Raw genomic sequence first — 54,810 nt, forward strand, 5'->3', positions numbered from 1 at the left:
ACATAAAAATAAGAAAACGATGAAAGCAAATGAAAAACCGTATATGGTTATAATATATTGATTATATGCTATTTGTTCAGCATTTTATTAGCAGATGCTTTCATTTATGCCTGTATGGTGTGAAATCTACTAAATTCTTATCAAGAAAAGCTTGACAAGATAGAGAACATTTCCATTTATGACTGCAAGCAGTTAAGGCAATTACTTTTGAACTCAACAACAACAAAGGAGGAAACTACCTTTCAAGCTGTATGTCGAAAGTATATCTCCGAGCTGGAGGAGGAGGGCAGGAAAAGTTACGCTACCCTGCTGGAACGAAATAGCCGGTACTTTGCAGAATTTATCAAAGGGGACATTCTTCTTTCAGACATAACACCCGTTCTCATTGACGGATATTCCAGATTTCTTAAGGTCAAGAAAGGAGTGGGCGACACAACTCTTGGAATGATGATGTCAAGGACACGAACCATCATCAACAGAGGGGTGAAGCAACAACTTGTGAAGTATGATGTCCATCCGTTCTTAAATTACTCTATCTCGACACCAAATGTTCGGGAAGTGGATTTGCCTATCGGGGTGTTTAACAAGATACGGCTGGCTCATCCGAAGGAGAAGAAGCTTCGGGTGGCACACGACCTGTTTTGCCTTTCTTTCTACCTCGGAGGAATAAACCTCATAGACCTACTTCAAATCAATTTCAAGAACGTGGATGTATTGGAATACGTCAGGACAAAATCAAGGAACACAACACATGGCACGAGGACAATCAGCTTCAGTATTCCTTCTCAAGCAAAGGAAATCATAGATCTATGGATGAACAAAAACACCGGCAGGCTCGACTTCGGATATAAATTCTCTTATCAAAATTTCTCACGTTACTTAACCCGTTCGCTCGCGGCACTGGCCAAGAAGTTGGGGATTACTGAAAAGGTCATCTATTACTCGGCCCGTAAGTCGTTTGCTCAATATGCTTCTGAAATAGGCATTCCTGACGGAATAATAGACTATTGCTTGGGGCATTCGGACAAATCCAAAGGGGTTATTCGCTATTATATCAAAGTTCGGCAAAAACAGGCGGATATGGCAATAGCCCGTGTGATTGACTACGTGGACAACCCGGAGAAGTACAAAGAATACATCGAATTGAGGTCTGATATTATGCTGATGAGAAGGTGAGTGAAAAAAAAGGCGGCCTATTCGGTCGCCTTTACTTTTTCCGGGACTTGTACACTATCCACCCGACAATTATCAAGGCTGCCGTGATGATGATCCCGAACGCCCATCCGCCAAGCTCCAGCTTCATCTGCTGCCAGCGTGTGAGTTCCTTTTCTACAGGATAAGGCACTTTCATCTCCTTAGTAACCGTCACTTCTTTAGACGGCAAATAAACCGTGTCCGTCATCGTCCGCATCTTAGCCAGCAGGTTGCCGAGGCTGTCAATGGTCAGTCGGGCCTGTGCGTTCCTGCTGTTGGCGATGTCCAGCCAGGACAGAACCACTTTTCCGTTTTCATCACATTCAAGTAGGGCACGGATAGTGGCGCTGTCGGGAGGCAGCCGGACTTCCACCAATTTTTCTACCACCACGCTGTCTGCACTGCTTTCGACCGGCACATACTTCACGCTCCGGCAGGAGCACATGACAGTTACCAAAATAAAACAATAAATCCATTTCATAACATAAGCTTTTTGCCTATGCCCGAATTTGGATGCCGCCCGGGCATAAAAAAGGCGGTGAACTTGTGGGACACCGCCTTAAGCAAAATATTAGAATGGTTACTACTCTTTAATCTCAGAATGTTCAGACAAATACATGTCTCGCAGTGGAATACTCAATACAAAGCATACATCTCCAAGCGTTATGTCATATTTTCGGCTACCCATATCCTCGTCAGGAATATCAATGGAAGGAGCATTATACACAAAGTTTTTTATTTCCGAAAACATTGGTTCATTGGTGGAACTGCTGCATGCAATATGAGCCGCATTCTCCACGTCAAGGGCAGTAGAAGGATGTCCATCGTCCATCTTTGCAAATAGAAAGCCTTTATTCTTTTCAAGAAATTCTCTCCCTTTAACTTGCTCAAACAGCCATTCACCCATTTCGTTCAATCTTCTCGGACTCTTTTTCATACTGAATACATTTGCTGAAGTAGGATATTTTTGTATAATCACACTTTTTATTACGGTCAAATCCTCTTTTATATCGGCCATTGTTTTTTCCAGTTCCCCCATTCTACCGTCATGGTCATTGCACGGTAATTGCTCCATCTTCTTTATCTTATAATATAGTGCCGAGCACCACCATACAAGGAAGCCAAAACCAACTACAGCTATGATAATGACTATCACAGATGTTGCCAAATGCTTCATAATAAAATCATTCAAGAAGTCCATCACAATTTATCAGCATTGATTTAACGCTGCAAAATAAGCAAAAAACATTCGCAGTATGCATAATCATAACCGTGTTTAACAACATTAAACAACAAACAATATCTGTTTTGCGGTGTCCCACCAAGTCAAAGAACTCCTTGCAATCCTGCTTGCAACATGGCGGTTTATTCGCTGAATGTTGCAAGCATCGCTTATCATACCATTTTCGTGGCGCCATGAGAATGTTCCTGAAGGTAATCCATCTCCGTCTTATAACTTCAACACCTGCTTCCGGTTCTCCTTCTCACTCCGGTAGCTGACATGTACCCAAGCGAAATCCTTCTCGTCAATGAGCTGGTCGAATGGGAGTCCAAGCGACTGCACTAAGTTGAACAGCCTCCTGTTCTCCTCAAGGCTGCCACCGGTGATGTCTGCGGCTCGCCCCTGCATGTGGTCGCTGGTTGGCGATCCGCCAACAGCCTTGTTAAGCGCCGGGGAGCGGAAGCCGCTGTTGACGTGTATGGGCTTACCGTAGGCTTCGCGCAGCGGGTCAAGTACATGGTTTACCAAGGCTGTAAGATTGGCCACATGCACCTGCTTGCAACGGTTGTCGATTCCCCTTCTGTCAGCAGTAACCGACCTGCATAATTCTGCGATTGTAAAATATCTCATCATCCAGGATTTTAAAAAAGTCAATAATCACTCGGCGGCTTTCTGTTCTCGCAGCCCCGAACCTCGCACTTCTTCACCTCGGCCTCCTTCAGCTGCAACTCCTTCTCGTGGAGAGTGTATATCAGTTCGATCTTCTCGCTCTCCTGTTTGCGCAGCTCTGTATAGAGGGCATCCACTTTCGCATCGCGCTGTGCAAGGCGGGCCTCTAACCAGTCAACCTGCTTGCGCTCGTTCTCGTTCTCGGCGGCATCGGCAGAGGCATCCTGCTTGCGGAACTCGGAGCGGCGGTTCAACCACCACTTGAGCAGCTGCTTTAAGCCCTCGATACCGCCAAGGGCGGTTATCAGCATGACCAAGTCGTTCGTATCCATCTCAATCAATTATTTAGTCCGGCAGAACTTTATTCTGTTTTTGTTTTTACCATGCACGCGGGTTCTTGAATTGTACCCAGACTCCATGATATGTGTAACTTCCTGATTGATAAGCCATATCACGAAAATATACAAATTCCATAGCATCACCTTCACTGTCTATATTAAGTCCTGTTGTTGTGCTGGTAATGTATGTATTGCTATCGGTAAGAAGACATGATGTCCCGTAATTTGTTGTCCACCCTGTAATAACATTATTACTTGTAGTAGGTGTATTCCAATGTGAACTTCCAGCTATTATATGCACTTTATTATTATTGTTTGAGCCTCGCTTAATTTTGATTACATGCCCGTCGTCATAGTGTTCCATAGTAGGAAGTGTGATATAGACATCTCGTGTTCCACCACTATACGCTGTTGTGACATATACACACCCTACATTTCTATCCAAAGTAACTCGTTGATTTGACGCATCTATATATTTTGTCGTTAATGCAAGTCCAGATATACTTCCACCCAAAATAGCTATTGCTACATTATCTTCTCCGTTACGTACATCAACAACTAAACCATAGTTAGTACCTAAATAGCTATTTCCTTTATTTTCAAAACGACCGACTGCTACCTGTCCCCCCACCGCAGGAAGTACGTTGTTACCTATCCCTACAAAAGTTTCGGGGTCTTTTCGCAGGATGATATATGCGTCATTGTCAAATTTGTTATCTTCTGAAATATTAGTAAGTGAGTTACCTACTATACGTAGTCCTCCAATTCGTCCCGAAGTTGCGTTTACCGTCCCCGTAATCGTTGCATTAGTAGCCGTCATGTTGCCAGCACTGTCTACACGAAACGGAGCTGCAGCACGGTTTGCGTATGTCTGACCTGCCCATATCACAGGGTCTGTGTTCTTTGTCTCAATAGCGCACATCCCTGCCGCCACTGTTCCGTTGGCATTCTCTATCTGTATGCGGTTGCCCTGCATGAAGTTGATGAAAGAGTTCTTGCCGAGGATGATGGGCGCCATGATGGCGGAGAAGTTAGACACTTTCTCCCAATACGTAGTGGTTGACCCGTTAGGCTTGTTTGACGTTGACGACGTGTGACTTTGCCTGCATACGTAAGCCTCCCACCCCGAAGCCAGCGCCTTGTTCTGTATGTACACCACATCAACGTATCGGGGCGAAGTCGTCTTGCTTGTCTCGTTTCGGTACGCGATGTTCTCCGCCCATTCGCTTGGCCAAAGGATTACGCCGTCAAGTCCAGCGCTCCCGTCACGTCCCGGAGTGCCCGGATTCCCTTGCGGCCCCTGATTGCCGTCCGCACCGTCCTTTGCCTTTCTTCTTATCAATATATGTCCCTGCGCTTCCATAACGTGTCACCCCAATTTATCCAATACTTCTTTCGCAATTCTCTTCGCCTTCAAACGGTATTCCTGATAGTCGGCGTACTCTTTCAGATATTCGTCCCGCTTGCCTTCGTCAAGCTCCGAAGCCCCGTCACGCGCCATTTCCAAGTTGGCGAAAATGGCATCCCGCTTGTTCGCATCATACCGATCCATGATGATGGCACTCACCATATTGTCATAATCATGCACCCCTTCGACGTCCACGTTCTCGCAGACATACCGGTCTTCGCCATCCGTGTCTTCAGGGCCGTCCGTCCGGGCGGGCTCACACTTTTCAAAGTCAAAGTAAATGCGCAGCAGCGCACATTCAACCACGACTTTTACACCGGTCGGCAGTTCTCCTGCCAGCGTACCATAACATTTCATAAATTACCTCCATTCTTTTATTGTTATTCTTCAAAATAATAAGCACTCTTCCCGTCACCCAGCGGACGACGCTTGACAATCACATCCTCCACCGGAAAAATCTTCTGACCGTTGTTCTCCGCTTCGCGTGCCTGATCCAGCACGTCTTTCAGGTTGTAGCAGTTCGTTATGAATTTGCCCCGCCGCCCGTCCTGCTCGAAGAGCACGCAGTATCTTCCATCGCCCTGTTTCGTCTTTACATCCGTTTCGAAGTCCAGCACCGTGATGGGCACGTTGAGAATGTCCATCAGCCTTGTTTCCCTCACGTCGAAGAACTTCTTTCCGTCCTTCGTTTTTCCACTCTGTCTGATCCCTTTGTCGGCGAAACTCATGTCATTGTTCGTTATTGTTCTCCATAAATTCTTACAGTCTCCCCACTTGCACCAGCCCCAGTACGAGGCCCGTATCTCGCGGTTCCGTTTCCGGCTTTTGACCTGTTTCACCTTGCGCGCGAAGTTCTTTTTCATGCCTTTGCGCAGGCGTACATTGTCTTTCGTGAAGCAGTAGCCGAGGAAGTCAATCCTTCTTCCTCTTGCCCCGCTTTCGCTTCCTATGCTTTTTGTTCCCATTTCTTGTCTCCGTGCCTATCGGAGCGATGCAGCTGTTCGCCTTGACCACCAGCCCGACATTGGCGCTTTCCCGTTCATACGCCCGGATCAGGAAGAGCGCCTCCGACTTCGAGCGGGCCAGCATCACGTTGTCATCACAATACCTGTGCAGGCATTTCACGCGGTACTTTTCCTTCATTACATGGTCTATCCGGCTGGCCGCAAAGTTGCCGATGGGCTGGCTGGTAAACGCTCCAATGGGAACTCCTCTTTTTCCGTTCGACTTCATTTTCCAATATCTTTATTACTTCCGTACCGCTGTCATACGACAGGACGGCGACCTCTATCAGCCTGATGAACCGTTCATCCTTGAATTTCTTTCTCAAGGAGGCGAGGACAAGTTCATGCGGAATGCTCTGATAGAACTTCTTGAAGTCCGTCTTTACGAACCAGGTGTATTCGGAGTACCGTCGGAGGAAGCGTTTCATCCTCCTCACTCCGAAATGCAACCCTTTGCCCTTGATGCAGGCACTCGTGTCGTAAATCAGGCTCTTGTAAAGATCCTCTCCAATCACCCTCATAATCGCATGATGCAAGATCCGCCACGGGAAATATTTCTGCTTGACAATATCCCGAACCTTCCCGGCGTCGCTCCTTAGGCTCATCACGCTATAGTCCGGTGCCGGAAAGTCCAGTGTCAGGATCATCAGCTGCAAAGCCCGCAGGTCTGCTTCGGGGTGCAGGTTATGCCGCCTGATGAAGCGGTTCTTCCTGACCTTCCCGTCCTGTGCCTCCTTGTCCGCCGCGCGCAGATTGTCCATCTCCGCCATGCGTTCGAGGATGTATCCGGCTCTTTTGGGCCTCTTGCCTCCGTTCGCCTCTATCCTCTTCCTGTCGGCGTCTATCCTTTGTGCTATCATCACGTCTATCTCCTCCTGCGTCATGCTTCTCCAATCCATGTCATTCTTATCCATATCCGCTGCCTCCTTGTTTAAAAATTCACGCCATACTTCTTGTCCTGTCTTGTTCAGACCCTTCTGACATTATTCCGTCAACCGCAATCCGTTTCCGCTTGCTTGAATAATCCGCCCGGAGCTTTCGAGAGATACCTACTCGCACCGCTTGCCGCCCTACGCAAAACAGGCGGCCTTTCCGCTTTCTTGATTTTCTGACATCGTGACCGTGCGGCCACTACGTTGCAGCGGCTTGCGCCCTGCAAGGTCATGGTTCGGGGAACTCGCAGATTGCTCTGCGACAGATAAGTATGGCGAGAGCCGATATTCGCATTCGAGTTCGACCAAGCGTTATTCGAGTTCGCATAAGCGAGGCCGCAGTTCGCGCCGTTATTCGCATTACCGCCCCACAAAACCAGCTCTTGTCCCCCTCTGCCAACCGCCCGCGCCTGTCGGCTTTCGCCCGTTGTCCGTTGCCGGACAACGGGAAGGCGGACGGCTTTTTTGATTCATCGAAATTCAAAGAACGAACCGCACAAGACCTGTCACGCGGACATCAGTTGTGCTCCGTTAACAAACGTTAAATCTCCGAAAAACGCAAGGCGAGAGCCGATAAACGCAACCGAGGTCGACCAAGCGTTAGCCGAGTGCGCACAAGCGAGGCCGCAGTCCGCGCCGCCAGACGCACCACCGCCCCACAAAACCAGCTGGCCGTTCGGAGCTGCCCATGAGTAGTCCGCCCAGTACGATGTACTGTTGCCGCCGATCTTTTTCGGAAAGATGTCGAAATGTGCTCCCAAAATCAGTTCCTGCACCTGTCCGCTGGAGGTCAGCCGCTCAGCCGTCCTGTACTCCCCGTTGGGGTGCGATGTCAGCTCCGTGCTGGTCGGCAGGCGGTTTCCCTTGTAAATGAAAATCTCCGTACCGCTTTGGGTGTTGTTCTCAGAGCTGCCGCAATAGACTCCCTGAATCATCTCCCATTGCCAGCCGTAGGGGTCTTCGATGCCCATCAGGTTCACCCGTGAGCAGTCCGTACCGGTGTTTTCTCCATTCACTACGGAGATGCTTACCTTGCCCCAACTGTCGCCGAGGCTCTTGGTTGCCCCGGTCGTCAGTTTTGCGGCTGCATTCCACAAATCCTTATTGACGCTGCCGCACACCCCGTTGCCGAGCTTCGCCTGTATGTTGGTGTCTCCGTATTGCGAGAGTCCCAGTGCAAGGATGAGTTTTCTTTGGTCGTAGTCGGTCAGTCCCCAGTCCTTGCCGTTCGCTTGTGCGGCCGTCCAGAATGCGCTGATGGTCTTGCTGCCTGCCGGTACCACTCCCGAACGTGAGACCAGTGCGCTGCCGTTCATGGAGCCTTTGTATGCCCCGATGCAGTTATACATCCCGCCGTTCGCCCCACCGATATACTCGCCTCCTATCGGCAGCATGGAGAGCCACAGGACAGGCACGCCGCTCACACTGTCCGTCTGCACGCGATAGTAGAGACGCGGCCCGATCCACATCACGTGTCCTTTTGTCTCGTCCACCTGAGTGCCGTCTGCAAACACCGCACTGTTGGTGGGCGACAACTTGGCGGCCCTCCCGTCATTCGTCACGAGATAGCGGCCGCAATAGAGCTTGTATTCCGTCCATGCGGCCGTATTGCCTATCACGCCGTAGCTCGTGCTTGTTTGGATGGACTGTTTGATCGGAATCCCCCAGGCCACCTGTCTCAACATCTGTTCGTCTCCCTGATTGATGGCGTTCATGAAGTTCTCTACGCTGATGCGTCTGACACTGCCTCCGACCTCCACCAGCACCGTGTTGGAGCGCAGGATGGAGGACACCATCGTTTCGTTTCCCAATGCTTTTGTTCCCATAATCTTGTTTTTGTTTGTATGTTAGTCAAAATGGCATTCCGCCAAAACATCTACATCGTATTGCGTGCCGTTTCGGTCCGTCTCCGCGGTTGTCACGGATATGGAGTTCGTGTCGGCATGCTTCAGGCTCTTCCAGTTCTCCTTGTCCATCACGTCCATCGTCCACGATGCGGAGCCGGGTGTATAAGCCGCTCCCGTCGTCATGTTGACAATCTTGGCACTCACGGTGACGGGTTGTCCGGCATCCACCTCCTTGTTCGTGGAGGTTATGTAGCACACAATCTGGAACTCGTCCGCCGTGTCGATGATGCGTACCCCGGCCCGTGCGATCGGTTGTAAGGCGGCTGAAGACGGATAGACTTCTGCGATGAACAGCTGGGTGCCGTCTACGTCACTCCGGTTCACAGTGATTGTTTTCTGCCCGTTCTTATCGCTCCAGGCTGCCGTATCCTTGTACCATTTGACATGGTAGTCGCCCACGGCGTTGGCACCGGCATAGAGCTTGGTTGTCAGGGTGCAGCTTGTCACCGAGCTTGTCAGCTGTTCGGTGCTCGCCAGAATGGCGAGGTAGTAGGAGCTGGCTCCCATGTTCTGGATCGCAATCGGCAGTTCTCCCGTCAGGTTATATTCGACACCGGCCACGGATGCGACACAGGAATAGGTCAGCGTGTCCCCCGCCACGTTCGTCTTGCTCGCCAGGTTGCCGACGATCTTGATGGCGCCGGTAGCGGTCTCCATGGCGAACTTGCCCGTGCTGTCTTTTTTCCATCCCCCGCTTTCCGCTCCGTTGAAGTTCAAGCCCACGCCGTTGTAAGCCCAGCTATGACCCGACAGGCTGACTGTCAGTCCTCGTGCCGAAGTGACCTTGGGTGTCCGCACGGGCTGATTTGCCGCCGTGCTCCAGTCCGGTGAGACCGCCCCGCTGCTTTCGTCCACACCCTGAAACAGGGGAATGCCATTGTTCTCAAAAGTCAGCGTCAGGCTGTCGTTGGAGCGCAGACGCTTGATGGTGATGGTGTTCTGTGCACTATAATTCTCTGCCATAGTCCCATCCTCCCTCTGATATGATTTGATGGATGCGCGTGTCCGTATAGGCGGTTCCGTCCAACGACTGTATTCTCTCTTCCAATTCTCCATTCAGGGAAGGCAGGCACCCGACCTCTTTCTCATTCAGGATGATGGATGCCCCCTTTACCCGGTGCCCCAACAGTCGCACCCCGGCATTCAGGGCCTTTTCCTTGTTTGCTATAATATACCTCATGTCAATTATTTATATAGATGTTTCCGTTGCTGTCCGTATAGTTGTCCGTCGCGTCTGTCAATAGGTAGAAGGCCTTTTTCTGCTCGGCCCGGATGTACACGTCCATCCAGTCGTCAAGGTAAGTGTCGCCGATACCCGATTGATCCAACATTACTACGGTTTTGTCTCCTTCCTGCCATTCCACTCCGGTCTTGTTCGCGCTGTCCGTGTACCATACCATGCGGACAATCGGGGCCGGTATCGGCACAATCTCTCCGTTCCACTGCACCATCGCCACGTTCCTGTGCAGTATCTCGCCAGGGTTGATGGATGCCTGGCTTGCCGGTACGCACGTGAACTTCGGATAGACACGGTTCACGGAGTATTGTTGTCTCGCCACTTCCTTGCCGTCCACCTTGACAAGTATAAGGTAATCGCCTTTCTCCACAAGACGCAAGTCCATCGTAATCCTCGTGGTGGAGATAAGCGTTATCTCATGGTCGGCTGTGGTAAGCGGTGTCTGTGATGTCGTGCTGTTCACCCTGTAAAGCTCGATGGTATACCCTGTCGTTATCTTTTTCGTCCCTTTCGTCACCAGCAGGTCTATGGCGCGCTCGTATGAGTTCTCGTCCAAGGCTGCGCTCCTGCTCGCCTCTGATGCGGTAATAAGTCCGTTCGCTGCCTTGTAATCGTACATAAGGAGCTTGTCAAGAAAGGGATTGTATCGGATAATCTGGCTCTCTCCAATAGACAGGGCATATGTATCTTCGCTCTTGTCCAGCGTGGTCAGCAGGAGGGTGTCCGTCTTGACAGGAATGTTCATTCCCAGCCGGGTATCGGCTATGACGCCCTCGAAATGCAGCTCGAAGCTCTCCCCCGACGCCACATTCCGGCTTATCGTGATGGCCCCGCGTGTATCACCCACCGTGTCGATGCTGTACTTCCCCTCCCACGAAGGGATTTTGGAAAGGTTCGTCCCGTTGGCAAACCAGTTCATGTCAGCCAACAGGGAGTTGGCGTAGGGCCTGTCCCAGCTACCGTCAGCCGCCTTTGCGATGACTTCCGGTAAAATCACTAAGGGCGTGACCACCCGGTCAGGTTCATATTCGTATTCAGCCGCATGATAGACCTGATTGGCAGGGCTGTTGGGCGTGAGTATCTTCAGGCTTACCGCGAGGGTGAGCGGCTGGAACTCTTTTCGGATTCTTTTCTTTTCGCTCTCTATCATATCGTTACTATCGCTTCTGCGGACGCCTCCTCATTCGTTGCCGTTATGGTAAAGAGAGTGCTTACCGCTGTTAATGAATTATTTCCCAAATCGCTCAGTTCCTTCGTGTTGTGTATCGTTATGGAACCGTTGAAGTCCTTGTGCTTTATGTTCCACGCATCATCGTCAGCGGTATCTCCGCTGTCCCTCGTGATAGTCCATTGCTTGACGGTGTCCGTGATGTCCTCCCATCCCTTGAACACCTTGCAGGTGATGTCCATCGACTCACCGTAGGCGAGGAAGTTGTCTCCCTGCGTGTCTATCTCGATGCGTACCGGTGCATCAATCGCCAGCTGTTCGATGGTGCCGGACATGTAGATGTTGTTCAGGTAGGCCGAGTACCCTGTCATATTGAGATCGAACACACTGAGGTTGCTCAGGTCACCGTCCTGCATGCCGATCATGGATTTCGTGAACTCCCAGTCGTTCACTCCGACAAGGAATCGCCTGTACGTCCTCGTCTCGTAGGCGGAGGTCTGTCTGTCCTTGTTGGTGAAGTTGCCATAACCCACGAAGTGCAGGGCCTCGCACGGATGGAAAGAGTATTTCCAGCGGTCGGAGAGGCCTCGCAGCACATAGCGGAACCGTCTGTTCGTGCCGGTATCCAATATCTCTGTGATGCGGAAATAGATGGTGCAGAACCCTGCGAACATACGGTTGCCCCGGCTGTCGTCAACGTCCTCTTGTGCGTTCTCCTCCGGTGTGTCAAAATTGTGGAAATACCCCATGCAGATGTCATCTTCTGCCACCGCACCTATTTCGCCGTCCTGCAGCTTCAGTGTCACCGTACCGGTTCGCAGCGGATGGCCTTCGTCGTCGTAGTCTATCTCCACGCTTTCGATGATGCCTGCACCCGGAGAACGCCATTTGTCGCCCAAGACAATCTCCGCACGGTTGAAGCGAAGCTCCGGCACTTCCAAGAAACGTCTTAAAGTGAGTGCCTCCATTTCTCCGATGCCCTTCTCGTCAATCTTTGCGCCGAAGCCTGTCAGTCCCGAAGCGAAGCCGTCTCTCCCGAAAATCGCTCCACCCAGAAACGACACGAGAAATTCCGTGCTGTCGGGCTGGTCTTTGCGGAGGAACATTTTTAATGCCCGTAATGCGGAAAATGTATTACTATCACTTGGAGCGGTTGAATCATTAACCTTGATAAGATATACTCCTCCTTTTCCGAAATAAGTTTGCCCCTTGTAAGTTAACGACATGACATCACTTTCAATTTCACCGATACGTGAGTAAGGCATGCTTTCACCGATGGTATATACAGGACTGTCCCAAGGAATGTCCAAGTTCATTTCCCAGCCGAGAACACGGGAGATACGCCCGTTTTCAAAGTAAGTGTCATCCATGAGATTGATACGCTGGCCGAACTCGTATGTGCGTGAAATAGGATCTTCATGTACCCAGTCGCTCATCAGTGTAGTAGGATAGGTACCGTCGTCCTTCTTTACCTTGTCTGCGTATTTCTGTGCCTTCTCCTTTAGTTCCTGCTCGGCATCGGGGATATATTGGTCGGAAACCAGTTGAATGTTGAATCCAGAAAGAACATACTTGTCTCCATTTTCCGGCCGGATGATGTCATCAGGTAGAGGACGACCATAGTCTTCGTTCCTAACAATCTCCCAAAGTTGCTCGCCTCGGTTTTCATCCTTAGGTGATGGGTTGAAGATGACGCCGAATATCATTCCGTTCAGCTTACCGGATTGAAAGGTTATTTGAAGTTCTTGTCCTTCGATGATATATTCTTCCTTGAACTCCAGTCCGGTATCTTTATAGCGGTAGTAAGTGACAGTCTCTTTTGTTTCATCCTCATTCTCTACTTCTTCGGTGCGGGTATGTACATCAGAAAGGGTGCCCACCCGTCGAGGATAGACATCATCGAATACCACTATATTCTCAATGGCTTCTTCCTGTGACATACCTTCGTATGCGTCAATGTAGGGTGTATCGGCAGGGAGCATCAAGCGCTTCTGTACGACACCGTTCACCACTGCCTGCTCTTCGGTCGGCCGGTAATTCGTAGGGATATTACGTGTGGAGCCGAACGCATAAATACGTGTGGCATAAGTGCCCCGGCTTTCGCTGCGGGTGATGGCCAACGCTTCGACACCACGCTCGATTTTGACAGCATCGCCGAACTCATTTCTCCCGAAATGAATTACGTTGTTCGTTATCCAGCAATCACAGTTCCACTTGTCTTCACCCGCCATCGAAAACAAAGCGTCCAACAGGTTCATGTTGTCGTAGGTCATTGGCACAGCCTTGTTCTCAATGGTATTGTCTATGTTAAATGTGAATTCTGTTCCTTTATAGGTATATCCCAAGGCTTTCAGATTGCGAAGAAATACGCCTAATTGTATGTCAAGTGATGCGGTGAGTGACCATGAAGCTTCACTGCCGGCTTGTTCTGGGTTGTATTTGAAGATCTTGTTTTTCCACTTCCGGTAGTAGGCTTCCAGCTTTAACTCGTAGTCATATCCTCCAGTGGAAGCGTTATACACGGGCTTCTGCAAATCGGTTATCTCATAGATCTTCGCTAACTTGCCACCCATTGATTCATCAAAAACTCCAGACAAGTCTGCGTAATCGCCTAATTTGAATGGAATAGGAGAGGGTACCGAGAAAGGCAGGGTAATATAGTCCTCTTTCATCAACATAAACTTTCCTTTGGCTCCCTTGTTGATGGGAGTGGAAAATCTTACTTGCCCAGATATGTCTTTGATGTCAATAGTTATCATTGTTGGGTTTCGTACACTTTCATACGATGTCTATGCAAAAGTACTAATAATGTCTGAAAAACAAACGTTTTTATTGCGATTTTCTATTTTCTGGATTGAATTCTTCCAATTTCAGAGTAAATTTTCCTATACCTTGCATGAACTGGCTGAATTGGCTGCACGATTTATATATCATCCGATATATTACATCTTTCTGATAAGAGGTTTTTATTTCCAACGCTCCTTTTTTTAGTTCTTCACAAAAAGAGAGGTATCTTTCAAAGAACTGATCCTTGTGTGTCGCCGTCAGATGGATTTCTAAAGACAAACTTCTTTCATCAACTTTCACATTCTCAGTTATGACCCTTTTCCCATGTTCAAGACGTGACTTATTTTCTATATACTCTTTGTTTGGTGCAGGTGTCATTAGTGCAGATAGTGATGTGTCAGCCATGCTTATTCCCCATGTGTCATAAGCATCTTTCCCGTTAATATAAAGTTCTCCTTTCATAATAAAATTTTTACAGTTCCTCATTGATTATTTCAAAACATCATTTACTTCCATTATAAAGCATTCTTTAAATTAGTATTAATGTCATCAAGTTTTTTTCCAAATCCTTCAAGTATCTTTTTGGCAAATCCAGAAATGTCTTCAAGGTGTCCGTTAGACAAAATCATCAAATTCTTTATTTCAAGAAGGGTTTCGCCACTCCCTTGCGCTGAAACACTTATGGTCTGAAGGACTGTTATGTTTTGGAGTATCTGTAGCCCGACTTCATATAAGGCGGTAAACCGTCCGTTTAATTCGTCGGCAGTGTCCTGCGACATTGCTTGGAAGCCTTTGCCGCTTGCGGACTGGGCGGTTGTTTCCTGTTGTGTCAAGTCTATCCCGGTCTCATTTTTTATTGTCTCTATGATGTTTTTGCCAAGCCCTTCTATTGCAGGCAACTGCGCCTCGGCATTTTCAAGCATCTTTTGGGTAAGCGCAGTAACTCTCCGGTTCAGCTCCACTTCGTCAATCAAGCCGCTCGCATAATCTTCATACGCTTTTGAAATTTGTGACTGGTAGCTTTCGCCTTTCCCCCATACATCTTCATTGTTGAAAATCTTTTCAAGCGTGATGGTACGCAGCATATCAGAAACGATGTCACGGAACGTATCAGAAGCATATTCCCTGAAGCTATCCAAAGCATTCTTCCCGTTGTCAAGCCAACTCCATATGCTATCTACAAAATTATCTACAAGAGGCTCATATAAGGAACTGACATACTCATGCAACTGCTCGATATACTCATCGTACTGCTCACGGAGTTCCATTAAGGCTTCAAGAGTTTCTTTTGTCTGGCCTACAAGTTTGTTTCCATAATTGTCAATAAGCGATTGGGCAAGTTCTTTGTTTACAAGTCCCTTGTCATCGAACAGTTCACCTAAGCCGTTCTTCCTCGCCCATGTAACAAGGTCTTCAGTTTGCTGTGAATGTCCTCCGATTCCGGTTCCCAGGAATCCGCTGCTTGCCTTTCTCGTTTCAATGCGCAAATTATTGATTGCGGCCGTCTGACCCTCTTTGTAGTCTCCCTGCCCCCAAATATTCTTCCAATTATCCCACCAAGAGAGAAGTGACAAATTCCCCATTACCCAGTTTAATGCCCCTGTAAGCCAACCGCCTCCACTCTCATTCTGATAGATGGCTTGTGATTCCCCGGCTTTATCTACGTATGCTTTGTAAACCTCATCATGCAGGGTCTTGTAATCACGGAGACTTTTCAAGTTGTCAGAGGAGAACCAGTTGCTTTCAGCCTGCTGCGCTTCCAAAGTTGCAATGCGGTATTCGTTAACTGCATCGGTAAGCGCATTTATCTCTTTTATCTTTTCTGCGTATGCTTCGTATTGTTTGAAAGCTTTGTTATTGCCCAACTCGCTTATTTTCTGCAATAGCTGTATGGCTGTGGATATAATGCCAAGAATGACAGAGGCTTTTTCTATCGCAGATATTGCGTTTGCTCCTGTCTGAGACACCTTGCCTATACCGTCAATCGTGCTTGTAGCGAACAGTGCCACATCACCCATAAGGGAGATGATCTCGCCTGCCTGCCCGCCTATCACACTTCCGATACCTTTTATCGCATCGACAAGCTCATCCACTTTCTCTCTCGCTGTATTTTCCGCTTTGATGAAATTGTTATTGGCTTTCTGATGTTTGTCTTTGGCGGCATTATATTTGTTCAGCGCATCTGTAGCGGACAGATATGTAGCCTTGATTTTCCCATCTTCTCCAAGGGTGGTTCCCGTAACGATTTTCTTTCCGCTATTTACAGCATTAAGTCGTCTTTCCGCTTCAGCAAGTTCATTTTCTGCCTCTGCAAGCTCTTTCTGACGGTCTGCAAGTGCCTTGAACGGATCACGTGCATCCAGCTCATCCATGATTTCTTGAATCGTGGTCGTATATTCCCGCAAGTCCTCAGGATTAAGCGTTTGCGCGGCCGTCTGCTCGGCGTTCTCTAATTGGGTTAGCAGGGAATTGAGCGTTTCGGAAGAAGTGTTCTTCAAGTCTTCAAAAGCACGGATGTATTCAGGAGACTGTTTCAACACTTCAAAGTCATGCCTTATCAGCTCTTTGCCTTTGTCGGCAATAGCTTTTGAGATAGAGCGGTCAATCTTGGCAACTTCATCGGCATTCCCTTGGGACTCCGCATTATTACGTGCCTTTTGCAGGGTGGCAATATCATCGTTGAACTTCTTCTCAATGGCAAGGCGCTCGTCTGTATATGACCGGTATTTGTCAACAGAAGATTTGTATAAGTCATTGATGCTTTTATCCATGCCCTGAATATTCAGGAAAATCGCCTTGTTTATCTCATCCTGCTGTTCATGCGTCAGCCCGTTTTTATTGACTTCCGTAATCCCTGCTTCTTTGTTCGCCTTGGCCAATTCCATTGCCTTCTTCTCAATGGTTTGTTTCTGCTCCTCATAGTCGGATTTTATCTGTGCCAGTTTCTTTTCTGTCCCATCATCCATGAGGTCAATTTCTTCCTGCTGGTTCTTACGGCGAAGAGAAAGGAGTTGTTCAGAAAGTTGTTCTTGCTGTTTGAGCTGTTCTTCTGCTTGTTTTTTGGCCTCATTAATAGCCTTATCGGATGTTATTCCTCCAAGTGATTCGTATTTCTTCTTTTTATCATCATAATCGGTCTTTGCGTCTTCATATTGTTTTGATGTGAAAGTTTTTTTATCCTTTTCAATCTCTTCAAGTTTCCTTTTAGCTTCTTCCCATGCTTTCTTTGCGGCATCATAATCTTTCTGGTAATTTGACTCTTCATCTATGACTTGTTTGTTTTGACTGGTTGCCTGTGGAGATGTGTCAGAAATTCCAAACCGCTCTTTGGCAAGCTTATCGAGCTTTTCTGTTGCATTGATTGCACTGCTGATCTTAATAATATAGGATTCAATAGATCGATTTACTAAAAAACCACCTTCCCCTGCAACCTTATCAAGTATAGTTTGCGTTTCATTATCAAGCCCGCTCAGTTTTGATAATCCATTTATTGATTTTACATTTCCGCTTAAAACGGAATTTCTTATTTTGGTATAAAATTTTGCCCCTTGTTCTTCACCGAGCTTCTGAATAAGTCTTTCTTGGATTTTAGAGAGATTGTCAGATATTAAGCTATCAAGTTCTTCCTGTTGTTCTCCTTTAAACTTTTCATATTGTCTGGCTCCAAAAGACTTGGTGATTGCCTCGGTTAATTTTAAATAAGCCTGTTCGGTAAGTCCAACCTTTTCTATTTCTTCATCCAAGCCATCATAGTACTTAGAGTAACCTTTTACAATTTTATCTTTAACATCATTGTATTCGTCAGTCCCCTTTGTCAATGCAGATAGCTCACCTTTCAATTTTGCGAGTTCACGTTGTTCTGACAAGGAAGCTTTTTCTGCATCTTTTATAGCATCATTCAATTTCGATTGAGCTTTCTCTGCATCGGTTTGGTACGTAGCAAGCTTATATATCCCATATCCAAGAGCGGTAACAGCGGCTGCAACCAATACATAAGGATTAGCCATCAACGCTTTGTTCAAAGCAAGCGTTTTAGCTTTCAGAACTTCTGTCACAGCCTGCATTTTTGTCAATCCTGCCATGTACGCCAATGTGGATTGATAGCGTAAATTTTCAATGGCACTCAGTGAAATCAATACAGCCTTGTAAGCTCCATACGACCCAACAAGTTCAATAATGATTTTCCCGATTGCTTCATAGTTCTCTACAAGATATGACACGCCGGATAAAGCTTTGTTGATAAATCCTTCATTGGTCTTTCCGATGTTATTGAACATAGTGTCAATGGCATCCTCGATATTTGCTATCTGCCCGGCAATGGTTTTAGATTGTGCTTCCATCAGGCCACCGAACTTTCCACCTTCGTTTGTCAGGCTTTCTATCACTTTCTGAACTTCAGGGAAACCAACTTTACCGGCTTCAACCAAGCTCTTCACTTCGCTTTCAGCTACTCCGAACTGTTTTGCAAGTTCCTGTATCATAGGAATACCACGACCTGTGAATTGGTTCAAATCAGCTGTATAAAGTCGTCCTTGTGCCCTTGTCGTACCATACAAATATACCAAATCACCAAGCGGAATGCTCAATCCGGCAGCAATATCACCAAGCCGGATAAGCGTTTTGTTTACATCTTCGGCTGCGACACCGTATGCAAGCAAAGACTTGGCACCATTAGCGACACCCTGCAAATCAAATGGAGTAGTGGCAGCTGTCTTCACCATTTGTGCCATAAGTTTTTCAGCTTGCTCTTTACTTCCAAGCATGGTCGTAAAAGCTACTTCAAGTTTCTGGAACTCCCCACGGATTTGTACAGCTTTCGATATGAATTCTTTTGCAGAAAAGCCGACGCCAATTGCTGCAGCAGACCTTGCAAGGCGATTGAACAACTCTTCGATATTTCCACCCTCTTTTTCTACGGTCTTCGATACAGACTTAACGCCATTTTCTGTTTCTCGCAGTTTGCGTAGCAAATTAGTATTATCACCGGTAATGTCAAAATGCAATCCTGCCATAGTCTTTTCGTACTTAGATTAGTTGCGTACAACATCATACGCTTTTGCAAAGTTAGAAAAAATATACTTCTATCAATGAAAATCATAGTAAGATAAATTCCAAAATATTCTTGATATTTTATTTTGCTGCCAATTATATAAATTAATATATTTGTGCCGTTATATTATAGCAGATAATAAATATGGATTTTAAAGACGTAATATTGCAATTATCAGATAAGATATCGAAGCAAATAGATGGAATATCTACAGAAGAGGCTACAAAGACAGCTTTTATTATGCCGATGATTTCTGCACTTGGGTATGATGTGTTCAATCCTTTTGAGGTAATGCCGGAAATGGACTGCGACCTTGCAAAGAGGGGTGAAAAGATAGACTATGCTATTATGAAAGATGGGAAGCCGATTATTCTTATTGAATGCAAACATTGCAAACAGAACTTAACTCTGCATAATACGCAGCTTGCAAGATATTACATTGCTTCAAATGCTCGTTTTGGAATACTGACAAACGGAATAGAATACCGTTTTTACACAGACATTCATAAAGTGAATGTAATGGATGAAAATCCTTTCATGGTGATAAATATGCTTGGTCTGTCAGACACCGACATAGAACAATTAAAGAGTTTCCACAAATCGTATTTCGATGAGAAAGCGATATTAAGTACAGCACAGGAATTACAGATCACCATTCAGGTAAAAAAATTGCTTGAACAGAATTTCAAACAACCGGGAGATGAATTTACAAGATATTTTGTCCGCTGTTTGAATGATTGGAAGTCAAATCAAAAACTGATAGAACAGTATAAGCCAATTATCAAAAAGACTATCGCATCTGTTATTGGGGATATGATTTCTGATAGACTTTCTACAGCTATGAAAGTAGAAGAAAGTGAGCCGTCAGGAACAGATGGGAATGTGGCAATAGATGGAACGCGTGGAGTTGTTACAACACAGGAAGAAATAGACGCTTACCATATTGTCAGAGATATTTTAAAGCAATATACGAAAGAAGAACGTATTCAATATAGAGACTTCAAAAGCTATTTTGCCATTAATCTTGACGGGATATTCTGGCACTGGATATGCAGGCTATCATTGAAGCCATATAGTAAACGCATGGGCATTCCGATTAACGGTTATGGTAGCTGCGAATGGATTAAACTTGACACTATAGAAGATATACGCAAGCATCAAGACAAGCTAAAGATTGGACTTGATGTAGCACTGGCGGCAAACGAATAGGAACAGAACTAACATCAAATAATATTTGAATATGAATAAGATTTTACTTGTCTTACTTGTGATTGTTTTATCAATGTCTGGATGCACTCATAAAACAGACATACGTAATACAAAGTGGCAGTCTATTGACTCTTTAAATTTGATTGAATTTTAGAGATTCAACATGTTTATTTGTAGATATATCAGAATACACCGGTTATAAGGATTCGATATGGGCTGAATACACAAATATACAAGATACGATTACTTTTATTCCATTACAAGAATATATCACTTTTGATGCTCGTTTCCTTGTAACTGATAGCGGTTTAGTAAATCTAAACAGCCGTATAGTCGTTGCTAATAGAATTGAGTAATGTCCTATTTTTAATATTTATCGGGGATAACAAAAGTGTTTCCCCGATATTTTTTTGCCTTATATGTTCTATTATTAAGAGCCTCCTTTCAGCAAACTTAGTATTAGTTCGCGATTCTTAGGATCGTCAGCATTGATGATTTCCTGATTATCAACAATGCCAAGCTTCTTCCTTTCTTCGGGCGACAAGTAAATGGATGTGATGGAGTCGGTCATCAACATTTGGAGGTTGGCGTAACTGATACCCCAGACTACGTATTCCATACTCCATCCATATCGTTGACAGGCCCAGTCGATAATGGTACCATAGGTACTCTTCCCGCAGAAAGAAAGGTTGCCGGTGTTATTCTTTATCGCCATTACTCGTTTGCGCTCCGCATGTTCTTTATCCAATCCAAGGTGAATGATATATTCTGGCACATTTTCATGGTTGAGCGTAATGACCAGAAGCTGCGCAAGTTCTTCATTATTAAGGCTATTTTGGAACAGGTCTGCACGTTTGCTTACTTTCTCTTCATTTTGGATGTCACATTTTCGTTTTAAGCTATGATAGGCCAGTATTCTACATACAAGTTCTTTCTTGTCTGATGCGAGCCTATATGCTTCAAGATACGGATTGGATGATAGAATTTGTTTATTCACTCCGAGGCTATTTGTGAGGCGTGAAAGTAAATAGATCTTTCCGAGAGTAGGCGGGTACAGATAGAAACGTTCTCGACCGATGCAAAAACTTACAGGCTTCTCCATGATGGTGTCGGCGATGTTCATTTCAATGGTTTCTTTGTCATCCATTTCTTTCATACGGTTGGCATAAAAAAACACGTGGGTACAAAGCCCCCACGTTTGGCAAATTCATTAATCATACGGTTTTTATACTGTCAACTATGTGTAATTCAGTTAATCAGCTACAATCTTTTGGATTTTGACAGCTTCACCGGCTTCGGCTTTCAGCACGTCAAAGGTGTAGATCTTTACAATGCCGTTTTCTACGTCATACGTCTTTTGTACATTCACTGATGACCTACCGATCTCTATTCCTAAAGATTCTGGGTTTTCAGGAGTAACACGGACTGCATATTCATCTGCAACAACCCCATCAGTGTCAACAATGGGATCTGTTCGCTCCGGTACCTGTCTAACATTGAAAGTTAGCTGATAGGTGTTCTTCTTGTACTTGACAGCTTCATTCTCGCCGCCTTCAATTTTGGCTTCCATTTTGTCTCCTTGCGTAGTGGTGAGCTGCGTAGTTCCTTCTACAGGAGTAGCAAATTCTTGCCATTCGCCTTCTCCTAAACCAAGTTTCTTCACTTCAATCTTGGGTTGTCCCCATGATACAGTTACAGTTTTTTCTGTCATGATATTATTCGTTTACTTGTTTATACAATAATTTGTTATTGATGAAATGTTCGTCTTTCCCGTTGACGGGCATCACCCGCTGCTTGTCGAGCGTAAAGCGGAAACCAGCCCCACGTCCAACCTTAAGGACTTCAATGGCTATTTTGCAAAGTTCACGACACCGAGGATCATTCACTTCAGCCTGTCTGTTACGGATATTATCTTTCACGTAGATGTTCACATTTATAAAAGCCTGCTGTATCTGACCGCTTCCGTTGTCAAGGATAGATATAACAATGTCCTCTTTGTCAGAACCGGATGGCCTTTTGGACGCCTTACATAGTTTTCCTGTTACGGCATGCTCCAATGCGGAGCCTTTGATGTGATTGTAGATGTCATCTTTGATTTCAATATCCGATTTCATAAGGCTATTTGCGATTTAAGTTTCTGCATCATACTTGGAAATTGCTGGCGTGCGAACAGTTCGGCGGATGCAAGTACCACTTTGTTGTCCATCGCTTCCACGTATTCGGCATAGGTCATACCTGCTACCACGACAAGCACATATCCGCTACGGTACTTATTGGCGATTTCTTCAGCAAGAGCCTTTCCTGTTTCAGATCCTTCGGAACCATTCTTTACAACGCTGAAATCTGAATACTTGATTATTTTTCCTTCAGAATCAGTGACATAGCCGATTGAACTTCTTAGATTTCCGGTACGGTCTATCCAGCTTTCTTCAGGTGACCTGTCACGTGCCTCGATGATACATTCCTCGCCAAGATGTGATAGGGCACGCAGCATTAATCTATTTACCCTATCAATCTCTTGGATGATGGTGTCATGGATGGACGATTCAGATGTAACTCGTTTTATACCCACATTCTTGCGTTAAGTTGCCCTCTTTGGAAACCAAGTACCTTGGCCTCCACGAGGATGCTTCCGTCTTTGCGGAAAACACGAACCCGTTCATCTCGTTTGAATTCTTTGCAATTCCGATCCATGTAGATGATGTACCGATAGACAAAAGTTGTTCCGTCATCAAAAACTATGACCTCAGCCTTCCCTCCGTTCGGTTCGCACCTGCAAGGTATTTCACCTGTAAACGATGTTTCGCCGGGATGAAAGTCTCCATTCTCGTCTTCATATCCTTCTGATGTTATCTGATAGGACAACGTATGAGGTCTGAATGATACAATCATGGCTAATAGTTTACGAAGGTTACGGTAGGTCTCTTTTCATCGGTTACTTCATCTTCCCCAATGGAGGTATAGATGGAATTTGCGATCTTTAGAATGGAAGTCTTGTCTGACTGGCTGATTGATACTCCGCCCTCCGAAATATTGGGCGATGTAACCAATCCAACCAAGCAATCCGCAACGCATCCACGAAAATCCTTTCCACGAGCTGTTTCAGGGTCAAATTCGTCATCCTTGTTCAGACCACGTACAATGAGTTTGTTTTCCAGATACCCGGTTGGTAAAGGATAGTGAATTTCGTCACGGAGTGCTTCGAGGATTGTTTTCATACCTTATTCAGATACATAAGACTCAACGGCTGCTTTCAGTTTGTTTTCTTTGGCATCACTCAACTTGTTTACGGCTTCAATCAGAGCCTCGTCAGATGTCTTGGCATCGAAATTGGAGCCGGCAATCTTGTTCAGTTCAGCTACAAAGTTAGTCTTGGTATAAGCCTTTCCCCAAATGGTGATCTTTTCGTCGGAAACATCACTTGCTTCTGCCTCCGTGTCAACTTCCTGGGCCTCGGAAATGTCGAGAACATAGATTTGGTCAACATCCTCGATGATAGGTGCCACGAAAGCCTGCCCGGCTGTGATTTCTCGCAACGGATTTGTCAAAGAGTATTTGGAAATGAGCTTAAACGCATCCACTTCTTGATAGTCCACATTCTTCACGGGGTTCGTCTTTTCAGCCAAGCGGCCATAAACAAGCGTACCTACCACGTCGTTGCAAATGAAGACAAGGCGATTGGCATTCCAAGGCTTCATGGAAATCTTCTTTCCGTCCTTTTCGAAAATGACAGACCGGTCAATCACCTTGAACGAAATGCCATTGTTGTCATCGGCAAATGCCTCGTTGAACTTCGTAGCGGTAGGTGTGGGAAGAATGGTGTCTTTGGTGAAGGATTGACCATTATAGTTCGCCACAAGTTCTTTTGCCTCTTTCGTTTGGCGCAACTTGTCGTAAGTTGATTTTGCGATGCAAATTTGAATGACGGAATTGCCATCACCATCAGCCTTACTGATTACGCGTTTGATGTCCTCCAACGAAGGAAGCCCTTTGGTGGTTGCACCGAACGTGTTTGCGGCAAGATAGTTGAAGTTCAGTCGAAGCAATGCATTTGGGGTGTCTTCGTCCTTGATAGCCACATAGCCATTGGAAAGAGCAAACAAGAAGTTGTACTCGTTTCTTTCGTCAATGCCGACTGAACAGGCAACTGCGTCGTCAGACAACTTTTTCACAATCTTCTGTGCATTTCCGCCCTGCGCTTCCATCACATTGATATTGTTGATGTCAGACTCCTTCAGGATTTTCGACATTCCGATTTTCGGTAACTTACCGTTAGCCGAAGCGATGCTGTCACGGCTCTTTACGGGAAGTTCAGAGTCAACAGCTACAAAGTCGGCGGCCACATAAGTGGTATTTACCGATGTGCTTTCCCATTTGTTGTCAGGAGAATACTCCTGTCTCAACATGGCATTTTCTCCTTTATGGAGATAGGTAAGGTTCTTGTTTCGTTTACCATTTACCTTTTCAATCAGTCGCTGAAGTTTCGGGAAAAACTTGGCGATATATTTTGCAAACAATGATTCATTCATACGTTACCTCCTTTTTTTTAATCGTGTTCAAACACAAGGGTCGGCACAGCGGCCTTCAGTGCATTCTTGATGCTATCCAATGGATAGGGACTTGCATTGTCATTCACTACGCCTGTGTGCATGATTGACACGAACGGTTCTTTTACAGATTTGGTGGCTACACATACACCTACATACTCGTGACTGCCGGGAAGGGTGTCGTATGCGTCTCCTCCAGAGTTCAACGGCATCGGTTTGTAAGTGTCACTTGCCGTGTCGCGAATAATGACGTGGCCGGCTCTGATGTATTCTCCTTTAAAGCCGCTTACGTCCAAAACTTTTCCGCCTTTTACACCGGCGATGTATTTGCGGATAACAATCGGGTCGTTATCGAAACCGAATGATTCAATGGTACCTACATCTACTGCTCCCATTTTTTTCTTACTTTTTTTGAGTTTTACATATTTGCCAAAGCGTCAATTTCATCGTCGCTTAATGGCTCTTCTTTTGGCTTTCCTCCTCCTGCGGCAGGCGGATTTCCAAGTGTGGAAAGTCCGGCATTGGCGCGTTCTTGATTGTAAGCCTTCAAATCCGCTTCAACTTCGGAAATGAATTCATCGAACTCGTCGTCATTCTCAAACTTCATTTTTGAGAAACTCTTCAACGTGCGGGTTCCGAATGCTCCGGTGTCTTTCAGTATGGCTTCCAACTTAGCTTTCTGTTCGGATATTTTCTTTTCTCCTTCCAGTGCGGAAATCTTTCCGGTAAGCGTTTCGATGGTCTTCACCATACCTTTTGCCCATTCTGGAGTATCGTCTTCACTCTTCCCTTTGTTTGGTGGATTCTTTTTTGAACCAGTCTGACGCGTTCTTTGATCCGATATGTCTACATCGTCATCATTATCGTTATCGTCATCTGTTTCAGGGTGATTTTTCTTCCATTCGTCAAGCAAACGATTGGCTTGCGACTGGCCGAAAGTGAGGTAAGGAAGAACCGCATCAATCTGCTCGTCAATCTCTGCGTTTACATCCTCTTCGGAGGCATCATCTGCGGATTTCAGGTTATCGGCAATCTTGGCAGCAATACCCTGAAGCTCCTTTTTGTTGAACCCTAACGCCTTCGCTTTAAGTTTCAACCTTACAAAAACTTGCTGTTTTCTGTTCATTGTTACTAATTTTGGTTTATGAAATAGCCTGCGAGCAATACATGCAAGCAGGCTATCATAGGACACATTTTTGTAGCAATGAAAGTCTTTACGAAAGTCCTGTAACATGTAGCTTCACATGTTGGGACAAAGGTAAAAATAAAATAGCTGAAAAACAAACATTTTCTTTTATTTTTTTCGCCTCACTATGCAAATAAACAGGGTGAGGCGAACATTATATGCTTTCTTCTCAATACGAGAACTATTTTATTTCTCTCATCTGAGAAGCTACTTTAACGGCTAATTGATATTGTGCGCTCTTTAAATATGAATTGAAGAACTCATATAAGATTACATCTGGATATGTATTCATCTCACCAAATCTCTCTACACTTACCTTTGACGGTGTATATCCCCTTTTCTTGCACAAAGCCGTGACTTGTCTCCCTAATTGAGGAAGGTCTTTTACGTAGATTGGGAGACCATTTCTTGAGACATAAGACGAAATAGTAGACCTACATCCATGATCAATTTTGTTCTTCTCCAGATTTTTTACTTTTTCTTCAAGCAGACTCTGTCTTCTTTCAATCTCATTGATTTTGTTTTCATACTCAACATTCAGTTGAGCCATTTGCATGATAAGCTCGGCTTGTGTCATGCGTGGATAGTTGTTCTGATTTTCATCCATTGCTACATTAATTTAGTTTGTTATTCAATATGTTTTGGATATGTAAAAATACAAATAAATATTTGAATAACAATGATTTAGCGATATTTTTTTTCGATGAAAACAATAATATTTTTGATTTAACTTTTATCTGAAAGCAGATGAAAAAGCAGAACAGATTTTTCAATTTAGCTTTAATGCAAGCAAATAACTATTATAACAGACAATCTTCTATAGTTTTACCAAATTGTCTCCGATGGATAAAGATCCTAATTTGAGAGCAAATCACAACTTGCAGAAATCATCTAAGAAGGATTAACGAGCAACTGACAAGCAGGGCAGCTACGGCAGCTATGGCAGCGATAATTCCAGATACCGCTGCAACCTTGCTCCAGTCAACGGGGTTACTTAGGCTTGGATTGTCATACAAATACAGCCCTCCTTTTTCGGTAAGCCTCGCAGATTCCACTCCACCGCCTTCTACAAATGCGCCATGAGCAAGACCCTTATCATGCAGGGAGAGGATGGCAAGCACATACTCATCCGACTTGACGGCTGTTTGCCCGTCCGTCAGACCGGCAGAAAGCATAAACAAAACTTTCTTTTCCGTTTTTGAAAGCCTGATACGTTCCATATTATCCATTATCTTTTATGAACGGGTTATTGCCGTTTTTTATAGAATCTCTTAACCATGTTTTCGCTAATATGCTATTCTTTGTCACCGTACTTTTCGATCCACGCATCCAATGCTTCATGGCTTGAAAAGTCGATTTGAGGGGTGCTTTTGCTGTTGTCGAAGAAAAGCCCGTCAAACAATTCTTCCAAAGTTGCCATTCTTGCCGTCATGTCGTTATCAACAAGCACGAATTGAGGATAACCGACACATGCCCCCTCCAGCTTCTTGTGCCAAACATGGAACGCCATATAACCTTTCCATTCCTTTTCAAACAGACAACGATTGAAGCCTATGGTTTTTGCATAGGCAAACGCTGCTTTTTGGTATTTCGCTATTTCCTTTTTCATGTTGTAAAGATAGTGCTATTTCCCGAACCTCTCAACTATCCCTCCAATAATTTCAGTATTAACCATGAGATTGTCCACACGGAGTATCATTATGTTTCTTGAAACATGTATCCTGTTATACCCATACACAAATCATACATTTCTGAGGCTGTTATTTTTATCAGAGTATATCTTAATTTCTCAAACAAAATCCGTATATTTGCATTATAAATAAAGACCTAAACATTATTTATACAATCCTTGAAGCAAATTAAGATGTTAATATGACAGACAAAGAATTTATAGAAAAAAAACGGCGTGAGATGAAAGAGGAATTGACCACCGAAATGCATGCAGAGTTATTGGATGGAGAAATATCAAGGTTTGACCTCTGTGTAATGGGTGTGTTCGCCCAAATTCGCAGAGGAGTTGCTAAAAATGTAGCCCTGAAAAGATACGGAATATCGGAAGAAGAATACGATGCAAATATCAATCGGGTACTATCTGAATAAATATTTCTCGAATATTTTTATCTGTTCTGCATCGTTCATATCTATTACTCCATACCAGCTTGAGTCAAGTAGCATGTCTTTTCCATATGTTTTTTCAGAGATCAGATTCATAGGAAATAATGTTTTTACATCATTCTTGGAATAGAAATTGCGCACCATGTCTTCTATCTCTTTTGTATGTTTTTTGTCTTTACGAGAAGTCTTGAAGTACGTAATTAAGTCATCCACATCCCTCTTCTCTGCAGCAAAACCATACTTAGCCCATGTATATCCACCTACATCAATATTTGCATGAACATTAATTTTTGCAATACCAGCCTTTTTGTATTCTTTGTAAAAACATGAAAGGACTTTTTTAGAAATACCTCTGCCTTGTAAATCTTTAGGTAAAATGAATAAACTATGTTGCACTTCCTTGTATTTGGAACTACCTGCAAAAAAACGGATTAAACGGAATTCTTCACCATTATGTTCACCTATGTAAGACAATTCTACATTTCCTCTCAAGTTGACCTCAATGCTTCGTTTGGTTATATTTATCTTATTTTCTTTAAATAAATCAGATAGTGTTTTATCTATTGATATTAAATCAACTCCACTGATTGCACTTTTATTGAACCCGGAAACAGTACTCTCTCCTTCAAAAGAAAACCCATTATTTTTCAACTGCTTTAATGTAGATTTGTCAAACTTGAATGGTTTTGTCGATACAGGAACTTGCTTCATTGACTTTCCATTAATGTATGACGGATTATCTTTGATAAAATACGGCAGTGTTCCTCTATCCTTAGCCTTTTCTATGCGGTAAGCATTTGTTCCCACCCACTGCTTGAAACTATCCGGCACATCCTTTACTTCATTTACACTTTTTGTAGAAACATCACTCCGTCCGTCCCACGCCCAAAACTCTTCTTCCGTTTTGAGGATTGGTATCTTGTAGCAACGGCACAGTGGGTGCCAACCAGTCCAAACAAAATCCTTCGGGTACTTTCCGGCAAGATGGTCGCAAATGTCGGAGAACGGCTCTCCGTTCAAGGTGTGATTCCCGCTCAATTTGATTTCATAGCCAACCACAAAATCCATTTGTTTCCAACGTTCGTTTTCGGCAGTTCGGTAAGCCATATTGATTTCAGATGCGGCCAAACGGATAGAACGGTATTCGCAGTCGAGTGCTGTGCTTGCTCTGCCAAATTTCTCTTTATAATCCTTTTGTAGTTGTGGGAAGTCGAGCAGGTATTTAGATATACGTTTGCTCAATGTGACGGCACTCATACCTTTTTCGATGGCGCAAGATATAGCATCCTCCAGCTCTTTTTTGTAAACGACAGACTGGTTCCATAGCTTTTCTGAAACATTAAAACCTTTATCTTTTCGGTTCTGGAAAGCTTTCAAAGCATCAGAGTTTGCTTGATATAAGACTTTGTATTTTTTCCCGTCAACTTTAGCATTGTAAGCCTTTAGAACTTTATTTGCCATCAAGTCTTGCGCCTCATTGCTGTTCTTCCATTCGTCACTGGTACCACGATAAATAACCGCTTCTATATCATCAACAAATCTTTTTTGTATTTCGTCTATTCTCCTGTTTGTTTCAGGATAGCCAGAGAAACTGAAAGGGTCTTCGCTAATGTCATCAATACCCAAGCTATCAACCAGCTTTGCGGCTTCCATATTCAGCGTGTCATAAACAGACTCAATAAGCGAAATATATTTAGCCAACCGTTTATTCAGTTCGTCGTACTTGTTCTTTTGGCTGGGTATTTTGGGTTTTGCCATCGTCTCTTTTCAAATCTGTCACATACATCCATGTTCAGGAACATGCTACGCTTCTGAAATGGACATTTGCACATGAAGTATTCACCATTCCTTCAACTTGAACTTTCATAATATTTAAGCCAGCAGTGTAAGCTTCGGCTTACACTGCTTTTACTTATTCTACAACTTGGCAGATAAGTTACCTATAAAATCAATTATTCTTCGGGACTATATGTACCGGTAATATCCGCAGTGCTTTCATCATCCAAATGTGCCTTACCTGAAATGACAGTTCCGGTAATGTTCAGCTCAATGGACGTGATTTTTGCACCATTTTTTCCGACATCTCCTTTTAAATTCTTGAAGTCGAAGTTGAGACTACCATCTTCCAATGATACTTCTACGCTCGGTACGCCTGCATTGGCATCCACGCTTGCCGTAGCTTTAGTGACAGTTTGACCACTGTTCCCGCCTTCCTGATATGCAATTACCATCTTAGCAGCCTTAACCTGTGTCTTGCTGATGATGCGTATCATCATGCCGACTGGTACATCGAGGTCAAACACGCGTTTATGTGAATCAAAATTTAACTTGTCGTAAGCAATAGGTTCCATATCTGGCATATGCCGGTACAGAATCAAGTCATCGACTGTACCGTTATCTACTTGGATAACACACTTACCTTCTGATACAAAGTCAGCTACATATAGCCCTTCTTTTTCAATAAATTCAATGTCTTTCATTTTTCTGTTTTTTTAGTCTGTGATTCTATCTTCAAATATATTGCTTATCCTGCTTTTGGAAGCCTCTGCATCTTCTTTCTGGATTTGCTCCAAAGTCTTTTCAGCGTCATTGGAATAGCCGGCCATTTCGATAGATTCAAGCTGACTGAAAATCGCTTTGCCTCCATTCCCTTTTTGCAGACGAGTAATCATGGCCGTTTCATCATTCTGTATAAATGGGGTAATGATGTGTTCTACCTCGACATTATCCACTTCTTTTTCCCAGGCTGTATTCATCATTTTCAGGAACTGCTTGATAACGCTGCATTCACGTTCAAAGAACTCAATCCAGGGGCCACTTTCGTCTCCTACTTTCAGATGGGCATCAGTCAGCAACATTTGTCTTGCGTCATAACCGATGCTACCAAGTGATTTCATGTTCTCAAACGATACATCTGGCATCTGTGACTGCATGAAGAATAACTTAAGCAATGTATCCACATGGTACTTTAAAGCCTCAATGGCTTGGTTCCAAGAGACGTAAGCAATATCCCCTCCGTTTTTAATCTGATAGACCCTGCGGCTTTCTCCCTTATTATCATTGCCAACCAAATCTCCGACTACCTTCAGTATAGGCGATGAATTGTAGGCGATCACATCGCTGTTTCGAGACAAGGTGTATTCAATTTCCTCCCGGATGTGCGAAAGTCCGTGATAGATGGGCTCAGGCCTGCAAGCATACGCACCGGGTATCTTGAGTAGCTTAACGGGTTCAGATGCCATAAGTTCCCAACCATTACCTGCCTGTTTCCACATGTAGTGACGATTTGCGGTGTAGGTTTCAAAATAGACTATTTCGACATCCTTCACCTTTTTCTTGTATTGGAATGACATAGCCAACATATCGCCAAGCTCATCAATCAGCGGATATAGCAATACTCCGTCCATCGGAGAGTATGTTTTGCACTTTAGTTTGTAATCGCTTTCGAAGCCATACAAGGTATTCTTCTTTTGGACAACATACCAGATAGTAAATATCTCACAGGAAGCGAAATAAGCCACACCACGTTTGATGTTCTCAGAATCAATACGCGCATACTTGTAGATGGCTTCGATAGCCTTGGCGATTTGTTGTCTGATCTCATAGCCTTTCGTGTTGTGATAAAAACGCTTAACAGGGATGGCGTACATGAATTCCGTCATTCGTTTGGTAAGCAACTTTTCAAGGCCAATGTAAATGCGAGAAGCTTTTTCGACAATGCCGTCGGACCGTTCCTTGTCTTTTCGGCTGCAATGGTCTTGAACAATATTATGCTTGGTAGGTTCATAGTCTGTTATCAACTTGTCCCATCTGGGTATGTCAATGCTCTTTTGTTTGAGGTCATTGATGATGTCAGTTGCGTTTCTTGACAGGTCGAGTATAGCGGTTATTGCGTCCATAAAATTTGTTTTAAGTACGGTATAGCTTCATACCGGTAATGAATGTTATTTCGATAGGAGTTTATCAATAAAGTAAATCTGCCCTTTTCCTGTTACTTTAGTGGTAGTAGTTACCAATACCACTCCATCAGGTTTTGTTATGGAAGTCTGTTTTAGCTCAAACAATCCAAGTTCCATTGATTTTTGGGTAGGCTGATTGTAGTATTGTCCTTTTGAACATAGATAGCCATTTTCTCTCATCCATGAAAAAAGTCTGTTTTGTCCGATAGATACTCCATTCTGCTGGAGTATTTTTGCCAGTTCGGCAACAAGGCATGATCGCTGGGAAGTTGAAACAGCATCGGCGAACAAGACTTTAGGCTTGTCTTTCTCAATCTTTTTCTGTTGTTCTTCAATTTGATTCGCCTGATTGGCTGCCAACAGCAACGCTTCGCTAAATGTGGATGGGATTTTGAATCCTCCATTTTTTACAGTGTTTTCGCATTCTATGAAATACTTTCTCGCTCTTTTCCCTTGTTCATTATTCTCTATCATTGAAAGCTCCTTGGCCATACTTATAGAAAGAGCGTACTCTATTCTCGTGGTAGCACCTATTTCTCGCTCCACAATTTCGGGGAATGATTGAAAATCAACTCTTTCAATGAAATCATACTTGTCAATTCTGTCCTTAATCCATGTGGAGAAATCTCTTTTACTACATAAGAAGCAATGTAGGTCACGTGCATTTACAGCTTTTTTGCCATTAGTTTCTTTAATTGGAATTAACTCGTCCATAACATTGTTCCGTACTCCTTCATACGGTGATTGGGTTATGGTGCAAAGTTAATAAATATGTTTGAAAATCATCACAATTAAATAATAAAAAACGTAACTACAGAATGTAATCACGCTGATATTAAAAGTCAGTGATTTAAATTACAAACCAAACATAGCAAGATGTTCTTTCGTTTCATTAGGGCTGTTTTTCAAAGTTGAACTTGTATGTCAAGTTTTCCCCCAAGTCCTTTCGTTACAATGTCATAAAGCGTGGAGAGAGTAAGGTTACTTTCCTCCATTTCAACTTTAGAGATAAAAGACCGTTCTTTCCCTATTTTCTCTGCAAGCTCGCTTTGTGTCATTTTTTTTTGCTTCACGTGCGTTACAGACTATTTGTCCTACGCAATAAGCATAAGCCTCCTTGTGAAATTCCTCACGCTCGGGAGACCCTATTTTGCCATACTTCTCGTCAAGTATGGCGTCAAAGCTGCCAATGTTATTTTTTTCTGCATAATATTCTTTTTTAAGTTCCAATGCTTTTTTAATTTCACTTTCCGGCGTCTTTTGCGTTTTCTTCTGAAACCCGTTGAACAGCATCACGATGTTGCCTTCATCGAATAAAAAGAATGCACAGTAAATATTACCGTCGTAAGACGATCTAATTTCATAAATGCCGTCACGGATAAATTTTACAAACTTCTCACTTATCCGTTCCTGTATTTTGAGCAACTTATCTTCTTTCATCAAAGAAGAAAAATCAGACTGATGCTAGTTCGCATCCGATAGAGTGGATTGTATGCAATATCTCATCGAAACGCTCTTTTGATGGTTTTTTTGTACCATTGGCGTATGCAGCAAGCAAGCTTTGCTGAATCCCCATACGCCTTGCTATTGCCGACAGGTTCAGTTCTGGATGTGAAAGCAGTATCTTTGATATTCCTGTTGGTTCGGGGTCGTCATATTCAAAACTTTCAAAAGAAACATCCTCGTCCAATTTTTCCCAACGTATTCCGAAAGCGTTTATCTCGTATTCGTTGCGTTCTTTGTCTGATGCTGACAATAAACGGCGATAATATAACAGAGACTGCCATAAAGTACGCCCGTCATCAGTTAATCCGTAAATGCGGTTGTCTTCAAACCAAATTTTCGTTATTTTCATTATGCGGCAGTTCCTATTTCATACAAGAATTCAGGAGCCAAATCCGCCCCATTAGCCCATTCTATTGTGACATGTGTCAATCCGTATTGGATGAATTTATCCTTATCCAGCAATTCCCCAAACACTTCTCCTGTAAGGTATGGTTTTAAATCAACCTTTTTTTTGCTTCCGTCACTGAAAGTTACAAGAAGCTCATAATCTCTGATATAATCTACATCTACTACTCGTAACATAAGCGTTTATTTTAAAGGTTCTATGTTATCAATCTTATCGCCTCTTTGGGCTTTTTCCCATAAAGAAAGGATTTCAGCCTCGTGCAAATCCATCCATTGATTGACTTTGGCTATTACCTTTGCCGGAGCTTGTCCGTCCACAATCCTATCCAATACGCTGATGGAACATTCATAGTTTCCATAGGTGAAATGAATATGCGGAGGATTATGGTCTCTCCAATACAAACTGATTATTATTCCAAAAAATCGGCATATTTCCGGCATGATAGTTCTTTTTTTGTTTTGCCATACAAAGATAGGATATAAATTTATATCCTACAAATATTTTCCCGCTTTTTCTTTGCCGTTCCAAAAAATATTCTTCCCTTTGCGGTGTTCAACATATCATCAGTAAATGCAGGTCGTGAACTTGCATACGTGCAGGTTATTTTTATGACCTCACTTAAAATATTAGGTGCTATCGTACCCCCGTGTGAAGTATTAATGTACTCACAGCATTTTCGAGATGTGTTGAACAGCGGGAAAGGCGATGGCACTTTTTAATTTTAAGTAGATGCAGGGCAACCACATCGGGCACTACTTGATTCTTTTCTTTCATAATTTCTTCATTTTGCAAATTTATAAAATAAAAAAATACGGAACTCGCTTTGAATCCCGTATTTCTATTTACACAAAATATTTTATAGCTCTAAAACAGAAATGCACCGACTTTCACAAGCCAGTACATCTAAATGATGAGCAATGAATAATCATAAAACATCTTTGAGTATTTCTCCTTCATTAATAGGCGTGTAATCTTTAGGATAAAATGTATTGGCCAGCGCATCTCCCCAGTCAGGAGAACGTTTTATGCGTTCCTTGATTTTGTCTTTAGGTTCAATGATGATGCTGCCATTACTTTGGAACTTCCAGTGTATTTCGGTCAATTCCTCCATGAGTTTATCACAGGGTGGAATAGCAGCACCAAACCCATTTTTGGGATTTAACCAATCACGAACAGCCCAGAATAGATACGCTCTCATATTAGCAAAGGTATATTGTCCGGTAATGTCATTCAACCCGGATGCACTTTCCGAGAACTTGCAAGAGTAAACATTTGCGTAGTTCAGTTCTTCAAGTCTTGAAAACACTCCGGCTCCTTCGCCGATAGTATCAACAAAAGCTTTTGTATCTTTATTCTTAACATATTGTATAACCATTCCTACAACGTGCATATGGTCGGCACGACCGGAGGACTGGTGAACTTCAAACTTTGGTATGTAGTTACCGTATCGTGGGCATAAAACACTATCATCACGCCCCATACCTGCGACATCGACACCAAGGCGGCAGGACTTAACAGGGATGAAATTTTCATCTTCAAGTTTTTTCCATCTTTCATTGGCGATTTCAACCCATTCGTATGGTATCAAGACATTTTCCGCAACTTTGGGGAACATACCAAGTACCTTTACACGAAATAGGTCATTTGGCCTATACAGTCGATCTTCCCATTTGAAGTCACCTTGCCCTTCGTCGAAATCGTTCGATTGTATGGGGGAGCACCATGTTTCAACTTTGTCCTTCACCCATTCATAGTTAACTTGGCCAGGTATCACTTCTTTTTTTGATACGACATTTTCAGCATTAAGAGAGTTCAATCTAAATTTAGAAAATCGCTCGGATTTCATGGCACGAGCAGCATATCCCGTTGTGATGTTTGGATTGAATACTATAAGCAGCCGTGAGTTACCTTGCAGGTTGCCTTCAATGGCATTATAGATGATTTCAGATACACCTGAAGCCTCAGTTACTGCGAACATCGTGTTTACGGCATGAAAACCGGACCAAGCTTCTGTTGCGCTATCATCTGCCTTAAATCCTGTTAGAAACCATTCTTCATATTGTGTTCGAATATCATCTCCAACCAAACGACCGGGAAGCACTTCGGCGTTTCTCAACAACCTTCGTACTTCTGGTGTCATAATATTATGGACTTGTCTTCCGGTTGGAGCGGTCATAGCTACCTTAGTGTTTTTAGTTAGTTTACCAGTGTTGTCAAATCTTGGTGTAAGGTAAAAAAAACACAAACAAGCGCAAGCAGACACAAAATCTTTGCCACGTGCAGTTCCTGAAGCAACTGCTGTCATTGGATTAAATTGTACAGATGAAATGATATTCTGTTGTTCCTGATCCAGCCTTGCTTTTAAAACATCACGCACAAATTTATTCCAATCTGCACGCCATAATTTCATATATAGCTTTGCCTTTTCTACGTTTTTCATCAATCTTCAGGGTCATCAGGCAGCTCCTGCATCAATTGCTCAAATGGATTGACATTGACATCCTGTTCAACTCGCTCTACATAACCACGTTTCTTTCCCTTGGTTTTCAAGTAGAATATGATAGCAGTTAAATCATCATTGTTAATTGCAGAAAATAATTTTGATTCTACAATATCAATGGTTTCCTCTTCAATCTCTTCAGCACGTTCCTTGAACTTAGGATCGTTATCTCTCCATTTATAGTAGCAAGACCTTGTAATGCCTACCTGCTGACAGGCATAAGAGACAATCCCATGACTTTTACGGAAATATTCCAGGAACATTTCTTGCCTTTGTTTCTTCTTCATATCGTATATACTTTACGCAATTAATCCTCCAAACAAAATGTAGTGGAGGATGAATTGCAGGATTAATCAAATAAACTCTGCTGCACGGCACCAGAATCAAGTTCCTTCATTTGTTGCTCTGATGGCATTGGCGCAACATTGTTTTTATCGTAAAAGCCGTTCTCCTCGCAATAGAAGAACCGGCTCCAGTCAAGTCTATCGTAATACCCTTCCACATATGGATAAAGCGCATTCTGTTCATCACGTATCATATCAGCCTTGGTTTTACCGGCACGTTTGCCCTGCCATGTATGGCAGTCATACACGTAATCCGGTATTCTGTCAAAGTTTCGTTCACATTCGGCCAAATCAAGCGTTTCACGACAATTCAAAAGGTTGCAGGCAAACCAGTCTGCATCACGGTTCTTTCGAGCCCGAAGAAGAATTGTAACCGCACGGGCAATGAACAACGGCTGCGGATTCATATCATCAGCTTTGCGCAGAGCGACAAGCTCATGCGTTACGCAATCCCAACAATCTTCTGCTGAGATAATCATCAGTCTGTTCCAAAGATGCTTCCGGTATCTCACCATTAACTGGCAGGCAGCATAACCGGCATAAGCATCATGTCCTCTACGGATAGCCTTCTGCAATAACGAAAGCATTTCGAACATATTGTGTCCGTTCTGTGTCAATAATTGTGGTTTCATTTTCACCTATTTACTTGTTAAATTTGAGTTATCTTTGGATAGTTAAAGATACAAATAAATAACTGTAGTGCAATGGATTATAATCTGTATTTTTTGGGTAAATTCCGATTATAACTAAGATTTAACTATCCGAAACTATAGCCAAATCAGAACACAATATCTTTCATTTGAACCACGTTCCTGCATCCATAAGTAATGAAGTTGTTTGTCGTGTTATATGAATACGCTCCGATATTCCGTATAAGAATCTTATCGCCAATGTTAGCAGGGCCGTTATATTCACGTATCAGATAATCAATCTCAACACATGAGCATCCGAAAACTACCGCATTCTCTACATGATTGCTATTCTTGCCGTAATGTGCATACGACGGACTCTTACAAATACAAGACGCACCAACATCTTCTCGCTTGGTGTCAAGCACGATGAATGTCTTTCCTTGTACTTGCTTCACTCCGATAATAGTAGCCAACAAGTGCATGGCATTCGATACGACAGGCGTTCCATCTTCGGTTATGAGTGTTTTTTCTGCATTCGGATATGCCTCGGCCATTTCAAATCCGATAGCTTCGGCATATTCTTCAAAACTGGGTACATACTCATTGAACTGTTCTTTAAAAGAATCATCCATACGACCAAACATATTTCCTCCGATATCAATGATAGTAGCACCAAGAACGTCTGCAAACTTTATCATCATCTTCACCCGTTTCCTAAAATATTCCAGACTACGTGCTTGGCTGATGTGGCAATGTACGGACTTGATTGTGACGAATGGGAAGTTATCTTTATTCAAAAGGAAATTAAAATCTTCTCCAGAAGTATCAAATCCAAATCTGGATATGATACCATTCCCAATATCAAAGTTCAGTCGTACACCAAGCTCTATCCGTCGTTGCTTGGCATTGGTCCAATCAACGAAATTCTTGAACTCATCAATATTCTCGATATTCACAATTCCACCATTCAGAGAAACATTCAATTTATTGGCAAAATCTGGTATCACCCCATTGTAGATGATATTCTCGTCACGGACACCAAGCTCTTTTGCATAATGATACTCTTTGGGAGATACAACTTCGGCGTACTCTCCAAGTTTATCTACAGCCAGACAGAAGTCTTTGTGGTAGTTCGTTTTATAACTGTACCCCATGTGATAGTTGGGATAGTATTTATTTACCGCTTTTCTAAAATCGGTGATATTGCCTTTAAATGCCTTTATGTCGCATATATAGGCAGGAGTTTGAATTTCTCTAACGTTTAACATTTATCTTAGCTTGGTTTTTCTTAAAATCATAATCAAAATATTTTCCCCACTTATTTTTCATTGCAAGCCTGAACTGGAAGTTCACTTTAGAATCGACGGTTGTCCCTCCACTATTTACATCCTTTACGCTCATTGAGTGGAAATATCGAGGTTGCAATATGATACGGTTCATCAGCAATTCCTGCATCATCATATCAATATCAGACGTAGCAAAATCTTTTGGGTCAAATTTCGCCTTGAAAGCCTTCTTGTTAATCCATCTAATACCACCGGGCATCCCTTTGAAACAGAACTCTTGTGTGTAGTTGTAAAGTGCAAATTGAGGGTTATCACATGCAAATCCCAGGTTCAGATCCACAAGAAGCTGGGCGATGCGTTCAATTTCAGATGTGGCAATTTCTCGATAATTCTTAAATTGGGTCTTAATGTTTGTTGTGTCATCAAGCCTATACGTGAAGTTCTTTATATCATCGTCGGCAATAAAAATCACATCTTCCGGAGTGTTTTCGATAATCCAATACAGCGTTGTCATAAAACTCCATACAATGGTACCGTCTTTCAGCGTGGCCCCTTGTGGGATGACAAGAAGTTCTTTTACTCCGGCGTTCCTATACGCTTCCTCTTCCTTCCATCGCACAACATAAGTACAATACTCAAGCAAATCTTGCGTAAGTATTCTGTCAGGTCGCTGGTAGGACATGCAGTAGATGTTAAATGAAATATCTTGTTTCAAAATACTTCTTCATTTTAAATCCGACATTGATTTCCTTCTGGTCATTCTCATAGTCATATCCAAGTAACTGCTTACACCGTAGATAAAACATGTTACAACCGGCATTGCTTACAAAGTTGAGAGAAGCATTCACCCGTGGATTGATTTCAAGCAAGGTGACCTTTCCATCATCTCCAAGAATGAAGTCGAAGCATGCGTTACCGTCAATGCCAAGTTTCTCGCAGATCGTTTTTGCAATATCATAGGCCTGTTCGTTAGGCATAATTTCGGCATACATCATAGATCCAAATTCAAGAACATATCCGACATATCCACAGATATGGGTGACACGTCCTTTGTCGGCCAATACGCTTACGGAATAATCAAGGCCATTCTTGTATTCCTGAACAATGACATCATGGTCTTTTTTATCTACAATCTGGCAAAGCTGCCCAAATGATATATAGTGCTTTTTTCCAAAACGATGAAAAAGATTCACATCTAAACTTTTCTCATCGTCAATAACAGCAAAGCCACGACCGCCACACATATTTGCAACCTTGCAGCACATTTTATTATCAACAGTTCTTCGGAATCTGTATAGTTGACTTTGATACTTTGCAATTATCTGTTTGGGCATATACTTCCCAAACATCTTATGAAGCGCAATCTTGTCATTAGCAATCTTCATAGAGTCAGGAGAAGTCACAGATATGTGGATCCCATATTTTTCAAACTCATCCTTGTGGTCAGCCATAGCATCCAAGTCTATTGATGTGGTAGGAAACACAACATCAATACTCAACTTCTTACACAATTCAAGCAGTGTTGGAAAGTAACTTTCATCAGAAACTTTCGGAACGACAAAAGCCCCATCACATTCTCCTTCTTTTGGCAAATCCCATTCAACAGAGTTCACACAATACACATTGACATGTGCTCCATCGTAATTGTTCTTCAGGCAGTCTATCATGTTTTTTACATGGATATTACTGCACGTAATAAGTACGTTAATAGGCATCATATCTATTTTTCTTTTACAATTTTAGCTTTCATTTCATCGTACCAGATAGCACGAGCTTTTATCTTTCGTTCACCGTTCTTTGTTTTGGCAACAATCACTTTCTTGTCATCAATACCAAGTACTCTTGTGAGATTAAGGTAATCTATTTCGTTGCGGCAAACAATCATCACATAATCATACTTTTCGTATCTGATAAGTTCCATTTCCTTAATCTTCACATCAGTTGCAGGGTCAATCTGTGGAAGTTCAAACCCAAGGTTGAGGTTCAGTTCTGCTGTCCAATCTGCAAGCATATCAACATCCCATTCGCCAGAATGCGTGTTTGCCTTTATGTTTATAGCTTTAAGTTCAGTCTGGGTATATCCTATCAGTCTCTTGCAAAGCACGGTAGCATTTTCTCCCTTGCTTGCTTTTAGGGCATCAACACGCTGGTGCCCAGAGATGATATTATTGTGTTCATCGACAACAATTATACCGAAATCACCAAACTGTTCCAGCGACTCCTGTAGCTCCTTTGCCTTCTTTTTGGTAATCTTCCTTGGATTGCCAATATCATCTTTCAATTCAGAAAGAGGTATTTCGATTACTTCAATACTTTTTCCCATCCTGTTTTTGTCATTTCAAGTCGTTCAACTTCAGGTTTTATAAAACTGCTACCGACACGCACAAAATGCTTGTTGATGGCATTTCGATATGAAGCAACATTTCTTGGATTGATGTAGATATACACCAAGTCAAGTCTTAGACACTCATACGCATACCGTAAAGCAAGAAGCGTTGCCTTACTCGTGATGCCGAGTCCAAATAAATCTTGTCGCATGATGCAATAACTTAATTCAGCGGCTCCGTATGCAACGTTCTTCAACGCTACATATCCAGCAAATTCATTGTCGGCCAGAATAGCAAACATTGGATTTTTAGGATCAATGGCTGCATTCTTAAGATATTCTGTTTCACTTTCCAGTGTTGCAGGTACCGGGGCATCGCTTTCCATATATTCCCAAAGGTCTGGATTATTACGAAGGTGCCAACTAAACTTTGCGAAATGTCCGTCTATAGGCGTAATCTCTACATTCATACAAATTTTTCAATTATATCGTTCATACTATAATACTTGTATTCTGCCAACCGTCCACCAAAAATGACATTTGGTTCTTTATCGGCAAGCTCTTTATATCTGGAGTATTTCGACAGGTTTTCTTCTGTTGGTATTGGATAGGATGGGGGTATTTCGTCGTTGTAATCGCATGGAATTTCTATTGAAACGACAGTCCCTTTGCAGTTTGTTTTGAGGAAATGCTTATGCTCAATGACCCTCGTCCACGGAGTAGAAGCATCAGTATAGTTTACGACCGCATTGCCTTGATAATTATCTGTTTCCGGCAAAAAGCATTCATTGAATTTTACGGAACGATAATCCAACTTACCAAAACGATAATTGTAGAATCTGTCTATCTGACCGGTATATACCATTTCTCTTGCAAGTGATTTATAGAAATCAATCCGTTCAAAGAAATCGGCATTTAAAGAAATATCGCTACCTGACAGAAGTTTTGTAATAAACTCGGTATAACCGCATTCAGGTATGCCTTGATATCTTTCGTTGAAATAATTGTTGTCAAACGTGTAACGTATAGGAATACGTTTCATAATAGATGCAGGAAGTTCTTTGCATTTCTTGCTCCATTGCTTTTCTGTATACTCCTTGATGAACATATCATATATCATCTTACCGACAGTGGAAAGGCAATATTCTTCCAGATTTTTTGGATGACTAAAACAAACCTTGTCCTTTTCTATGGCTTCCATAGCATCTATGGGAGTGGCGGCCCCAAAAATCTGGTTGAACGTATTCATATTGAACGGCAGGTTATAGACATTCCCATGATAATTGGCGAGAGGAGAATTTACGAACTGGACAAATTCACAGATGCCATTCACGAAATCCCAGACTTTTCTCGAATTTGTTCTGAATATATGGGCACCGAACTTATGTACTTCAATGCCATGTATGTTTTCAGTATAACAATAACCACCTACGTGGCTACTCTTATCTATAACAAGACATTTTTTGCCATGTTTAGTTGCAATATATGCAAACATAGATCCATATAATCCGGCTCCAACTATGAGATAGTCATACTTAGGTGTTGTCATACTGCTTTCGGTTATGTATCACTTCATACATTATTTGTGCTAATTCCAGCGTAGAATACTCTACGCCGTAAAGCACTTACTCAATCAATGGCAATTACTAAATTGGGAGACAACCCAATTCCATCCATTTTTGCCGTAAAATTACTATAAAATGACTGAAAAACAAACATTATTGAATAAAAAATCAATATTCAATGTATATTTCGAGTAATTGTGTATAATACGGATTTTATACATCATCTATTTGCCCAATATGTTTTAAACCCTAATTTACTGGTTCCCCATCTTTTTAAATAGGAGTTCAATCGTTTCTCAAACCTTTCTTTTCCGAACATGATTCCGTCAATAATCCTTTTACGTGTATCATCATTAACAGGTTCGCCATCATGGTAATCAATATAGGCTCTATTTCGTTCAAACGATACAAATCCTTTATTGGCTCTTTTGACCTCATTCTCAAAACTGTTGATGTTACGGCTCAAGAAATAGTTCTTCTTGCTTTCTTCATTTGCAACAACTTGTAGGTAATATTCGTAGTCCGGGCCTTCATCTTCAAACCAAAAGCTATTTTCTATTCTCGGTTTTTCAATCAGGTAATAAAACGGATTGCCATCCTTTTCTATTTTCACAGCGCCTTCATACTCTTTGGAGTAATATCCGCAGTCATTGATAAGTTTACAATATTCAGCAAGTGCATTCTTGTATTCATTCGTTTTAATATCTATTTCAGATTTCGAAATTGAATGTTCGGCACACCCATTAATTAGCTTACGTACTTCCTCTTCAGATTTCTTGCTGAATATCCATCCGGCACCATCTCTTAGTCGGGGATTAAACCTTCCACCCAGTGCTTTCAACTTATCTTTAATGGATTTTGTATTTCCGTACACGGCTATGGCTTTTTCTGAATAATCGACGATACGAATATCATTCACGGATGCAGATATTTCTTTAAGGCTTTCTTTATATGCAGTTATCACATCCTCAAAGTCTTGTCTGCTGAATGCTTCCGGAAAGCTAATGCCGTCAGGCATGTATTTTGTGTCTTGACACATAAATTCTGGATCTAACTCGTCCTTATGTAACTCGTGGCAAGCTGACAGGAAATCATCATAACTTGCATACTTTGTTAAATCCATCCAGGCTCCATATAATGAACCGTTGTTGTACTTTGCATACGTTCCGATGTATGCACCGGGCGTTTTACTTGTTGTCTCCATTGCTATATTTTAAAGTGATTCCAAAATTTTCATATTGTTTTTATCTTGGCTAATTATAAACCTGTAAACCCAAGCTGCATCTGAAAACTCATTTCTGTATTTCAAACCGAGTTCTTGCAGTTTAACGGCAACTTCGTTTGCTGCCATTTTGTACCCACCTAAAGTGTGAACTCCAATCCCATACGAAGCAGGATAAATAGAGATCGAATATTCAAACGCTTCTCGGAGATATTGCGACAAATTCTTATAACTTGATTCTTTGTCAATCTTAGAAAGCACCCATTCAACCGTAACTTCTTTCTCTTTTGGAGTCTTCACATCTTTAATTTTGAGATCATCATTTGTCTCGAGTACAACAACTAAATTTTCAGCTTGTCTGTAAGACAATCCTTTATTCGTTGTCTTATATCCTTTACGTCCCCAAACATTATAACCAAGTTCTTCCAATTTCTTAATTGTTTCTTTACTAATATTCATTACTCTTTATTATTACTTGTTATTAATTGGCGTTATTTTGGATATGTAAAGATAGCGATAATTTATTGATATCCAATAAATTAAACGCTTTATTTTCGGCATAAAATACAGAAAGACAAAGATTTAACTTTTACTTACAGATACAAAAAAGGCAGAATAGAATTCTCCATCCTGCCTTAATACAACAAATATTCTATGAATATAAGAGTACTAAACAAATGTAGGCGTAAACTCAATACCCAGCGCACGTGCGATACGGAAGAAACTCGACAGCTGTATGTCCGCTTCTCCCTTTTCCACACGGGCGATATAGCTCTGTTCCTTACCGATTTTCTGCGCCAGTTGTTTTTGGGTTAACTTTAGCTCCTTACGGCGTTCACGAAGTATATCACCATAATACCATGCCATTGCCTTCTCATTAAATTTTGCACGGGTAGCTGTGCCATTCTCCCCATACTTTTCATCAAGTTGCCGGTTGGTTGTTTTGAGCTTGGCTAATTTCTTCTCATCTAACTGTATCATAATTCTAAATCTTTTAAAATTCGTATTGCTTTGGCTATTTGCTTGTTATAGTCCTTTGTGGATTTCTTTAAGAATCCGTTAAGCAGAATTATTTTTGTGGACAAAATGACATTACTGTTGTCAATTGCAAATAACACTGTTCTGTACTCATTAGAACCAACTGATACACGCATTTCATACAAGTCTGTCCCTTCCAAATGCTTTACATATTTTACAGGCAAGGCATATACAGTTTGTACAAGCTCGAATGTGTACTCAAATTTGTCCTTCACCCTTGCATTCAGACCATTGTAGAACTCTTCAAATTCTTTAGTCTTGTAGATGGTTCTTATATCAGTGGTTTTGCTTTCTATTGATTCCATGATGCAAATATAACTAATTAGTTATAATATAACAAACTTTACGCTCAATTTTGCATTAAACTTTTTCATTGCTTAGTCCTCCACAAATTCATCTTCATGTACAAAGATGTGTTTACCACTTCCGCAAATCTCGACTTCCCATTTATCACCCAAGCATTCAATCAGGATGATGTTGCGATAGCCTTTATAAGGCTCTTTTAATGTTGCTGTTCTCATTGCTCCTAATTTTAAAAATGTGGATCTATATAGTGCATTTGATAATGCAGCATAAGTAGAACTCCGTCTTTATAAGCCTGTCCTTCTTGAACCCAGCGTCCATTACTCCTTTTTGTAAATACTTTCGGCTCTCCTTCCAGTTCTGGAAGAATTTTATACTCGCCTGCATAATAATCAATGCACTTTGTCCGATTGAAAGTGACCTCAATCTTACACGGAGAAACAATTTTAGTTACAGTCGCTGCACGTTTGTCTGAGTAATAACATATTGTACAGCCAAGGCCAACTTCTGGAATAAGATTTTTAATTGCTTCCCGTTTTTCTTTCTCCTTTTTATCATACCAATCTGACATCTTAATGTCTCCACCGGGATATTTACGATTCTCTATTTCGTGAAGGATTGCAAAACTTTCTTTGCTTGTTAATCTACCTGATTCTTTCATTGCTAAAATACTTTTTTATGATTATTTCTTTTGATTTCGTTATCATGGAATCAGTATCAATTCCGATTTGCAGGTAGAACTGGTTGTTCCCAGCAAGGCTTTCGCTTGCGATTTGCAGGGTTCTTTGTTCTTCTTTAGTAAAACCAATCCGGAATGTCCGAAAGATAGCAAGCGCTTCTTTCAGGTATCCAGATTGAAATAATTTCACTGCTTTCTCTGTTTTCGTTCTCATTCTCTGATATTTAATTATGTAACTTTGTATATGTAAATATACATATAATATATTGAATAACAAAGAGTTATAGCATTTATTTTCAGAGAAAATCACAATTAAATTTCAAGAATTTGCTTGTAAAACTAAGAGTTCTTATTCCCCATCTTTCCATCTTCAGGATAGCGTTTGGCTATGGCTGCCAATCTCACCACCATTAAAGTTTTCGCCACATCTCAAACATTCCCACGTATATTTCGGATTTCTACTTGGCACTAACCAATTTCCACATTTGGGGCAAAACGGGAGCAGCCCCTTTACAAAACCTACCTCAATACCAAACTCTCCATTGTGGAATCTTACATCATTGGCATTATCACACGCTGCTTCACTATCATCATCATATAATCTGAATACTTCTATATTTGATGAGAACAGCTGGTAAGTCGCTTCCTTGTTGATAACCAGCCATACAAATCCGTCTTTACAAACTTTTGTTTTCATTTCATCAATCTCCTATCTTCACCTATGCTTTCGGCATAGATACCTTTGTTTATCTCTACATTCCTACCTGTTTCATATCCATTGGCGGCGGAGATGTCATCCACGTTCTGACTGCTTTTATGGGGCTTCCCAATTTTCTCATCTTTCAAAAAATAATCAATCTCTGTACGTGTACTCAGGGTAAGTGCAGTGATGTCGCATTCCTGTTTTAGTTGCTGTTCCTCAGATCGGAACTTGTCGTTTAGGCCAGATACGCATCCGCAGAGATAGGAGCGGAGGTACATGGCAATGCTTTGTGGTCTACGTCCGAACTTGAACAGGCAGTCATGCCGATATGAAGGATATTCTTTCTTACCAATTTGGTAGAACCTGTTGGAGAGAAAGGAAACAAGATATAGAACGACTTCCACATTCTTCTTACGCCCGACAATTTGGAACTTGTCACGGCTCATGCGCCCATTGTCTTTTCTTGTTGATACGACAAGCGGACGACACATGTTGTATTTGCATACTACTCCGATTAGACTTTGATACCATATACCACTGCTAATTTCTGGTTTAAATGGTATTTCTTCGGCCACAACAGGATTTTCAATCCTTTCCTGTGTTGGGATGTCTGTCTCTGACAAGTTATAAGCTATCAAAAGACGGGTGATGCCGGCTGCTGCTGCGAAGGCCTCTCCTTCATTACCAAGCGAAAGCGCAGACTCTTTCAGGTTCATCAGCTTGCGAAGCTTTTCTAAGATTTTGTCTTTATTCGTCATTGCTACTATATTTGAGTTTATAATAATCCTTCGTCACGCATGGAAACATATCCATTTTCACAGATTACAATACTGTCGCACAGCTTAATACCAAGAGTGTTCAAACCACTGCTGACCTGTTTGGCCATTCGTGTATCATTATTGGAAAAAGTAAGGTTCCCAGACGGATGATTGTGTATCAAAATTACGGAAGCTGCCAAGGATTCTACTGCATACTTTGCTATCAATCTTACATCCACTATGGTAGAACTAACACCGCCTTGGGAAATTTTTGCATATCCAATGGCGATGTTTGCTTGGTTCATCAGGATAATAAACGAACTTTCGTAAATGGAAATATCATCAAAATAGAATTGACGGGCAAAGTCTGCCGAATCTTGCGATGAGTAAATTTTTGTAATAGGGAATTTTTGTTTTTCTGCTTTAAGGCTATATTCTACTGCATTCCTTTTCATTGCTCTTATTTTTAATTGGTTTTTAGTATAGTAAAGATACTGATTATCAGCGAACTAGCAAAATATTTGCACGATTATTTTAAGCATAAAATACTTATAATCAAAGATTTAACTTTTACTCACTATTGACGGAAACCGACAACATCACAATAGCTTGTATGAACTCGATATATCCGTGTTCGTTATCTCTTTCACTCATCATCTTTCTTCATACAGTCAAGTAGTTTAAAATACTCTTCCAAAAACTTCTTTGCGTCTATCGCCTGTTCGGAAAACAGACCGCCCGTAATTCTGCTTTCGTACTCTTCTATGTTGTTATCGCAAAACAGTTGCGCGAACATAGAATTGTATGCGCTGCCGTTGTGTATTCGGTATAATTTCCCGTTTTTATGATTATCCAAATAGTATTGATAGTTTTTTATTATCGCACGAAGCATTTTCGGATATTGCATGAATTGCTCTACTATTTCAGGCCCTATAAATATAGCCACTATGTATTTTGCGCCATCTATCGGTTTGTCCAAGTAGGGCTTTATACTCTCGTCGTTTATCGGCGTTCCGTTCCGTAGTATGATATATTGCATTGAACTGCGTAAACTTCCGGTATTATCTTTATATGTTTTTCCGTCGTATTGCAACACCTTTCTGATAAGTTTAAAATACGATTCTGTCGATTCCTTTATTCTACTGTAAACCAAACCTTCGGTAATTTTAATCTTGTTAATCTTGTATTCTATTTTCATCGTCAGTTTTCCTTTCTTCCTCGTTTCAGATATAAGATAATCAGCACATTCAATGCTCCACCGTGCTAACGTATCACAACTTGCATCTACGCCCTGATTCTAAATCTTCATCAATAAGCCGCTTTGTATCGCGCAAACTACTTGAATGCGCAAAGCCGCAACCGCTTTCGTCCACCGCTTCCCATACCCTCCGCCAACTGCTTATGCGGTACGCTTCATTCGGGTAGCAAGTGATTTTGAAACCTCGATATAAATAATGACCTTTTGATATTCTTTTTGCTTTCATAGCCTTTTCCCTAATTTGATAATAAACACCTCTTCATTCTCCGGCGCACCCCATTCCGGCTTGCCTTTACCGATTGTTATTCCTTTGCACTCAAATGTCATTGTGCGCTTCGTATATCCGTATGAAAAACGGACTGCATCGTACTTTTTGAACTCACGAAAATAACAATCCGTACAATCGTCGCTGAATACTTGATTCCCGTCAATATCCGTCAAGCAAAACCTTGTGCATGCAAAAATCCTGTTCCGCCAATAAGGCTTAATCTCTCTGTATTCCTCCGTCTTCCTGCCGGATTCTATCATTTCGTACCACTCCTTTTTGAGCGGCAGGTAAAGTGTTTTCATTGCCGACCTCCTTCTATAGCTTCGGGGTTATCGTGGATATTACCGACCACACGCAGGTTGTGCTGCCGGCATCTGATGATATCGTGCAGCATCTCGCGGTCATCCATCGTCGTGAACCTATTGACAACAACCGTTCGTTGCTCGTCCACCTTGAACTCCACATACCCCTCCTCGAAGAATCCCGTGCCGTCCATGCGGTGGCGCAGCCATTTTACCCGGTCACCCTCGTAAATCTCCAGACCTTCCATATCCGTCAGGCCCGTGAACTGGCCCAAAGTCTCCGGCACAACCTTTACCACATCGAGGTTTTTGTCTTCGAGCCATACCCCGTCACCATCTTGAATGAGCGTATAGCTGCCGATTATCCATTCGCCGTTGTCGAGGCGCCTGCCTCTGAATTTGATTTCTCTTTTCATTTCCGTAGAATATAAAAGTCACACCACAAATCAATGAACTGCTTGCCACAGTATATCGCAAGCTCTCGCGTTTTCAAAGCATGGCGAGAGCCGAAATCCGCAAGCGAGTGCGACCAAGCGCGATTCGAGACCGCAGAAGCGAGGCCGCAGGTCGCGCCGTCGACCGCATCACCGCCCCACAGAACCAGATTCTTACGCTCTTCTTCATCCATTCTGTCAATATCTTCCTGAGTGTATAGCCTAAACCAAGGATAGCATCTGTATTCGTCATTAGTAAATTTAGGCTCCCAGCCTTCATTCAATGCAGCGCAAATTATTCTAAGTTTTAAATAAGCTGAAATGTCAGGACAATCTATTCCATTTGCACCAGCATCTCGAAGAGTATTGTATTGCAGTACAAACGGATGATTCTCTCCTAACTCCTTACAAGCATCATCAAACGTCTTAATACGTTCTGTTACTTTCATTTCGATTTCGTCTGATTTCTTTGTTGCTTTCATTGCTTCGATGTTTTTAATGTTTATGTAAATATACTTTTATTATACTGAATTACAATAGGTTATGCTTTCTTTATTTCGCTCATAAACTTTGTTTAACGGGCTGATTCACAGGTGGTATCTCGCCAAGCCGTTTCCGCTCCAGATACCAGGTGTACGGGTTGTATCCTTCGGGGATGGTGTAACCTTCGGGTAGTTCCCTGCGCTTCATGCTTTGTTCCTGTTCGTGCCGGCGTATCGCTGCGTCCATCTCCATGTTTCTTTGAGGGAGGAACTCTTTGAAGAATGCGTTTCCTATGCGCTTGGTGTCGAAGCTGGAGTAGCTGTTGTCGTAGCGTCCGGCCTTGTATCGGGCAAAGAACAGCATCAGTTCGGACAGTTTGTACTGGCGGACTTCCTGCGCAAAAGATTGGCTGAAGATGCGGATGCCGTCAGCCATGCTGCCGTCCTTGCTGGAGGAAGAACCGAAAAGCCCGAAGACCTGAAGCTCTATCCAGTAGGCCGAAGATCCTTCGCCATAGAGGGCGTCGTACTGCATCAGCGTGGGACAGTCGGCCATATAAGCCCTTTCCGCGTTCTGCAAGGCATAGCCCCAGTGGACTGGCGAGAACAGCCTTTCGATGTCAGAACGGCCTTTCCACTTCGTCATCCATGCCTTCTTCGAGCTCTCGCTTATGCTGTTGTAGCAGGCTGAGAGCGTAGGCGTTAGCCTCTTGCTTGCTTGTATAAGCGTTGCGATTGTTTCCATTGCGGGCGGTCTTGATTTGTGATACAATCTCGTTGAATTTCGAATTGATGTTCGTCACGCTGAAGTTCTCGAATATCCATCCTTCGTTGATGGAGGACAGCAGGTAGCCGAGGGCGAGGATGATTGAGTCGTCCGAGACGTCCAGCTGCTTCTTCTCGCGTTGGAATCGCAATTTCTGGATGAGCCGGGACATGGCGCCCGCGTCCTTGGCGGTCCAATAGTAGTCGTTGCCGAATACCTGCCTGTAATGTTCTTCGAAGGCGAGACGGGCTTTTTTGTTTATAGCCTCCCCCTTGGGGGGTGTGGGGGGATTATTAAAATCATTTTCATTATCATTATCATTATCATTAGGTTTGCCTTTGGTTTCCGTTTGGTTTCCGTTTGGTTATTGTTTGGTTTGCCTTTGGTTTCCGTTTGGTTATTGTTTGGTTTGCCTTTGGTTTCCGTTTGGTTATTGTTTGGTTTGCCTTTGGTTTCCGTTTGGTTTGGCCTACCTCCTCTTTTCCCATTCTCAAACCGTTGATTGTTGACGTCTATTTGTATCTTTGCCATAGCCAGCATGGCTTTTGCAATCGGCTTTAGTTGTTCAGTAGTTTCTCCTGTTAAGCCATACTCGATTATGGCTGTGAGCACGTCTCCCTGAACATCTCTCTGCAGATTCTTAATTGCCTCCCACCAGCTACCATAAAAAACAAAACTTGTCCTCATATCATTTTCGGCACTGTGTTGATGAGTTGGTCTCCATGTGGTCACCAACTGTGACTGCAACGGGGTGACAAACCCCGAACTTCCGGTTAAATTGTTTCTTGTAAAAATCCATAATGATCAGTTTTTTAGTTGCCCTCACCAATGTTGTACTTTGGTGAAAGCGGGGTTAAACATTGGGTTTATATGTTTCTTTTTGCTTTCATCAATCTCAAACTGATTTTTGAAGAACTCAAATGTGTCTTGTTAGGTCTTGCCATTTTATGTCATATTGAGAATAGAAATGGCTTCCACGTTTCTATATCCTTGATGTGGTGTTTAGGATATATACTCCATGAAAGCCGGTTTAATATCTTGTTAATCATCAAACACCACTATGATGATATGTATTCTTTAGGTGCTGTAAAGGTAATAAAAAAGTGTCATAAACTCAAACATAATTGATATTTTTTTTCTGATGAAACAATATTTATCAATACCCGGTTTTATTAAGTCTGAGAGACTCCTTTTCATAACTCAACAACGTCCGCAGTGCGTCGAGCTGGTGTACGCAGGATGCGTTCAGTCGGTCAAGTCGGTCAACAAGATAGGCTTCTTCTTCAGCGATGCTGTCCAATAGGGCATTCTGAACCTTGGCCGACAGGCAGTTTTCACGAGCGATACAGAGAATGGTATTCTGTATCTCGTCTGACTTCTTCTTACGAAGCATTTTCTTGGCATCGGCCAGCATTTCTCCTGATCGTATCATGTACACCATGATGAAGGATATACGTTCCTGTATCTCTTGTGGGTTATTGGAGCAAGTAATGTTCAGGTAGTCGCTGATTTCTTTTATTTCTTTTTCCATAAGGTCACAATTTACATATCCTTTACGTAGTTCTCTATTTCTCGTTTGAAATCCTCGAACGAACGGCAAATCACATACTTGTTCCCTGCCGCCTCGCATTCTCGCTGCCACTCCTTTTGAGACGGCCGTTGGGTGCCTGTCCGGGTTTTCATTTCGATAGCCAGCGCACCATAGAAGCGGTTGCCCTTCAGGAGGATCAGGTCGGAAACTCCGGTCAACATACCTTCTTCTTTCATGTAGGCTCCGTTCCTGGCGCTTCTTCTGGCGGCATTCGGGACTGCAAACAGTACCGGCGCAAGTTTGGGGTACCGCAGACGGAACCATCGGATGCAGGCGGATTGAAGTCGGTGTTCTGCATTGTCGGGGTTCTTTCGGCATTGCCTCTTTTTACTGAGGGCGAGCATTTCTTCAAACGTCATATGTTGTCACATTAAGCACATGGATATATGTCCATCTTTTCAAATCCGTTCTCCATTGTTTTCTCGTAGCGGATTTTGCATTCGAACCAAGTATGTTTCATACATTTTCCTCCTTTTTGTTATTAAGTTTTTTATTGATTTTCTTAATCATGTTTTTGAATTGTCTGGCCTTATCGGCCTCACGAGGCTTGGATGCTGTTTGTTCAATCAGCCTTGCGCCATATTCAAGCATGTTCGAAATGGTGTTCAGGTCTGTCTTGCACAAGTCGGCAGCCTCCATGTCGACCTTGTCAAAATCAATGTCGTTGTCGTTCAGGTAATCACTGAGGGCGATGATTTTCTCCCTTGTGGTGGTTACGGTGAACACTCTCGTCAGTAAGTTTTCATTGCTGTCTTCCATCGTTCAGTCTGTTAATTGTTCGACAATATCGTTGGCTGTCCGGATTCGTTTCTCCATTTCTGCGAACACTTCCGGTTCCGGCAAGATACGCACGACATGGATAGGGTGCTTCTGAAACGGGTTGAACGCTACAAAGTCGCACCAATCCGCTTCCAGGCACATCATGTGGGCCATGCATTGGTAATAGTATTCCGGGCGTATTCTTTTTAACGAGTCGTTCCCGATTATTTCGCTGCAGAACATCATGAACACATACTGCGATGGAGATTTGATTTCAATGCACCCTCTTTCACGGGTATCTTCATTGTAGTAATATCCGTCAGGGCTGCTGGCGAAATGCGGGATGGAAGGGTGGGCACACGAACCTGTTTCTACAATCCGTCTGCCGGTTATCTTTTCGTAAAGAGACCTCGCATTTCCTTCCTGCTCATTACCCCAACACATTGCCTTACTTCCAATATATACCTGCTGGAGATACATCTGGAACATTTCATCATCCTCTACCACAGACGGGTTCATATCCCTTTCTGCCGCTACTTGATAGATGTATGATTTGGCAGTGTCGCCAAATATCTCACCTGCCTTGCGGCTTGACTTCATCAGATCCCCAATGCGGGAACCTGTGAAGTTGCCAAGCCTTTTCCTGTACCACTCAAGTGAATGCTGTTCTTCCATTACAATAAAGATTTGCGTTCTTTCCGGTTCTGTTTTTCATCGCTCTCTTCTTTTTCGGTTGGAGTTGCTGCTTCTTCTACACCTGTTGCTTCTTCCACACCTGCTGCTTGTTCGGAAAGCTTTTTCAGTTTGTCAGATGGTTTGATTTCTTCGTATTCCACGTCACGGATGTCACGGACGTCATCGGCCTCTTCTTTTGTCATAAAGCCCATTGATATTTCAGGGCAGTAGGCACGTTGCCAGAATGCTGCTGCACGATAGGTAAGCATAAGGCTTGGCATTGTTACCCACTTACTTCCACTTTTAGTGTACCATCCTTCCTTGACAGCCATTTCTATAGTGATAGGATCTGACTCAAGTACTTCTCCTGTTGCAAGTTCTGTGGCGTATGCAACGCATTCAATATTGTCAATATCCGTTCCGTCGAATTCCTTAGTAACGGTTGTATTCCGTCCTTTTGTACCATCCCATACCGTGTCGTTATATTTCACCTTTCCTACTTTTCCAAGATTTCTTTTTCTGTATCTCAGAGAGGTGTATTTCCCGCTCATGTTGATTGTGGCAATGAGAAACTTACTTGACCACGACGGATTGCCTTTGACCACATACAGATTCTGCATGATCATCAGCGGGTTTGCTTCCATGCGCATGGCCATGTCAATGGCAATCACGCAATTCCCTATATTGTTTTCACCACGATATATCTCTGGTACTATTGTACTGGAACAGTACATTTTAGCCATTCGCTGCATTGCCTCAAATTTCTTAACGGCAAGCCCAACGGGGGTTAGTGAAAACTCAGCCTCTTTCTTGGCCTGAATGATTTGTAACTCATTGGTTTGAGCATTCTGTAGCTCATTTTCTTTCTTTTCTTCCATTGCTAATTAAATTAATGTGTTCAACAATATCTGGATATTCCAAGGCTCATGCACAACGATGTACGTTCCATTTCAATCTCATCGTCCGAGCAAAAGTATTCGGAATTATTCATTTCATTTTCCAAATCTTCAATGTCTTCTTCTATAAGCTGTATGACTTCGTCTTTATGCGAATATCCATATTCTGGAAGGTATTC

70 protein-coding genes and 3 pseudogenes (1 of these 73 only partly in view) are annotated in these 54,810 nt (G+C 42.7%); 3 read left to right on the forward strand and 70 right to left on the reverse strand.

The window, feature by feature from the left end:
• The first annotated feature begins 207 nt into the window (after nucleotides 1-207).
• Nucleotides 208-1,176, forward strand: a complete 969-nt coding sequence (locus Q0Z70_RS02150; protein ID WP_298072201.1) for a site-specific integrase — start codon at nucleotides 208-210, stop codon at nucleotides 1,174-1,176.
• A 31-nt stretch (nucleotides 1,177-1,207) separates the two neighbouring features.
• Here the strand turns inward: Q0Z70_RS02150 and Q0Z70_RS02155 are convergent, their stop codons facing one another.
• From Q0Z70_RS02155 to Q0Z70_RS02230, 16 genes are all read right to left on the reverse strand, one after another.
• A complete protein-coding gene (locus Q0Z70_RS02155; protein WP_298072203.1) occupies nucleotides 1,208-1,675 on the reverse strand; it encodes a hypothetical protein in 468 nt (155 codons plus the stop codon).
• Nucleotides 1,676-1,777: 102 nt separating this feature from the next.
• Complete coding sequence (locus Q0Z70_RS02160; RefSeq protein WP_298072205.1) at nucleotides 1,778-2,398, reverse strand: hypothetical protein; 621 nt, start codon at nucleotides 2,396-2,398, stop codon at nucleotides 1,778-1,780.
• A gap of 246 nt (nucleotides 2,399-2,644) precedes the next feature.
• The gene (locus tag Q0Z70_RS02165) at nucleotides 2,645-3,046 is read right to left on the reverse strand and encodes a D-Ala-D-Ala carboxypeptidase family metallohydrolase (RefSeq protein ID WP_298072379.1); all 402 of its coding nucleotides are present in this window, start codon (nucleotides 3,044-3,046) and stop codon (nucleotides 2,645-2,647) included.
• Between the two features lie 20 nt (nucleotides 3,047-3,066).
• Nucleotides 3,067-3,417 carry a hypothetical protein gene (locus Q0Z70_RS02170; protein WP_298072207.1) on the reverse strand — a complete coding sequence of 117 codons (351 nt, stop codon included), beginning with the start codon at nucleotides 3,415-3,417 and terminating at the stop codon, nucleotides 3,067-3,069.
• Between the two features lie 46 nt (nucleotides 3,418-3,463).
• Entirely contained in the window at nucleotides 3,464-4,786 is a 1,323-nt protein-coding gene (locus Q0Z70_RS02175; RefSeq protein ID WP_298072209.1) for a collagen-like protein, read from the reverse strand.
• 6 nt (nucleotides 4,787-4,792) lie between these two features.
• Entirely contained in the window at nucleotides 4,793-5,188 is a 396-nt protein-coding gene (locus tag Q0Z70_RS02180; protein ID WP_298072211.1) for a hypothetical protein, read from the reverse strand.
• 23 nt (nucleotides 5,189-5,211) lie between these two features.
• Entirely contained in the window at nucleotides 5,212-5,796 is a 585-nt protein-coding gene (locus tag Q0Z70_RS02185; protein WP_298072213.1) for a hypothetical protein, read from the reverse strand.
• Nucleotides 5,744-5,974 carry a hypothetical protein gene (locus Q0Z70_RS02190; RefSeq protein WP_298072215.1) on the reverse strand — a complete coding sequence of 77 codons (231 nt, stop codon included), beginning with the start codon at nucleotides 5,972-5,974 and terminating at the stop codon, nucleotides 5,744-5,746. Before Q0Z70_RS02190 ends, Q0Z70_RS02185 begins: the two co-directional genes overlap by 53 nt.
• Entirely contained in the window at nucleotides 5,931-6,749 is an 819-nt protein-coding gene (locus tag Q0Z70_RS02195) for a reverse transcriptase (RefSeq protein ID WP_298072217.1), read from the reverse strand. Before Q0Z70_RS02195 ends, Q0Z70_RS02190 begins: the two co-directional genes overlap by 44 nt.
• 524 nt (nucleotides 6,750-7,273) lie before the next feature.
• Nucleotides 7,274-8,593, reverse strand: coding sequence for a hypothetical protein (locus Q0Z70_RS02200; protein WP_298072219.1), 1,320 nt, complete (start codon nucleotides 8,591-8,593; stop codon nucleotides 7,274-7,276).
• A gap of 21 nt (nucleotides 8,594-8,614) precedes the next feature.
• Nucleotides 8,615-9,637, reverse strand: a complete 1,023-nt coding sequence (locus tag Q0Z70_RS02205; RefSeq protein ID WP_298072221.1) for a hypothetical protein — start codon at nucleotides 9,635-9,637, stop codon at nucleotides 8,615-8,617.
• Nucleotides 9,621-9,854: a hypothetical protein gene (locus tag Q0Z70_RS02210; protein WP_298072223.1), complete on the reverse strand. Its 234-nt coding sequence runs from the start codon at nucleotides 9,852-9,854 to the stop codon at nucleotides 9,621-9,623. Before Q0Z70_RS02210 ends, Q0Z70_RS02205 begins: the two co-directional genes overlap by 17 nt.
• Before the next feature lies 1 nt (nucleotide 9,855).
• Nucleotides 9,856-11,061: a hypothetical protein gene (locus Q0Z70_RS02215; RefSeq protein WP_298072225.1), complete on the reverse strand. Its 1,206-nt coding sequence runs from the start codon at nucleotides 11,059-11,061 to the stop codon at nucleotides 9,856-9,858.
• Nucleotides 11,058-13,838, reverse strand: a complete 2,781-nt coding sequence (locus Q0Z70_RS02220) for a hypothetical protein (protein WP_298072227.1) — start codon at nucleotides 13,836-13,838, stop codon at nucleotides 11,058-11,060. Before Q0Z70_RS02220 ends, Q0Z70_RS02215 begins: the two co-directional genes overlap by 4 nt.
• Nucleotides 13,839-13,908: 70 nt before the next feature.
• Complete coding sequence (locus tag Q0Z70_RS02225) at nucleotides 13,909-14,328, reverse strand: hypothetical protein (RefSeq protein ID WP_298072229.1); 420 nt, start codon at nucleotides 14,326-14,328, stop codon at nucleotides 13,909-13,911.
• 53 nt (nucleotides 14,329-14,381) lie between these two features.
• Nucleotides 14,382-18,878, reverse strand: coding sequence for a tape measure protein (locus tag Q0Z70_RS02230; RefSeq protein ID WP_298072231.1), 4,497 nt, complete (start codon nucleotides 18,876-18,878; stop codon nucleotides 14,382-14,384).
• Nucleotides 18,879-19,060: 182 nt separating this feature from the next.
• Here Q0Z70_RS02230 and Q0Z70_RS02235 point away from each other — a divergent pair, with 182 nt between their 5' ends.
• Entirely contained in the window at nucleotides 19,061-20,125 is a 1,065-nt protein-coding gene (locus Q0Z70_RS02235; RefSeq protein ID WP_298072233.1) for a type I restriction endonuclease, read from the forward strand.
• Between the two features lie 430 nt (nucleotides 20,126-20,555).
• Here Q0Z70_RS02235 and Q0Z70_RS02240 read toward each other — a convergent pair whose 3' ends face one another.
• The 12 genes from Q0Z70_RS02240 to Q0Z70_RS02295 form a co-directional block, all read right to left on the reverse strand.
• Nucleotides 20,556-21,272: a hypothetical protein gene (locus Q0Z70_RS02240; RefSeq protein WP_298072235.1), complete on the reverse strand. Its 717-nt coding sequence runs from the start codon at nucleotides 21,270-21,272 to the stop codon at nucleotides 20,556-20,558.
• 105 nt (nucleotides 21,273-21,377) lie between these two features.
• Nucleotides 21,378-21,836: a hypothetical protein gene (locus Q0Z70_RS02245; protein ID WP_298072236.1), complete on the reverse strand. Its 459-nt coding sequence runs from the start codon at nucleotides 21,834-21,836 to the stop codon at nucleotides 21,378-21,380.
• Nucleotides 21,837-21,840: 4 nt separating this feature from the next.
• Entirely contained in the window at nucleotides 21,841-22,239 is a 399-nt protein-coding gene (locus Q0Z70_RS02250; RefSeq protein ID WP_298072238.1) for a hypothetical protein, read from the reverse strand.
• Nucleotides 22,236-22,697 carry an HK97 gp10 family phage protein gene (locus tag Q0Z70_RS02255; protein ID WP_298072240.1) on the reverse strand — a complete coding sequence of 154 codons (462 nt, stop codon included), beginning with the start codon at nucleotides 22,695-22,697 and terminating at the stop codon, nucleotides 22,236-22,238. Before Q0Z70_RS02255 ends, Q0Z70_RS02250 begins: the two co-directional genes overlap by 4 nt.
• Nucleotides 22,688-23,017 (reverse strand): hypothetical protein, encoded by a 330-nt coding sequence (locus tag Q0Z70_RS02260; RefSeq protein WP_298072242.1) that lies wholly within the window; start codon nucleotides 23,015-23,017, stop codon nucleotides 22,688-22,690. The genes Q0Z70_RS02255 and Q0Z70_RS02260 overlap by 10 nt, the downstream gene beginning before the upstream one ends.
• A 2-nt stretch (nucleotides 23,018-23,019) precedes the next feature.
• Nucleotides 23,020-23,343: a DUF6706 family protein gene (locus Q0Z70_RS02265; RefSeq protein WP_298072244.1), complete on the reverse strand. Its 324-nt coding sequence runs from the start codon at nucleotides 23,341-23,343 to the stop codon at nucleotides 23,020-23,022.
• 3 nt (nucleotides 23,344-23,346) lie between these two features.
• The gene (locus Q0Z70_RS02270) at nucleotides 23,347-24,654 is read right to left on the reverse strand and encodes a major capsid protein (protein WP_298072246.1); all 1,308 of its coding nucleotides are present in this window, start codon (nucleotides 24,652-24,654) and stop codon (nucleotides 23,347-23,349) included.
• Between the two features lie 17 nt (nucleotides 24,655-24,671).
• On the reverse strand, nucleotides 24,672-25,067 hold the full coding sequence (locus Q0Z70_RS02275; RefSeq protein WP_298072248.1) for a hypothetical protein: 396 nt from the start codon (nucleotides 25,065-25,067) through the stop codon (nucleotides 24,672-24,674).
• 23 nt (nucleotides 25,068-25,090) lie between these two features.
• Nucleotides 25,091-25,906 (reverse strand): hypothetical protein, encoded by an 816-nt coding sequence (locus tag Q0Z70_RS02280; RefSeq protein ID WP_298072250.1) that lies wholly within the window; start codon nucleotides 25,904-25,906, stop codon nucleotides 25,091-25,093.
• Between the two features lie 133 nt (nucleotides 25,907-26,039).
• Entirely contained in the window at nucleotides 26,040-26,465 is a 426-nt protein-coding gene (locus Q0Z70_RS02285) for a hypothetical protein (protein ID WP_298072252.1), read from the reverse strand.
• Nucleotides 26,466-26,745: 280 nt separating this feature from the next.
• Complete coding sequence (locus Q0Z70_RS02290) at nucleotides 26,746-27,087, reverse strand: hypothetical protein (protein ID WP_298072254.1); 342 nt, start codon at nucleotides 27,085-27,087, stop codon at nucleotides 26,746-26,748.
• Nucleotides 27,088-27,152: 65 nt separating this feature from the next.
• Complete coding sequence (locus Q0Z70_RS02295; protein WP_298072256.1) at nucleotides 27,153-27,467, reverse strand: hypothetical protein; 315 nt, start codon at nucleotides 27,465-27,467, stop codon at nucleotides 27,153-27,155.
• Between the two features lie 263 nt (nucleotides 27,468-27,730).
• Between Q0Z70_RS02295 and Q0Z70_RS02300 the strand changes: the two genes are divergently transcribed.
• Nucleotides 27,731-27,958 (forward strand): hypothetical protein, encoded by a 228-nt coding sequence (locus Q0Z70_RS02300; RefSeq protein WP_298072258.1) that lies wholly within the window; start codon nucleotides 27,731-27,733, stop codon nucleotides 27,956-27,958.
• On the opposite strand, the gene Q0Z70_RS02305 is transcribed toward Q0Z70_RS02300, so the two are convergent.
• The 42 genes and pseudogenes from Q0Z70_RS02305 to Q0Z70_RS02510 all read right to left on the reverse strand — a co-directional run.
• Complete coding sequence (locus Q0Z70_RS02305) at nucleotides 27,947-29,731, reverse strand: hypothetical protein (protein WP_298072260.1); 1,785 nt, start codon at nucleotides 29,729-29,731, stop codon at nucleotides 27,947-27,949. The two genes, Q0Z70_RS02300 and Q0Z70_RS02305, sit on opposite strands and share 12 nt — an antisense overlap.
• A gap of 194 nt (nucleotides 29,732-29,925) precedes the next feature.
• Nucleotides 29,926-30,453: a hypothetical protein gene (locus tag Q0Z70_RS02310; RefSeq protein ID WP_298072262.1), complete on the reverse strand. Its 528-nt coding sequence runs from the start codon at nucleotides 30,451-30,453 to the stop codon at nucleotides 29,926-29,928.
• A 12-nt stretch (nucleotides 30,454-30,465) separates the two neighbouring features.
• Entirely contained in the window at nucleotides 30,466-31,872 is a 1,407-nt protein-coding gene (locus Q0Z70_RS02315; protein WP_298072264.1) for a phage portal protein, read from the reverse strand.
• A 45-nt stretch (nucleotides 31,873-31,917) separates the two neighbouring features.
• Entirely contained in the window at nucleotides 31,918-32,646 is a 729-nt protein-coding gene (locus Q0Z70_RS02320; protein ID WP_298072266.1) for a phage antirepressor KilAC domain-containing protein, read from the reverse strand.
• 191 nt (nucleotides 32,647-32,837) lie between these two features.
• Nucleotides 32,838-33,123: pseudogene (locus tag Q0Z70_RS02325) on the reverse strand (helix-turn-helix transcriptional regulator).
• Between the two features lie 6 nt (nucleotides 33,124-33,129).
• Nucleotides 33,130-33,357, reverse strand: a pseudogene (locus tag Q0Z70_RS02330) (type II toxin-antitoxin system RelE/ParE family toxin); the annotation flags it as partial.
• A gap of 28 nt (nucleotides 33,358-33,385) precedes the next feature.
• On the reverse strand, nucleotides 33,386-33,787 hold the full coding sequence (locus tag Q0Z70_RS02335) for a DUF2442 domain-containing protein (RefSeq protein WP_298072268.1): 402 nt from the start codon (nucleotides 33,785-33,787) through the stop codon (nucleotides 33,386-33,388).
• The gene (locus tag Q0Z70_RS02340) at nucleotides 33,787-34,020 is read right to left on the reverse strand and encodes a DUF2442 domain-containing protein (protein ID WP_298072270.1); all 234 of its coding nucleotides are present in this window, start codon (nucleotides 34,018-34,020) and stop codon (nucleotides 33,787-33,789) included. The genes Q0Z70_RS02335 and Q0Z70_RS02340 overlap by 1 nt, the downstream gene beginning before the upstream one ends.
• A 6-nt stretch (nucleotides 34,021-34,026) precedes the next feature.
• The gene (locus tag Q0Z70_RS02345; RefSeq protein ID WP_298072272.1) at nucleotides 34,027-34,284 is read right to left on the reverse strand and encodes a DUF4160 domain-containing protein; all 258 of its coding nucleotides are present in this window, start codon (nucleotides 34,282-34,284) and stop codon (nucleotides 34,027-34,029) included.
• A gap of 485 nt (nucleotides 34,285-34,769) precedes the next feature.
• A complete protein-coding gene (locus Q0Z70_RS02350; protein ID WP_298072274.1) occupies nucleotides 34,770-36,284 on the reverse strand; it encodes a hypothetical protein in 1,515 nt (504 codons plus the stop codon).
• Nucleotides 36,284-36,631, reverse strand: coding sequence for a phBC6A51 family helix-turn-helix protein (locus tag Q0Z70_RS02355; RefSeq protein WP_298072276.1), 348 nt, complete (start codon nucleotides 36,629-36,631; stop codon nucleotides 36,284-36,286). Before Q0Z70_RS02355 ends, Q0Z70_RS02350 begins: the two co-directional genes overlap by 1 nt.
• Nucleotides 36,632-36,693: 62 nt before the next feature.
• Nucleotides 36,694-37,320 carry a hypothetical protein gene (locus tag Q0Z70_RS02360; RefSeq protein ID WP_298072278.1) on the reverse strand — a complete coding sequence of 209 codons (627 nt, stop codon included), beginning with the start codon at nucleotides 37,318-37,320 and terminating at the stop codon, nucleotides 36,694-36,696.
• A 146-nt stretch (nucleotides 37,321-37,466) separates the two neighbouring features.
• The gene (locus Q0Z70_RS02365) at nucleotides 37,467-38,588 is read right to left on the reverse strand and encodes a hypothetical protein (RefSeq protein ID WP_298072281.1); all 1,122 of its coding nucleotides are present in this window, start codon (nucleotides 38,586-38,588) and stop codon (nucleotides 37,467-37,469) included.
• Nucleotides 38,575-39,321 carry a hypothetical protein gene (locus tag Q0Z70_RS02370; RefSeq protein WP_298072283.1) on the reverse strand — a complete coding sequence of 249 codons (747 nt, stop codon included), beginning with the start codon at nucleotides 39,319-39,321 and terminating at the stop codon, nucleotides 38,575-38,577. Before Q0Z70_RS02370 ends, Q0Z70_RS02365 begins: the two co-directional genes overlap by 14 nt.
• Entirely contained in the window at nucleotides 39,299-40,324 is a 1,026-nt protein-coding gene (locus Q0Z70_RS02375) for an ATP-grasp domain-containing protein (protein ID WP_298072285.1), read from the reverse strand. The genes Q0Z70_RS02370 and Q0Z70_RS02375 overlap by 23 nt, the downstream gene beginning before the upstream one ends.
• Nucleotides 40,325-40,326: 2 nt before the next feature.
• Complete coding sequence (locus Q0Z70_RS02380) at nucleotides 40,327-40,929, reverse strand: ParB N-terminal domain-containing protein (protein WP_298072286.1); 603 nt, start codon at nucleotides 40,927-40,929, stop codon at nucleotides 40,327-40,329.
• Nucleotides 40,908-41,402: a GNAT family N-acetyltransferase gene (locus tag Q0Z70_RS02385; protein WP_298072288.1), complete on the reverse strand. Its 495-nt coding sequence runs from the start codon at nucleotides 41,400-41,402 to the stop codon at nucleotides 40,908-40,910. Before Q0Z70_RS02385 ends, Q0Z70_RS02380 begins: the two co-directional genes overlap by 22 nt.
• Nucleotides 41,399-42,481, reverse strand: coding sequence for a UDP-galactopyranose mutase (glf, locus tag Q0Z70_RS02390; protein ID WP_298072290.1), 1,083 nt, complete (start codon nucleotides 42,479-42,481; stop codon nucleotides 41,399-41,401). The genes Q0Z70_RS02385 and glf overlap by 4 nt, the downstream gene beginning before the upstream one ends.
• A gap of 761 nt (nucleotides 42,482-43,242) precedes the next feature.
• Nucleotides 43,243-43,701, reverse strand: a pseudogene (locus Q0Z70_RS13525) (antirestriction protein ArdA); the annotation flags it as partial.
• Nucleotides 43,702-43,710: 9 nt separating this feature from the next.
• On the reverse strand, nucleotides 43,711-44,178 hold the full coding sequence (locus tag Q0Z70_RS02400; protein ID WP_298072293.1) for a hypothetical protein: 468 nt from the start codon (nucleotides 44,176-44,178) through the stop codon (nucleotides 43,711-43,713).
• Between the two features lie 210 nt (nucleotides 44,179-44,388).
• A complete protein-coding gene (locus tag Q0Z70_RS02405; RefSeq protein WP_298072295.1) occupies nucleotides 44,389-44,700 on the reverse strand; it encodes a helix-turn-helix domain-containing protein in 312 nt (103 codons plus the stop codon).
• Nucleotides 44,697-45,062, reverse strand: a complete 366-nt coding sequence (locus Q0Z70_RS02410) for a type II toxin-antitoxin system RelE/ParE family toxin (RefSeq protein WP_298072298.1) — start codon at nucleotides 45,060-45,062, stop codon at nucleotides 44,697-44,699. The genes Q0Z70_RS02405 and Q0Z70_RS02410 overlap by 4 nt, the downstream gene beginning before the upstream one ends.
• A gap of 72 nt (nucleotides 45,063-45,134) precedes the next feature.
• Nucleotides 45,135-45,278, reverse strand: coding sequence for a hypothetical protein (locus Q0Z70_RS02415; RefSeq protein ID WP_298072300.1), 144 nt, complete (start codon nucleotides 45,276-45,278; stop codon nucleotides 45,135-45,137).
• 11 nt (nucleotides 45,279-45,289) lie between these two features.
• Entirely contained in the window at nucleotides 45,290-45,721 is a 432-nt protein-coding gene (locus tag Q0Z70_RS02420; protein ID WP_298072302.1) for a hypothetical protein, read from the reverse strand.
• Nucleotides 45,705-45,953 (reverse strand): hypothetical protein, encoded by a 249-nt coding sequence (locus Q0Z70_RS02425; protein WP_298072303.1) that lies wholly within the window; start codon nucleotides 45,951-45,953, stop codon nucleotides 45,705-45,707. The genes Q0Z70_RS02420 and Q0Z70_RS02425 overlap by 17 nt, the downstream gene beginning before the upstream one ends.
• A gap of 156 nt (nucleotides 45,954-46,109) precedes the next feature.
• Nucleotides 46,110-46,436 (reverse strand): hypothetical protein, encoded by a 327-nt coding sequence (locus tag Q0Z70_RS02430; protein WP_298072305.1) that lies wholly within the window; start codon nucleotides 46,434-46,436, stop codon nucleotides 46,110-46,112.
• Nucleotides 46,433-47,200 carry a DUF2786 domain-containing protein gene (locus tag Q0Z70_RS02435; protein ID WP_298072307.1) on the reverse strand — a complete coding sequence of 256 codons (768 nt, stop codon included), beginning with the start codon at nucleotides 47,198-47,200 and terminating at the stop codon, nucleotides 46,433-46,435. The genes Q0Z70_RS02430 and Q0Z70_RS02435 overlap by 4 nt, the downstream gene beginning before the upstream one ends.
• 17 nt (nucleotides 47,201-47,217) lie before the next feature.
• Nucleotides 47,218-47,655, reverse strand: coding sequence for a JAB domain-containing protein (locus tag Q0Z70_RS02440; RefSeq protein WP_298072309.1), 438 nt, complete (start codon nucleotides 47,653-47,655; stop codon nucleotides 47,218-47,220).
• A gap of 191 nt (nucleotides 47,656-47,846) precedes the next feature.
• Nucleotides 47,847-48,398, reverse strand: coding sequence for a hypothetical protein (locus tag Q0Z70_RS02445; RefSeq protein WP_298072311.1), 552 nt, complete (start codon nucleotides 48,396-48,398; stop codon nucleotides 47,847-47,849).
• Nucleotides 48,399-48,471: 73 nt separating this feature from the next.
• Complete coding sequence (locus Q0Z70_RS02450) at nucleotides 48,472-48,684, reverse strand: hypothetical protein (protein WP_298072313.1); 213 nt, start codon at nucleotides 48,682-48,684, stop codon at nucleotides 48,472-48,474.
• Complete coding sequence (locus Q0Z70_RS02455; protein ID WP_298072315.1) at nucleotides 48,681-49,028, reverse strand: hypothetical protein; 348 nt, start codon at nucleotides 49,026-49,028, stop codon at nucleotides 48,681-48,683. Before Q0Z70_RS02455 ends, Q0Z70_RS02450 begins: the two co-directional genes overlap by 4 nt.
• On the reverse strand, nucleotides 49,025-49,444 hold the full coding sequence (locus Q0Z70_RS02460; RefSeq protein WP_298072317.1) for a YopX family protein: 420 nt from the start codon (nucleotides 49,442-49,444) through the stop codon (nucleotides 49,025-49,027). Before Q0Z70_RS02460 ends, Q0Z70_RS02455 begins: the two co-directional genes overlap by 4 nt.
• Complete coding sequence (locus Q0Z70_RS02465) at nucleotides 49,441-49,944, reverse strand: hypothetical protein (protein WP_298072319.1); 504 nt, start codon at nucleotides 49,942-49,944, stop codon at nucleotides 49,441-49,443. The genes Q0Z70_RS02460 and Q0Z70_RS02465 overlap by 4 nt, the downstream gene beginning before the upstream one ends.
• Nucleotides 49,945-50,023: 79 nt before the next feature.
• Entirely contained in the window at nucleotides 50,024-50,590 is a 567-nt protein-coding gene (locus Q0Z70_RS02470) for a DUF6633 family protein (RefSeq protein WP_298072321.1), read from the reverse strand.
• On the reverse strand, nucleotides 50,565-50,882 hold the full coding sequence (locus Q0Z70_RS02475) for a hypothetical protein (protein ID WP_298072322.1): 318 nt from the start codon (nucleotides 50,880-50,882) through the stop codon (nucleotides 50,565-50,567). The genes Q0Z70_RS02470 and Q0Z70_RS02475 overlap by 26 nt, the downstream gene beginning before the upstream one ends.
• 86 nt (nucleotides 50,883-50,968) lie before the next feature.
• Nucleotides 50,969-51,397: a DUF6291 domain-containing protein gene (locus Q0Z70_RS02480; protein WP_298072324.1), complete on the reverse strand. Its 429-nt coding sequence runs from the start codon at nucleotides 51,395-51,397 to the stop codon at nucleotides 50,969-50,971.
• 469 nt (nucleotides 51,398-51,866) lie between these two features.
• Entirely contained in the window at nucleotides 51,867-52,241 is a 375-nt protein-coding gene (locus Q0Z70_RS02485) for a hypothetical protein (RefSeq protein WP_298072326.1), read from the reverse strand.
• A gap of 11 nt (nucleotides 52,242-52,252) precedes the next feature.
• Nucleotides 52,253-52,660, reverse strand: a complete 408-nt coding sequence (locus tag Q0Z70_RS02490) for a VRR-NUC domain-containing protein (RefSeq protein WP_298072328.1) — start codon at nucleotides 52,658-52,660, stop codon at nucleotides 52,253-52,255.
• A gap of 97 nt (nucleotides 52,661-52,757) precedes the next feature.
• On the reverse strand, nucleotides 52,758-53,060 hold the full coding sequence (locus Q0Z70_RS02495) for a hypothetical protein (protein WP_298072329.1): 303 nt from the start codon (nucleotides 53,058-53,060) through the stop codon (nucleotides 52,758-52,760).
• 3 nt (nucleotides 53,061-53,063) lie between these two features.
• Entirely contained in the window at nucleotides 53,064-53,735 is a 672-nt protein-coding gene (locus Q0Z70_RS02500) for a lambda exonuclease family protein (protein WP_298072331.1), read from the reverse strand.
• Complete coding sequence (locus Q0Z70_RS02505; RefSeq protein WP_298072333.1) at nucleotides 53,735-54,613, reverse strand: hypothetical protein; 879 nt, start codon at nucleotides 54,611-54,613, stop codon at nucleotides 53,735-53,737. Before Q0Z70_RS02505 ends, Q0Z70_RS02500 begins: the two co-directional genes overlap by 1 nt.
• 20 nt (nucleotides 54,614-54,633) lie before the next feature.
• Nucleotides 54,634-54,810, reverse strand: the 3' portion of a protein-coding gene (locus Q0Z70_RS02510; RefSeq protein WP_298072335.1) for a hypothetical protein. It continues 60 nt past the right edge of the window; 177 of the gene's 237 nt are visible here — the last part of the coding sequence; its start codon lies off the right edge, out of view; the stop codon is at nucleotides 54,634-54,636.

This window comes from uncultured Bacteroides sp. (genome assembly GCF_947632445.1).
In the GTDB taxonomy this organism is placed as follows: Bacteria; Bacteroidota; Bacteroidia; order Bacteroidales; family Bacteroidaceae; genus Bacteroides.

Coding starts and splice junctions, on each gene's coding strand:
- Q0Z70_RS02155 (WP_298072203.1), bottom strand. CDS start 1,675: ATGAAATGGATTTATTGTTTTATTTTGGTAACTGTCATGTGCTCCTGC.
- Q0Z70_RS02165 (WP_298072379.1), bottom strand. CDS start 3,046: ATGAGATATTTTACAATCGCAGAATTATGCAGGTCGGTTACTGCTGAC.
- Q0Z70_RS02170 (WP_298072207.1), bottom strand. CDS start 3,417: ATGGATACGAACGACTTGGTCATGCTGATAACCGCCCTTGGCGGTATC.
- Q0Z70_RS02175 (WP_298072209.1), bottom strand. CDS start 4,786: ATGGAAGCGCAGGGACATATATTGATAAGAAGAAAGGCAAAGGACGGT.
- Q0Z70_RS02180 (WP_298072211.1), bottom strand. CDS start 5,188: ATGAAATGTTATGGTACGCTGGCAGGAGAACTGCCGACCGGTGTAAAA.
- Q0Z70_RS02185 (WP_298072213.1), bottom strand. CDS start 5,796: ATGGGAACAAAAAGCATAGGAAGCGAAAGCGGGGCAAGAGGAAGAAGG.
- Q0Z70_RS02190 (WP_298072215.1), bottom strand. CDS start 5,974: ATGAAGGAAAAGTACCGCGTGAAATGCCTGCACAGGTATTGTGATGAC.
- Q0Z70_RS02195 (WP_298072217.1), bottom strand. CDS start 6,749: ATGGATAAGAATGACATGGATTGGAGAAGCATGACGCAGGAGGAGATA.
- Q0Z70_RS02200 (WP_298072219.1), bottom strand. CDS start 8,593: ATGGGAACAAAAGCATTGGGAAACGAAACGATGGTGTCCTCCATCCTG.
- Q0Z70_RS02205 (WP_298072221.1), bottom strand. CDS start 9,637: ATGGCAGAGAATTATAGTGCACAGAACACCATCACCATCAAGCGTCTG.
- Q0Z70_RS02210 (WP_298072223.1), bottom strand. CDS start 9,854: ATGAGGTATATTATAGCAAACAAGGAAAAGGCCCTGAATGCCGGGGTG.
- Q0Z70_RS02215 (WP_298072225.1), bottom strand. CDS start 11,061: ATGATAGAGAGCGAAAAGAAAAGAATCCGAAAAGAGTTCCAGCCGCTC.
- Q0Z70_RS02220 (WP_298072227.1), bottom strand. CDS start 13,838: ATGATAACTATTGACATCAAAGACATATCTGGGCAAGTAAGATTTTCC.
- Q0Z70_RS02225 (WP_298072229.1), bottom strand. CDS start 14,328: ATGAAAGGAGAACTTTATATTAACGGGAAAGATGCTTATGACACATGG.
- Q0Z70_RS02230 (WP_298072231.1), bottom strand. CDS start 18,878: ATGGCAGGATTGCATTTTGACATTACCGGTGATAATACTAATTTGCTA.
- Q0Z70_RS02235 (WP_298072233.1), top strand. CDS start 19,061: ATGGATTTTAAAGACGTAATATTGCAATTATCAGATAAGATATCGAAG.
- Q0Z70_RS02240 (WP_298072235.1), bottom strand. CDS start 21,272: ATGGATGACAAAGAAACCATTGAAATGAACATCGCCGACACCATCATG.
- Q0Z70_RS02245 (WP_298072236.1), bottom strand. CDS start 21,836: ATGACAGAAAAAACTGTAACTGTATCATGGGGACAACCCAAGATTGAA.
- Q0Z70_RS02250 (WP_298072238.1), bottom strand. CDS start 22,239: ATGAAATCGGATATTGAAATCAAAGATGACATCTACAATCACATCAAA.
- Q0Z70_RS02260 (WP_298072242.1), bottom strand. CDS start 23,017: ATGATTGTATCATTCAGACCTCATACGTTGTCCTATCAGATAACATCA.
- Q0Z70_RS02265 (WP_298072244.1), bottom strand. CDS start 23,343: ATGAAAACAATCCTCGAAGCACTCCGTGACGAAATTCACTATCCTTTA.
- Q0Z70_RS02270 (WP_298072246.1), bottom strand. CDS start 24,654: ATGAATGAATCATTGTTTGCAAAATATATCGCCAAGTTTTTCCCGAAA.
- Q0Z70_RS02275 (WP_298072248.1), bottom strand. CDS start 25,067: ATGGGAGCAGTAGATGTAGGTACCATTGAATCATTCGGTTTCGATAAC.
- Q0Z70_RS02280 (WP_298072250.1), bottom strand. CDS start 25,906: ATGTTACAGGACTTTCGTAAAGACTTTCATTGCTACAAAAATGTGTCC.
- Q0Z70_RS02285 (WP_298072252.1), bottom strand. CDS start 26,465: ATGGATGAAAATCAGAACAACTATCCACGCATGACACAAGCCGAGCTT.
- Q0Z70_RS02290 (WP_298072254.1), bottom strand. CDS start 27,087: ATGGATAATATGGAACGTATCAGGCTTTCAAAAACGGAAAAGAAAGTT.
- Q0Z70_RS02295 (WP_298072256.1), bottom strand. CDS start 27,467: ATGAAAAAGGAAATAGCGAAATACCAAAAAGCAGCGTTTGCCTATGCA.
- Q0Z70_RS02300 (WP_298072258.1), top strand. CDS start 27,731: ATGACAGACAAAGAATTTATAGAAAAAAAACGGCGTGAGATGAAAGAG.
- Q0Z70_RS02305 (WP_298072260.1), bottom strand. CDS start 29,731: ATGGCAAAACCCAAAATACCCAGCCAAAAGAACAAGTACGACGAACTG.
- Q0Z70_RS02310 (WP_298072262.1), bottom strand. CDS start 30,453: ATGAAAGACATTGAATTTATTGAAAAAGAAGGGCTATATGTAGCTGAC.
- Q0Z70_RS02315 (WP_298072264.1), bottom strand. CDS start 31,872: ATGGACGCAATAACCGCTATACTCGACCTGTCAAGAAACGCAACTGAC.
- Q0Z70_RS02320 (WP_298072266.1), bottom strand. CDS start 32,646: ATGGACGAGTTAATTCCAATTAAAGAAACTAATGGCAAAAAAGCTGTA.
- Q0Z70_RS02335 (WP_298072268.1), bottom strand. CDS start 33,787: ATGAAAATAACGAAAATTTGGTTTGAAGACAACCGCATTTACGGATTA.
- Q0Z70_RS02340 (WP_298072270.1), bottom strand. CDS start 34,020: ATGTTACGAGTAGTAGATGTAGATTATATCAGAGATTATGAGCTTCTT.
- Q0Z70_RS02345 (WP_298072272.1), bottom strand. CDS start 34,284: ATGCCGGAAATATGCCGATTTTTTGGAATAATAATCAGTTTGTATTGG.
- Q0Z70_RS02350 (WP_298072274.1), bottom strand. CDS start 36,284: ATGAAAAACGTAGAAAAGGCAAAGCTATATATGAAATTATGGCGTGCA.
- Q0Z70_RS02355 (WP_298072276.1), bottom strand. CDS start 36,631: ATGAAGAAGAAACAAAGGCAAGAAATGTTCCTGGAATATTTCCGTAAA.
- Q0Z70_RS02360 (WP_298072278.1), bottom strand. CDS start 37,320: ATGAAACCACAATTATTGACACAGAACGGACACAATATGTTCGAAATG.
- Q0Z70_RS02365 (WP_298072281.1), bottom strand. CDS start 38,588: ATGTTAAACGTTAGAGAAATTCAAACTCCTGCCTATATATGCGACATA.
- Q0Z70_RS02375 (WP_298072285.1), bottom strand. CDS start 40,324: ATGATGCCTATTAACGTACTTATTACGTGCAGTAATATCCATGTAAAA.
- Q0Z70_RS02380 (WP_298072286.1), bottom strand. CDS start 40,929: ATGGGAAAAAGTATTGAAGTAATCGAAATACCTCTTTCTGAATTGAAA.
- Q0Z70_RS02385 (WP_298072288.1), bottom strand. CDS start 41,402: ATGAATGTAGAGATTACGCCTATAGACGGACATTTCGCAAAGTTTAGT.
- glf (WP_298072290.1), bottom strand. CDS start 42,481: ATGACAACACCTAAGTATGACTATCTCATAGTTGGAGCCGGATTATAT.
- Q0Z70_RS02400 (WP_298072293.1), bottom strand. CDS start 44,178: ATGAATATTAGTAAAGAAACAATTAAGAAATTGGAAGAACTTGGTTAT.
- Q0Z70_RS02405 (WP_298072295.1), bottom strand. CDS start 44,700: ATGATACAGTTAGATGAGAAGAAATTAGCCAAGCTCAAAACAACCAAC.
- Q0Z70_RS02410 (WP_298072298.1), bottom strand. CDS start 45,062: ATGGAATCAATAGAAAGCAAAACCACTGATATAAGAACCATCTACAAG.
- Q0Z70_RS02415 (WP_298072300.1), bottom strand. CDS start 45,278: ATGAGAACAGCAACATTAAAAGAGCCTTATAAAGGCTATCGCAACATC.
- Q0Z70_RS02420 (WP_298072302.1), bottom strand. CDS start 45,721: ATGAAAGAATCAGGTAGATTAACAAGCAAAGAAAGTTTTGCAATCCTT.
- Q0Z70_RS02425 (WP_298072303.1), bottom strand. CDS start 45,953: ATGAGAACGAAAACAGAGAAAGCAGTGAAATTATTTCAATCTGGATAC.
- Q0Z70_RS02430 (WP_298072305.1), bottom strand. CDS start 46,436: ATGAAAACAAAAGTTTGTAAAGACGGATTTGTATGGCTGGTTATCAAC.
- Q0Z70_RS02435 (WP_298072307.1), bottom strand. CDS start 47,200: ATGACGAATAAAGACAAAATCTTAGAAAAGCTTCGCAAGCTGATGAAC.
- Q0Z70_RS02440 (WP_298072309.1), bottom strand. CDS start 47,655: ATGAAAAGGAATGCAGTAGAATATAGCCTTAAAGCAGAAAAACAAAAA.
- Q0Z70_RS02445 (WP_298072311.1), bottom strand. CDS start 48,398: ATGAAAATAGAATACAAGATTAACAAGATTAAAATTACCGAAGGTTTG.
- Q0Z70_RS02450 (WP_298072313.1), bottom strand. CDS start 48,684: ATGAAAGCAAAAAGAATATCAAAAGGTCATTATTTATATCGAGGTTTC.
- Q0Z70_RS02455 (WP_298072315.1), bottom strand. CDS start 49,028: ATGAAAACACTTTACCTGCCGCTCAAAAAGGAGTGGTACGAAATGATA.
- Q0Z70_RS02460 (WP_298072317.1), bottom strand. CDS start 49,444: ATGAAAAGAGAAATCAAATTCAGAGGCAGGCGCCTCGACAACGGCGAA.
- Q0Z70_RS02465 (WP_298072319.1), bottom strand. CDS start 49,944: ATGAAAGCAACAAAGAAATCAGACGAAATCGAAATGAAAGTAACAGAA.
- Q0Z70_RS02470 (WP_298072321.1), bottom strand. CDS start 50,590: ATGACGAAGTGGAAAGGCCGTTCTGACATCGAAAGGCTGTTCTCGCCA.
- Q0Z70_RS02475 (WP_298072322.1), bottom strand. CDS start 50,882: ATGTCCCGGCTCATCCAGAAATTGCGATTCCAACGCGAGAAGAAGCAG.
- Q0Z70_RS02480 (WP_298072324.1), bottom strand. CDS start 51,397: ATGAGGACAAGTTTTGTTTTTTATGGTAGCTGGTGGGAGGCAATTAAG.
- Q0Z70_RS02485 (WP_298072326.1), bottom strand. CDS start 52,241: ATGGAAAAAGAAATAAAAGAAATCAGCGACTACCTGAACATTACTTGC.
- Q0Z70_RS02490 (WP_298072328.1), bottom strand. CDS start 52,660: ATGACGTTTGAAGAAATGCTCGCCCTCAGTAAAAAGAGGCAATGCCGA.
- Q0Z70_RS02495 (WP_298072329.1), bottom strand. CDS start 53,060: ATGGAAGACAGCAATGAAAACTTACTGACGAGAGTGTTCACCGTAACC.
- Q0Z70_RS02500 (WP_298072331.1), bottom strand. CDS start 53,735: ATGGAAGAACAGCATTCACTTGAGTGGTACAGGAAAAGGCTTGGCAAC.
- Q0Z70_RS02505 (WP_298072333.1), bottom strand. CDS start 54,613: ATGGAAGAAAAGAAAGAAAATGAGCTACAGAATGCTCAAACCAATGAG.